43 protein-coding genes (1 of these 43 running past the window's edge) are annotated in these 48,370 nt (G+C 42.3%); 20 read left to right on the plus strand and 23 right to left on the minus strand.

Annotated elements, in window-relative coordinates:
- On the minus strand, window positions 1-1,212 hold the 5' portion of the coding sequence (gene mnmG / locus Q4591_RS11740; RefSeq protein WP_102436394.1) for a tRNA uridine-5-carboxymethylaminomethyl(34) synthesis enzyme MnmG. 678 nt of this gene lie to the left of the window's left edge; the window shows 1,212 of its 1,890 coding nt (coding positions 1-1,212); its start codon is at window positions 1,210-1,212; the stop codon falls past the left edge of the window.
- Between the two features lie 490 nt (window positions 1,213-1,702).
- Window positions 1,703-2,143, minus strand: a complete 441-nt coding sequence (mioC, locus tag Q4591_RS11745) for an FMN-binding protein MioC (protein ID WP_303461169.1) — start codon at window positions 2,141-2,143, stop codon at window positions 1,703-1,705.
- A gap of 180 nt (window positions 2,144-2,323) precedes the next feature.
- Between mioC and Q4591_RS11750 the strand changes: the two genes are divergently transcribed.
- Window positions 2,324-3,640 (plus strand): sodium:alanine symporter family protein, encoded by a 1,317-nt coding sequence (locus Q4591_RS11750; protein WP_303461171.1) that lies wholly within the window; start codon window positions 2,324-2,326, stop codon window positions 3,638-3,640.
- Window positions 3,641-3,735: 95 nt separating this feature from the next.
- Here Q4591_RS11750 and fghA read toward each other — a convergent pair whose 3' ends face one another.
- Window positions 3,736-4,578 (minus strand): S-formylglutathione hydrolase, encoded by an 843-nt coding sequence (fghA, locus tag Q4591_RS11755; protein WP_303461173.1) that lies wholly within the window; start codon window positions 4,576-4,578, stop codon window positions 3,736-3,738.
- A 77-nt stretch (window positions 4,579-4,655) separates the two neighbouring features.
- Window positions 4,656-5,786, minus strand: coding sequence for an S-(hydroxymethyl)glutathione dehydrogenase/class III alcohol dehydrogenase (locus tag Q4591_RS11760; RefSeq protein WP_102520270.1), 1,131 nt, complete (start codon window positions 5,784-5,786; stop codon window positions 4,656-4,658).
- Window positions 5,787-5,928: 142 nt separating this feature from the next.
- On the opposite strand from Q4591_RS11760, the gene Q4591_RS11765 reads away from it, so the two are divergent.
- Window positions 5,929-6,798: a LysR substrate-binding domain-containing protein gene (locus Q4591_RS11765; protein ID WP_102520271.1), complete on the plus strand. Its 870-nt coding sequence runs from the start codon at window positions 5,929-5,931 to the stop codon at window positions 6,796-6,798.
- A gap of 42 nt (window positions 6,799-6,840) precedes the next feature.
- Here the strand turns inward: Q4591_RS11765 and Q4591_RS11770 are convergent, their stop codons facing one another.
- The 6 genes from Q4591_RS11770 to rpmH form a co-directional block, all read right to left on the minus strand.
- Window positions 6,841-7,452, minus strand: coding sequence for a PolC-type DNA polymerase III (locus Q4591_RS11770; protein ID WP_102436406.1), 612 nt, complete (start codon window positions 7,450-7,452; stop codon window positions 6,841-6,843).
- Between the two features lie 8 nt (window positions 7,453-7,460).
- The gene (gene mnmE / locus Q4591_RS11775; RefSeq protein WP_102531911.1) at window positions 7,461-8,819 is read right to left on the minus strand and encodes a tRNA uridine-5-carboxymethylaminomethyl(34) synthesis GTPase MnmE; all 1,359 of its coding nucleotides are present in this window, start codon (window positions 8,817-8,819) and stop codon (window positions 7,461-7,463) included.
- Between the two features lie 81 nt (window positions 8,820-8,900).
- Entirely contained in the window at window positions 8,901-10,529 is a 1,629-nt protein-coding gene (yidC, locus tag Q4591_RS11780; RefSeq protein ID WP_102436410.1) for a membrane protein insertase YidC, read from the minus strand.
- A 3-nt stretch (window positions 10,530-10,532) separates the two neighbouring features.
- The gene (yidD, locus tag Q4591_RS11785; protein ID WP_076541774.1) at window positions 10,533-10,787 is read right to left on the minus strand and encodes a membrane protein insertion efficiency factor YidD; all 255 of its coding nucleotides are present in this window, start codon (window positions 10,785-10,787) and stop codon (window positions 10,533-10,535) included.
- A complete protein-coding gene (rnpA, locus tag Q4591_RS11790) occupies window positions 10,754-11,110 on the minus strand; it encodes a ribonuclease P protein component (protein WP_076541772.1) in 357 nt (118 codons plus the stop codon). Before rnpA ends, yidD begins: the two co-directional genes overlap by 34 nt.
- Before the next feature lie 16 nt (window positions 11,111-11,126).
- Window positions 11,127-11,264: a 50S ribosomal protein L34 gene (gene rpmH / locus Q4591_RS11795; RefSeq protein WP_011867659.1), complete on the minus strand. Its 138-nt coding sequence runs from the start codon at window positions 11,262-11,264 to the stop codon at window positions 11,127-11,129.
- A 448-nt stretch (window positions 11,265-11,712) separates the two neighbouring features.
- Here rpmH and dnaA point away from each other — a divergent pair, with 448 nt between their 5' ends.
- From dnaA to Q4591_RS11820, 5 genes are all read left to right on the plus strand, one after another.
- On the plus strand, window positions 11,713-13,101 hold the full coding sequence (dnaA, locus tag Q4591_RS11800; protein ID WP_076541770.1) for a chromosomal replication initiator protein DnaA: 1,389 nt from the start codon (window positions 11,713-11,715) through the stop codon (window positions 13,099-13,101).
- A gap of 19 nt (window positions 13,102-13,120) precedes the next feature.
- Complete coding sequence (gene dnaN / locus Q4591_RS11805) at window positions 13,121-14,221, plus strand: DNA polymerase III subunit beta (protein WP_102436412.1); 1,101 nt, start codon at window positions 13,121-13,123, stop codon at window positions 14,219-14,221.
- A gap of 122 nt (window positions 14,222-14,343) precedes the next feature.
- Window positions 14,344-15,426 carry a DNA replication/repair protein RecF gene (gene recF, locus Q4591_RS11810; RefSeq protein ID WP_102475866.1) on the plus strand — a complete coding sequence of 361 codons (1,083 nt, stop codon included), beginning with the start codon at window positions 14,344-14,346 and terminating at the stop codon, window positions 15,424-15,426.
- A 15-nt stretch (window positions 15,427-15,441) separates the two neighbouring features.
- A complete protein-coding gene (gene gyrB, locus Q4591_RS11815) occupies window positions 15,442-17,859 on the plus strand; it encodes a DNA topoisomerase (ATP-hydrolyzing) subunit B (protein WP_102436416.1) in 2,418 nt (805 codons plus the stop codon).
- A 114-nt stretch (window positions 17,860-17,973) separates the two neighbouring features.
- Window positions 17,974-19,077 carry an HDOD domain-containing protein gene (locus Q4591_RS11820; RefSeq protein ID WP_303461176.1) on the plus strand — a complete coding sequence of 368 codons (1,104 nt, stop codon included), beginning with the start codon at window positions 17,974-17,976 and terminating at the stop codon, window positions 19,075-19,077.
- Between the two features lie 117 nt (window positions 19,078-19,194).
- Here the strand turns inward: Q4591_RS11820 and glyS are convergent, their stop codons facing one another.
- Window positions 19,195-21,264, minus strand: a complete 2,070-nt coding sequence (glyS, locus tag Q4591_RS11825) for a glycine--tRNA ligase subunit beta (RefSeq protein WP_303446252.1) — start codon at window positions 21,262-21,264, stop codon at window positions 19,195-19,197.
- 11 nt (window positions 21,265-21,275) lie between these two features.
- Window positions 21,276-22,181 (minus strand): glycine--tRNA ligase subunit alpha, encoded by a 906-nt coding sequence (gene glyQ / locus Q4591_RS11830; RefSeq protein ID WP_102436422.1) that lies wholly within the window; start codon window positions 22,179-22,181, stop codon window positions 21,276-21,278.
- Window positions 22,182-22,300: 119 nt separating this feature from the next.
- Here glyQ and Q4591_RS11835 point away from each other — a divergent pair, with 119 nt between their 5' ends.
- Window positions 22,301-22,870, plus strand: a complete 570-nt coding sequence (locus Q4591_RS11835) for a DNA-3-methyladenine glycosylase I (protein ID WP_102436424.1) — start codon at window positions 22,301-22,303, stop codon at window positions 22,868-22,870.
- A 100-nt stretch (window positions 22,871-22,970) separates the two neighbouring features.
- On the opposite strand, the gene Q4591_RS11840 is transcribed toward Q4591_RS11835, so the two are convergent.
- From Q4591_RS11840 to tusA, 3 genes are all read right to left on the minus strand, one after another.
- The gene (locus Q4591_RS11840) at window positions 22,971-26,168 is read right to left on the minus strand and encodes an amidohydrolase family protein (RefSeq protein WP_303461178.1); all 3,198 of its coding nucleotides are present in this window, start codon (window positions 26,166-26,168) and stop codon (window positions 22,971-22,973) included.
- A 406-nt stretch (window positions 26,169-26,574) separates the two neighbouring features.
- Window positions 26,575-27,021, minus strand: coding sequence for an MOSC domain-containing protein (locus tag Q4591_RS11845; protein ID WP_102436428.1), 447 nt, complete (start codon window positions 27,019-27,021; stop codon window positions 26,575-26,577).
- Window positions 27,022-27,023: 2 nt separating this feature from the next.
- Entirely contained in the window at window positions 27,024-27,269 is a 246-nt protein-coding gene (gene tusA / locus Q4591_RS11850) for a sulfurtransferase TusA (protein ID WP_102436430.1), read from the minus strand.
- A 379-nt stretch (window positions 27,270-27,648) separates the two neighbouring features.
- Here tusA and Q4591_RS11855 point away from each other — a divergent pair, with 379 nt between their 5' ends.
- A complete protein-coding gene (locus Q4591_RS11855) occupies window positions 27,649-28,470 on the plus strand; it encodes an HpaA family protein (protein ID WP_303461180.1) in 822 nt (273 codons plus the stop codon).
- A 63-nt stretch (window positions 28,471-28,533) separates the two neighbouring features.
- On the opposite strand, the gene fadA is transcribed toward Q4591_RS11855, so the two are convergent.
- Both fadA and fadB read right to left on the minus strand, forming a co-directional pair.
- Entirely contained in the window at window positions 28,534-29,703 is a 1,170-nt protein-coding gene (fadA, locus tag Q4591_RS11860) for an acetyl-CoA C-acyltransferase FadA (RefSeq protein WP_303461182.1), read from the minus strand.
- A 22-nt stretch (window positions 29,704-29,725) separates the two neighbouring features.
- A complete protein-coding gene (gene fadB / locus Q4591_RS11865) occupies window positions 29,726-31,876 on the minus strand; it encodes a fatty acid oxidation complex subunit alpha FadB (protein WP_102520276.1) in 2,151 nt (716 codons plus the stop codon).
- Between the two features lie 247 nt (window positions 31,877-32,123).
- Here fadB and pepQ point away from each other — a divergent pair, with 247 nt between their 5' ends.
- The 4 genes from pepQ to hemG (Q4591_RS11885) all read left to right on the plus strand — a co-directional run bounded on the left by pepQ (window position 32,124) and on the right by hemG (Q4591_RS11885) (window position 36,303).
- Window positions 32,124-33,446: a Xaa-Pro dipeptidase gene (gene pepQ / locus Q4591_RS11870; protein ID WP_102436436.1), complete on the plus strand. Its 1,323-nt coding sequence runs from the start codon at window positions 32,124-32,126 to the stop codon at window positions 33,444-33,446.
- Complete coding sequence (locus Q4591_RS11875) at window positions 33,439-34,053, plus strand: YigZ family protein (RefSeq protein ID WP_303461184.1); 615 nt, start codon at window positions 33,439-33,441, stop codon at window positions 34,051-34,053. The genes pepQ and Q4591_RS11875 overlap by 8 nt, the downstream gene beginning before the upstream one ends.
- A gap of 183 nt (window positions 34,054-34,236) precedes the next feature.
- A complete protein-coding gene (locus Q4591_RS11880; RefSeq protein ID WP_102436440.1) occupies window positions 34,237-35,694 on the plus strand; it encodes a TrkH family potassium uptake protein in 1,458 nt (485 codons plus the stop codon).
- 72 nt (window positions 35,695-35,766) lie between these two features.
- Entirely contained in the window at window positions 35,767-36,303 is a 537-nt protein-coding gene (gene hemG, locus Q4591_RS11885) for a menaquinone-dependent protoporphyrinogen IX dehydrogenase (RefSeq protein WP_102475872.1), read from the plus strand.
- Window positions 36,304-36,309: 6 nt separating this feature from the next.
- Here the strand turns inward: hemG (Q4591_RS11885) and Q4591_RS11890 are convergent, their stop codons facing one another.
- Entirely contained in the window at window positions 36,310-36,618 is a 309-nt protein-coding gene (locus Q4591_RS11890; RefSeq protein WP_076541734.1) for a metalloregulator ArsR/SmtB family transcription factor, read from the minus strand.
- Between the two features lie 172 nt (window positions 36,619-36,790).
- Between Q4591_RS11890 and hemG (Q4591_RS11895) the strand changes: the two genes are divergently transcribed.
- A complete protein-coding gene (gene hemG / locus Q4591_RS11895) occupies window positions 36,791-37,345 on the plus strand; it encodes a menaquinone-dependent protoporphyrinogen IX dehydrogenase (RefSeq protein WP_102436444.1) in 555 nt (184 codons plus the stop codon).
- A 48-nt stretch (window positions 37,346-37,393) separates the two neighbouring features.
- Here the strand turns inward: hemG (Q4591_RS11895) and Q4591_RS11900 are convergent, their stop codons facing one another.
- Genes Q4591_RS11900 through def form a run of 5 tightly spaced genes read right to left on the minus strand, consistent with a single transcriptional unit; the run spans window position 37,394 to window position 43,088 of the window.
- Window positions 37,394-38,836: a TrkH family potassium uptake protein gene (locus Q4591_RS11900; protein WP_303461187.1), complete on the minus strand. Its 1,443-nt coding sequence runs from the start codon at window positions 38,834-38,836 to the stop codon at window positions 37,394-37,396.
- 19 nt (window positions 38,837-38,855) lie between these two features.
- Window positions 38,856-40,265, minus strand: coding sequence for a Trk system potassium transporter TrkA (trkA, locus tag Q4591_RS11905; RefSeq protein ID WP_076541730.1), 1,410 nt, complete (start codon window positions 40,263-40,265; stop codon window positions 38,856-38,858).
- Window positions 40,266-40,294: 29 nt separating this feature from the next.
- Complete coding sequence (gene rsmB / locus Q4591_RS11910) at window positions 40,295-41,578, minus strand: 16S rRNA (cytosine(967)-C(5))-methyltransferase RsmB (RefSeq protein WP_303413294.1); 1,284 nt, start codon at window positions 41,576-41,578, stop codon at window positions 40,295-40,297.
- Complete coding sequence (gene fmt, locus Q4591_RS11915) at window positions 41,578-42,567, minus strand: methionyl-tRNA formyltransferase (RefSeq protein WP_102475875.1); 990 nt, start codon at window positions 42,565-42,567, stop codon at window positions 41,578-41,580. The genes rsmB and fmt overlap by 1 nt, the downstream gene beginning before the upstream one ends.
- A gap of 8 nt (window positions 42,568-42,575) precedes the next feature.
- Window positions 42,576-43,088, minus strand: coding sequence for a peptide deformylase (def, locus tag Q4591_RS11920; protein WP_206747599.1), 513 nt, complete (start codon window positions 43,086-43,088; stop codon window positions 42,576-42,578).
- Window positions 43,089-43,223: 135 nt separating this feature from the next.
- Between def and Q4591_RS11925 the strand changes: the two genes are divergently transcribed.
- The 6 genes from Q4591_RS11925 (at window position 43,224) to hemF (ending at window position 48,216) form a co-directional block, all read left to right on the plus strand.
- Window positions 43,224-44,327 carry a LysM peptidoglycan-binding domain-containing protein gene (locus tag Q4591_RS11925; protein ID WP_198589321.1) on the plus strand — a complete coding sequence of 368 codons (1,104 nt, stop codon included), beginning with the start codon at window positions 43,224-43,226 and terminating at the stop codon, window positions 44,325-44,327.
- An 83-nt stretch (window positions 44,328-44,410) separates the two neighbouring features.
- Window positions 44,411-45,424, plus strand: coding sequence for a DNA-processing protein DprA (gene dprA / locus Q4591_RS11930; RefSeq protein WP_102436454.1), 1,014 nt, complete (start codon window positions 44,411-44,413; stop codon window positions 45,422-45,424).
- A gap of 2 nt (window positions 45,425-45,426) precedes the next feature.
- Window positions 45,427-45,900 carry a DUF494 family protein gene (locus tag Q4591_RS11935; protein WP_076541718.1) on the plus strand — a complete coding sequence of 158 codons (474 nt, stop codon included), beginning with the start codon at window positions 45,427-45,429 and terminating at the stop codon, window positions 45,898-45,900.
- Between the two features lie 132 nt (window positions 45,901-46,032).
- Window positions 46,033-46,596, plus strand: coding sequence for a type I DNA topoisomerase (locus Q4591_RS11940; RefSeq protein ID WP_102436456.1), 564 nt, complete (start codon window positions 46,033-46,035; stop codon window positions 46,594-46,596).
- Between the two features lie 93 nt (window positions 46,597-46,689).
- Window positions 46,690-47,256 carry an L-threonylcarbamoyladenylate synthase gene (locus Q4591_RS11945; protein WP_102436458.1) on the plus strand — a complete coding sequence of 189 codons (567 nt, stop codon included), beginning with the start codon at window positions 46,690-46,692 and terminating at the stop codon, window positions 47,254-47,256.
- Between the two features lie 39 nt (window positions 47,257-47,295).
- On the plus strand, window positions 47,296-48,216 hold the full coding sequence (gene hemF / locus Q4591_RS11950) for an oxygen-dependent coproporphyrinogen oxidase (RefSeq protein ID WP_303461189.1): 921 nt from the start codon (window positions 47,296-47,298) through the stop codon (window positions 48,214-48,216).
- Window positions 48,217-48,370: the final 154 nt, after the last annotated feature.

The following is a 48,370-nucleotide window of genomic DNA, read 5'->3' on the forward strand; positions in this document are numbered from 1 at the left end:
GCGTGGGCACCAAGCCTCTTTGCCTTGAACTTGCAATGACGCATTCATACCAGCTAGCAATCCTTGAGCACCGGCTTCTTCATAACCGGTAGTACCGTTAATTTGTCCAGCAAAGAACAAACCATTGATATTTTTAGTTTCAAGTGAATTTTTTAAATCTCTTGGATCAAAATAATCATATTCAATAGCGTAACCAGGACGAATGATTTCAGCATTTTCCATGCCTTGAATCGATCGCACCAAATTCAATTGCACATCAAATGGCAAACTGGTTGAGATCCCATTTGGATAGATCTCATTGGTGGTTAAGCCTTCAGGCTCAATAAAGATCTGATGCGATGATTTATCTGCAAAGCGATTTATTTTATCTTCGATCGATGGACAATAACGTGGTCCAATACCTTCGATCACCCCTGAATACATTGGGCTACGATCCATACCTCCACGAATAATATCGTGAGTTTTTTCATTGGTATGAGTGATATAACAAGATACTTGCTCAGGGTGTTGACTAACATCACCAATAAACGACATAACTGGCAAAGGTGAATCACCTTTTTGCTCAGCCATCTTGGAAAAATCAATGCTATTAGCGTCAATTCGTGGTGGGGTACCGGTTTTTAAGCGGCCAACACGAATTGGCAATTCTTTTAGTCGATTTGCTAAGGCAATCGCTGGCGGATCACCTGCTCGGCCACCACTGTAGTTTTCTAAACCAATATGGATTTTACCACTAAGGAATGTGCCTGTAGTTAACACTACGCTTGGCGCTTCAAAAGCGAGTCCCATCTGAGTGACTACACCAATTACTGTATTATTTTCAACAACTAAGTCATCTACTGCTTGTTGGAAAATGCGTAAATTAGGCTGGTGTTGTAAAATCTGTTGGATTTTTTGACGGTAAAGCGCTCTGTCAGCTTGAGCTCGAGTCGCTCTGACTGCTGGGCCCTTACTGGAATTTAATGTTCGAAATTGGATACCTGCAAAATCTGTTGCAGTAGCCATTGCACCACCAAGAGCATCAATTTCTTTAACTAAATGACCTTTTCCAATACCACCGATGGCAGGGTTACAAGACATTTGACCTAAAGTATCAATGTTATGTGTTAACAATAATGTTTTTGACCCCATTCTTGCGGCTGCTAGGGCAGCTTCAGTTCCGGCATGACCACCACCAACAACAATTACATCAAACCGTTCATGAAAATGCATTTTGTGACCTTGGATAAAAGTAAATTCGATATTGCAAAATTTAACTAGATTTCAAATCTAGGGCTTGCTTGAGCCGAGTATTTTAGCACTTGGTTTGCTTTTCGGGAATGATCAATTTTCTAGTTTCGATCTAACGGGCTTCGCTTAATAGATCTTAAGATCTTTAAATAGATCTTTTTATTACTATTACTATTAGGATCTCACTTTTCTGTGGGTAACTCATTTATTTGTTTATTTTCATAGGTTAACGACAAAACGATCCTGTGATCAATGAAGGATCAAACTCAATATAACTTGGGGATAGATCGGCTAGTTATCCACAGGGGTGATCTTCGAGCAGATCACCTTAAGATCTGTACAGCGTTATGATCGGTAAAAATAATAGCTTATCCACAAAGTTATGATCGTATTTTGCTTTTTGTGGATAAGATAGGTTGTTATTGTGGGTATAAATAAAGATGTTAACCAAGCTCTCTGGCTTTTTGGGGATCTAAATGGAGGATTGCCACTCTGAAAGCCAAGCTAGTGCCGGATCTTCTGGGACAGGATCCTTTTGAACATCAATTTGGATCTTATTCACAAACTGTTTTGCACCGAGCTGATCGAGTCTTGAAATTAATTTTTCAGGCCCAAGACAAAAAGTGTCGTAACTTGAGTCGCCAATTGCGCACAAAGCAAATTTTAACTCGCTTAGATCGCTATTTGAGGTCAATAATTGCTGATAAAAGGGTGCTAAATTGTCTGGAAGATCGCCTGCGCCATGAGTTGAACTGACAATGATCCACAGTGATTTAGGGTCAAGATCATCCAAGTTTGCGGCTAAATGAATGCAGGTTTGGTGGCCTATTTCGTTAAGCTGAGCCGCCATATCGTCGGCCACATATTCGGTTCCGCCTTGAGTTGAGCCCACTAAAATATCTATTTTTGCCATGTTTTATCCTAGATGATTACTGTTAAACACTACTTATAGGGTTAGTTTACGCCTATTTAGCATTGCACAAAGTGGTTTTTATCCGTATTTTCAATAATTACAATTTACAAAAAATTAACTTTTATTATGTCTCTGGTTTCAATTACGGCTCAAATGGCTGATTTAGCATGGGGGCCTCACATGCTGGTTTTACTGGTAGGTGGTGGGCTTTTCTTCCTGATTTATTCACGTTTTATTCCTTTTCGCTACATTGGCCACGCTATAAATATTGTCCGTGGTAAATATCCTGATAAAGGCGCTGTGGGGCATATTAGCCACGCAGGGGCGTTATCCAGTGCCATGGCCGGCACCGTTGGTATGGGTAATATTGGTAGTGTTGCAGTGGCTATTATGGTGGGTGGACCGGGGGCCATCTTTTGGATGTGGATTAGCGCTATTGTGGGAATGGCGACTAAATTTTTCACCTGTACCTTAGCTATTATGTATCGCGGCAAGGATGAAAATGGTGATGTGCAGGGGGGGCCCATGTACATAATCACTCAAGGTTTAAGCAAAAAATGGCACTTTTTAGCGGTATTTTTTTGTGTTGTTGGCCTTGTTGGTAATTTTCCGTTGTTTAATGCCAATCAATTAGTACAGATTATTCGTGAGTGGTTAATTGTTAAACCTGGCTATTTTCCCAGTGATCAATCCACCTTTTGGGTGGATTTAAGCTTAGGGATTGTGGTTATGCTGATCGTTGCCAGCGTGATATTAGGCGGGATTAAACGCATTGCTTCGGTGGCCACTAAAGTCGTGCCGTTAATGATCGTCATTTATATGGGCTGCGCTTTTTATGTTATTGCTGCCAATATTGCTGATATACCGAGTTATTTTAAGCTTATTATCACTGAAGCATTTTCACTTAATTCGGTTGGTGGTGGCATATTGGGCACCATGTTGATCGGTATCCGCCGAGCGGCTTTTTCAAATGAAGCGGGTATTGGCACTGAAGTAATGGCGCATGGTAGTGCCAAAACCAACGAACCAGTAAAAGAAGGCTTAGTGGCCATGCTGGGTCCTGCTATTGATACCTTATTAGTGTGCACTGCCACGGCAATGATCATTTTAATTTCGGGGGTGTGGCAAGGAACTGAAGCTGAGGGGGTTAATTTATCGGCTCAAGCCTTTGAAGTTACTATGCCTGGCGTTGGTCCGTATTTGCTGATCCTTTGCGTGGTATTTTTCAGTATCAGCACCATTTTTACTCAAGCATTTTATGGTGGTCAGTGCTTTGCATTTTTATTTGGTCGCAAAAGATTACGCCTATATCAATTATTTTTCTTGCTGGCGATACTGTTTGCTGCAACAGCAACCATTCAAGAAATTGTTAATATTATTGATGCTGCTTATGCCTTAATGGCGATTCCAACCATGACCTCTGCAATTTTATTAGCCCCTAAAGTCAGAACCGCTTCTAAGAAGTACTTTGCAAAATTGGCGCAAAATAATTCATAAATGTGTCGTGAATTCTAAAATATATTCATTATAACGGATCAAAAAGGGAGTGATTATTCACTCCCTTTTTGTGTTCGGTCATAACAAATAATGACTTACTTTAATAAGTACTTTGCATGAAACCGAAGATGATCTTCAATAAAGCTACTGATAAAGAAATAACTGTGATCATAGCCTTCCTGCATGCGTAAGGTCAGCGGGTATTGCTGAGCTTTAGCGGCTTCAATTAAGCTTTCAGGTTTTAGTTGTTCAACTAGAAAGTTATCTTCAGTGCCTTGATCCACCAGCATAGGTACCTTAACCATCGAGTTTTTCATTAACTCGCTGCTGTCGTATTCAGCCCAGCTTGTTTGATCTGATCCTAAATAACCGTTAAAAGCCTTTTGCCCCCAAGGGCAATTTATCGGATTACAGATCGGACTAAAGGCTGAAATAGATTGATATTGCTGCGGATTTTTAAGTCCTATGGTAATGGCGCCATGACCGCCCATAGAGTGGCCACTGATACTGCGCATGCTTGTCACTGGAAAATGCTGCTCAATAAAGGCTGGCAATTCTTTTACCACATAGTCATACATTTGATAGTGGGTATTAAAGGGTGCTTGGGTAGCATTAAGATAAAATCCGGCGCCTAAACCAAAGTCATAAGCGCCATTGGCATCATCTGCGACATTTTCACCGCGCGGGCTGGTATCTGGAGCCACAATAGCAATGCCAAGCTCTGCTGCGACTCGTTGAACGCCTGATTTTTGCATCACGTTTTCGTCGGTGCAGGTGAGGCCTGACAACCAATATAGCACCGGCACTTTTTGTGATGCTGCTTGTGGCGGCAGATAAATGGCAAAGCGCATTTGGCAGTTTAACGTATCAGAGTGATGGCTATATTGTTTTAACCAGCCGCCGAACATTTTATTACTACTGATGTTTTCTAAAGTCATTTGATTGGTCACTTTTTATAAAAATGCCCTTAGCGTAAGGTTAAGGGCATGATATTTATCGAATACGGCAATAAGATTTACTTATCGAAGTGAATGACACTGCGGATACTTTCACCGCTGTGCATCAGATCAAAAGCATCATTAATCCCTTCAAGCCCCATAGTGTGAGTAATGAAATGGTCTAGTTTGAATTCGCCGTTGAGATATTGCTCAACAATACCGGGTAATTGACTGCGCCCTTTAACGCCACCAAATGCACTTCCTTTCCATACTCGACCAGTCACTAGTTGAAATGGTCGAGTAGATATTTCTTGGCCTGCGCCAGCAACACCAATAATCACCGATTCGCCCCAACCTTTATGACAACACTCTAACGCGCTGCGCATAACGTTGACGTTACCGATACATTCAAATGAGAAATCTACGCCGCCATCGGTCATTTCCACAATGACATCCTGAATCGGTTTGTCATAATTTTTTGGATTAATGCAATCAGTCGCACCCAGTTTGGTGGCGAGTTCAAATTTAGATTCATTTAAATCAATGCCGATAATGCGTGATGCTCCGGCCATGGTTGCGCCAATAATGGCAGATAAACCAATGCCGCCTAGACCGAAAATGGCCACAGTATCGCCTTTTTGGACTTTAGCTGTGTTCAATACCGCGCCCATACCGGTTGTTACACCACAACCGAGTAAACACACTTCTTCAAGTGGTGCGTCTTTATTGACTTTCGCTAATGAAATTTCTGGTAATACAGTATATTCAGAGAAGGTTGAACACCCCATGTAATGGAAAATAGGCTGGCCATCTTTATAAAAACGGGTAGTGCCATCAGGCATTAAGCCTTTGCCTTGGGTTTCACGAACTGCACTACAAAGGTTGGTTTTACCTGAAGTGCAGAATTTACATGTACCGCATTCTGCGGTGTATAACGGAATAACATGGTCGCCGACTTTGACACTGGTAACACCTTCACCAACCATCTCTACAATTCCGCCACCTTCATGACCTAAAATAGCCGGGAAAACACCTTCTGGATCATCGCCAGATAAGGTAAATGCATCGGTGTGGCAAACACCAGAAGCGATGATTTTCACCATGACTTCACCCGCTTTTGGATACATCACGTCGACTTCTTCAACCGATAATGGCTGTCCTGGTCCCCATGCAATAGCGGCCTTAGATTTCATAAATTGTGCTGACATTGTGTTTGTCCTTTTAACGTTAACCATAAAAGTGGATCTACTTAGTGTAGATGAGGCTCAGTAGATGATGGATCTATTGTATTTATTTTCTGTCAGTTGATAATGGGCTATAAATACAATTTACTTTTACGAGGTGGTAATAATGTTGCCATGGGAAGGGGTTTACGAATTTGTTGCGGTGGCTGAAACGGATAGCTTTACGGCAGCAGGTAAACGTTTAGCTATTTCGACCGCGCAAGTGAGCCGCCAAATTAGCCAAATTGAAAATAGGTTAAGCACAAAATTGTTTTATCGCACCACCCGTAAAGTGTCGTTAACTGAAGAAGGCCATATATTTTATCGCCATTGCCGCCAAGTTATCGATGGACTTGAAGAAGCTGAGCGGGCTATAAGTAGTTTGCAAAATAAACCCCAAGGGTTAATTAAGCTTACCGCACCAGTGACCTATGGTGAGTCATTTGTGATGCCGATTGTCACTGACTATATGCAGCAGCACCCTGATGTTGAAGTGATTTGTGAGTTAACTAACAGGCAGTTAGATTTAGTGGAAGGCGGCTATGATTTAGCGATTAGGTTAGGGCGTTTACCTGATTCGAGCATGATGGCAAAGCGCTTAACCAGCCGTGAGCAGTTTGTTTGCGCCGCCCCTGATTATATTAATCGTTTCGGCGCGCCTTATTCATTATCAGAATTAAGTCTGCATAATTGTTTAGTGGGCTCACAACCCCACTGGCATTTTAATGAAGGTGGCCAAGCAAGAAGTATTAAAGTGCAAGGGAATTTACAGTGCAGTAGTGGTATTAGCTTACTTAACGCCGCCATTAAAGGTTTGGGGATTGTGCAGCTACCGGGTTATTACGTGGCAGAGGCGATAGCTGCGGGCAAGCTTTCGGTTATTTTAGAATCTTATAAGCAGCAGCAAGAGGGGATTTGGGCTTTGTATCCTCACAATCGGCATTTGTCACCCAAAGTGAGGTTACTGGTGGATAAGCTCGCCGCTGAATTACCTTAACGAGCCGTATCATGGGTTATTTTAGTTGCTATAAGTTAGCCGTTATAAAGATTGTAAGTAACCATTAACTTGGGCTTTAGGGCGCTTTGAAATCTGGTTAATCAGCTCAAAAGTAATCGCTTTATGGGGCAGTTGCTGTTGCAGCAGCTGCAGTTGATGATTCCATAAATGTGCTGTCATGGTGGCATCGGCTAATGCGCGGTGAAACACGCCATCATTAGGCAGCTGATGATATTCAACTAAGGTGCCTAATTTATGGTTTGGCGCATCTTGGCTAATGCGGCGCGACAGTAATAATGAACAGGCAAATTGGCCAGAATATTGTTGCTGACAATGCTCAAACTCGGCATCTAAAAACTTCTTATCAAAGCTGGCGTTGTGGGCCACTAAGTTAAAGTCTTCAATAAAATCGGCAAAGCGGGTCATGACTGCTTCACAAGAATCTGCCTCTTTAAGCATGGCATTGGTGATGCCGGTGTAATTTTCAATAAAACTGTTTACCGATCTACCCGGATTCATTAATTCTTGAAAGCTATCGACGATCACGCCATCAATGAGTTTTACCGCACCAATTTCGATGGCGCGATCTGCATTATTAGGTGATAAGCCTGTGGTTTCGAAATCGAGCACGATAACCTTATTTGCCAGTATCATGAGAGATCCTATTTACCAATACAGAATGAGCTAAAGATTTTACCCAGCAGATCATCTGAGGTGAACTTACCGGTAATTTCAGATAGCGCCATTTGGCACATACGTAATTCTTCTGCTAATAACTCGCCGGCTAAATACACTTCTAACTGCTCTTTACCCAGTTGTAAGTGACTGGCAGCTAAATCTAGGGCTTCTAAATGACGACGACGGGCAATAAAACCGCCTTCAAGGTTACTTTGATAACCCATTAATGATTTAAGGTGCTGTTTAAGCTCTTCAACCCCTAAGCCGGTTTTCGCTGAAATGCGATAAACGCTATAGCCGTGCTCATCAGTGGTCATTACTGGCTCACCGGTTAAGTCAGCTTTGTTACGAATAACTGTGACGCCGAGTTTTTTCGGTAAACGGTCAATAAAGTCAGGCCAAATATCGTGAGGATTTACATCGGTGGTAGTGGTGCCATCAACCATAAATAACACTCTATCGGCGGTTGCTATCTCATCCCACGCACGCTCAATACCAATTTTTTCAACGGTATCAGCGGTGTCACGTAAACCGGCGGTATCTATAATATGCAGTGGCATGCCATCAAGGTGAATATGCTCGCGCAGTACATCACGGGTAGTCCCTGCAATTTCAGTGACAATGGCAGACTCTTTACCTGCTAGGGCATTTAATAGGCTTGATTTACCGGCATTAGGACGACCAGCAATTACCACCTTCATGCCTTCACGAATAATTGAGCCTTGCTTGGCACTGGCTTGGACTAAGTCTAATTTGGCGATGATGTTATACAGTGAGTTAGCGATTTTACCGTCAGATAAAAAGTCGACTTCTTCATCAGGGAAATCAATGGCTGCTTCGACGTATAAGCGCAAATTAGTCACTTGCTCGACTAACTGATGTACTTCATCAGAAAACTCGCCCTGAAGTGAGTTTAACGCGCTCTTAGCCGCTTGTTCACTGGTGGCATCAATTAAATCGGCAATGGCTTCTGCTTGGGTTAAATCCAGCTTGTCGTTCATAAAGGCTTGCTCGCTAAATTCACCGGGCTTAGCGATACGAATGCCATCTACTTCCATCACGCGTTTGATCAGCATATCAAGCACAATTTGGCCGCCATGGCCTTGAAGCTCTAATACATCTTCACCGGTAAAGGAGTTTGGTCCTTTAAAAAACAGTGCGATTCCCTGATCAATGACCTCGCCTGACGCGTTTTTAAAATCACAGTAATCGGCATAACGGGTTTTAGGTAAATGGCCTAATACGCTATGTGCGACTTCCGTGGCTTTATCGCCTGAAATACGAATGATACCTACGCCGCCACGACCTGGTGCGGTTGCTTGTGCCACGATAGTGTCTGTCATTGAGGAAAACCTTGTTGAAATAGTAAAGGAAAAGGCGGCTTAATAGCCGCCTTTGTTGATTATATCAGTTTGAGCTATGACTTATTTTAAGCCTTTTTTCTCTAAACCTGCATAAATAATCTTTTGCTGGGTAATAGCGACTAAGTTACCTACTAACCAGTATAGAACTAGACCGGCTGGGAACCATAGGAAGAACACAGTAAAGATAACTGGCATCCACTGCATCATTTTCACTTGCATAGGATCCATAGTCGGTGCCATTGGTTGCATTTTTTGCATTAACCACATAGACACACCCATTAATAATGGTAATACATAGTAAGGATCTTGAACCGACAAATCGGTAATCCAAAGCATGAATGGCGCATGGCGTAATTCATAGCTTTCTAGTAATACCCAATACAAGGCGATGAAAATTGGCATTTGCAGCAAGATAGGAAGACAGCCACCCATAGGGTTAACTTTCTCTTTCTTATACAGCTCCATCATGGCTTGACCCATTTTCTGGCGGTCATCACCTAAGCGTTCTTTCATTTCTGTCAGTTTAGGCTGCAAGTTACGCATTTTAGCCATTGACGAGTATTGTGCTTTGGTTAGCGGGTATAAAAGACCACGCACGGTTAGGGTAATTAAAATAATCGCCACACCCCAGTTACCTACAAAGGATTGATAGAACATCAATAACCAGTGAATTGGGATAGCTAACCACCAAAGGAAACCATAATCTACAACAAGGTTTAATGTTTCAGAAATTTTAGATAAAGCTTCTTGGTTTTTAGGGCCAACATAGAATTGGGCACTAATGGTTTGCTGTGCACCTGGTGCAATATCATGTACCGCGCCGCGGAAACCAACATTGGCTTGGCCGCCAGCACTCATGCTGGTAAAAATAGTATTTGAATCAGCTGCAGGCGGCACCCAAGCTGATACAAAGTAGTGTTGTAGCATTGCTGCCCAACCACCTAGTGTCTGTTGGTTTAGGTTACTTTTTGCAATGTCATCAAAGTCATACTTTTCGTAACGAACATCGCTAGTCGAGTATGCTGCACCACGGTAAGTTGGCATCATCATGCTGCTTTCAGATGCTTGTACAGTTTGTTTTATTTGACCATACATTTGCATTTGCAGCGGTGCTGAAGTGGTGTTGTTTACATTGTAATCAACAGTCACATCAAATTGACCACGGGTGAAGGTAAATACTTTGGTATATGCTGCGCCATTAGCATCAACATAATTAAGCGGTACTGATAAAGAGTCTTGGCCATCGGCTAACACATAATTTTCAGATTCTGCTGAAAATTGAGCGCGACCATGGCGGCTGCTATCAATACCATCGCGGCCAATAAGACCACTTTGTGAGATGTAATTAAATGAACCATTTTGTTCAAGTATTACGAATGGGTCATCACTGTCTATTTCAACTTTATGATCAACTAATGCAGCATAAACAATATCACCGCCTACTGGGCTGATTTTAATGTCTAGTTGATCTGTTTTCACAGTAATTAAATTTTGTGTAGCAGGTAATTGAACAGGCATGCCTGCATCAGCCTCTGGTACATCGCTAACGTTTTGTGACGCAACATTAGTAGTCTGTGACGTTGTTTGGGCCGCTACTGGTTGCGGGGCTTTATCGTCTTGCCATGCTTGCCACATTAAAAAGCTGACAAAAAGCAGAGCGATAAGCATTAAATTACGTTGAGATTCCATAGCCTATTTGTTACACCTGTCGTTTTTAGGGGGGACGGGATCACTTCCGCCGGGATGTAAAGGATGACATTTTAGTATGCGTTTCGCCGCAAGCCAACAACCTTTCGCAGTTCCATGCGTTTTTATTGCATCAATTGCATAATAAGAGCATGTTGGATTGAATCTACAGCGGGGTCCCAGCATAGGGCTGATAAAGAGTTGGTAGCCACGAATAGCCTTTGTGGCTAACCATTGTAACGGCGACTGAGTTTGCGCCATAACTTCTCTATTAATTTATGTAGGTCTGCATTTTCCATATCAACCACGCCATTTCTTACCAAGACAACTATATCAAGGTCTGGAATATCATGCTGGTGTAAACGGAAATTAGTTCTTATCACTCGTTTAATGCGATTTCGGTCACTGGCATTTTTAACAAAACGTTTTGCGACAGTTAATCCAATACGAGGATGTTGCTCTGAATTTGGAATAGCAAGCAGAGTTATTTCAGCAGAAGATGCTTTGATGGGATTTGAAAATACAGATTTAAATTGCGCGGGAGTTAGCAAACGCAACTCCCGCGTAAAAGCATAGCTAGTCACTATGAATATCTACTGATTAAGCAGATAAACGAGCGCGACCTTTTGCACGACGACGTGCAATCACTTTACGGCCGCCTACAGTGGCCATACGTGCGCGGAAGCCGTGAGAACGCTTACGCTTCAGGTTGCTTGGTTGAAAAGTACGTTTACTCATTTTGGCAATCCGTATATTTAGTAGTTAATAAACCTTACATTCTTGAAATAAGACGCAAGGGCAAAAAAGAGGCCGAATTGTAATCACTTTAATCACTACCGTCAACTAGGAAAATGACTATATGAACAATTTTTACCAATTTAACTTTGATAAGTACCCTAAAAATCTACCACAGGATGTGGATAACTCTGTGTACCAACACAATATGTAGTGGATCTAAGATAGTTTTACTAGATCAAAGCCGCGCTATTATAGATCAATGTTGATCGGTTAATAAAGCAGGATCTATGAACAATTCATAATAAATAGATCGATTTTGATCTTCAAAGATCACAGATATCCACATACAATGATCAGCTTGGGGATAAAATTTTTTTTATCGATAGCGATCATTGAGATCTAACGATAGAATACCCCTCCTTCAACAAACGGTATTTAAGGATTTTTAGTGGCGGTTTCACTGTGGCAACAATGTATCGGCAGACTGCAAGACGAATTGTCTGCGCAGCAATTCAGTATGTGGATCCGTCCGCTGCAAGCTGAAATGGATGGTGATACCTTGGTACTTTATGCGCCGAATCGTTTTGTGCTCGATTGGGTTCGTGATAAGTATATCAATATCATTAATCAATTTTTCACTGAACAGTTAGGTGGCAATGCGCCTAAGCTGCGTTTTGATATTGGTAGTCGTCCGTCTGCAGCTAAACCTGCAGCACCAGTGATTGCTGAAATAAAGAAACCTCAAAATACCCATACTAAAGCGCGCGTTAGTACTTCGTTTAATACTCAAGCTGAACCGGTTGAGCATGCTAACCACCGCAGTAACATTAATCCGACTTACCAGTTTGATAATTTTGTTGAAGGTAAATCAAACCAACTGGGTAAAGCGGCTGCACTTCAAGTGGCTGAAAATCCAGGTGGCGCCTATAACCCACTATTTTTATATGGTGGTACTGGTTTAGGTAAAACCCATTTATTACACGCTGTTGGCAATGGGATCATCAAAAATAATCCCAATGCCAAAGTGGTTTACATGCATTCTGAGCGCTTTGTTCAGGACATGGTTAAAGCACTGCAAAATAACGCCATCGAAGATTTCAAACGTTACTACCGCAGTGTTGATGCATTATTTATTGATGACATTCAATTTTTTGCCAATAAAGATCGTTCTCAAGAAGAATTCTTCCATACCTTTAACGCATTACTTGAAGGTAACCATCAAGTCATTTTAACTTCGGATAAATATCCCAAGGAAATCGATGGTGTTGAAGATCGCTTAAAATCTCGCTTTGGTTGGGGCCTAACCGTTGCCATTGAACCGCCAGAACTTGAAACCCGTGTGGCGATCTTAATGCGTAAAGCACAAGAGAGCGGCATTAATCTGCCTGATGAAGTGGCATTTTTTATTGCTAAGCGTTTGCGCTCAAATGTGCGTGAATTAGAAGGCGCATTAAATCGCGTTATTGCTAATGCTAATTTTACCGGACGTCCAATTACCATTGATTTTGTCCGTGAAGCATTACGTGATTTACTGGCGTTACAAGAAAAGTTAGTCACCATTGATAATATTCAGAAAACCGTTGCTGAATATTACAAAATTAAAATGGCTGACATGTTATCTAAGCGCCGTTCGCGCAGTGTTGCCAGACCACGTCAAGTGGCAATGGCATTATCAAAAGAGTTAACTAACCAAAGCTTGCCTGAAATTGGTGACGCATTTGGTGGTCGTGATCATACTACTGTATTACATGCATGCAGAAAAATTGCTCAGTTACGTGAAGAAAGTCATGACATTAAAGAAGATTATGCTAACTTGATACGTACCTTATCTTCTTAATATCGGGAAATTGAGACGAATGAAATTTTCAATTGATAGGGATGCCCTATTAAAACCACTTCAGTTGGTTTGTGGCGCAGTAGAAAGACGCCATAACTTGCCAATTTTATCTAATCTACTTGTTGAAGTTAGTGAGGGCTCACTTAAGCTTACTGGTACGGACTTAGAGGTTGAGCTTGTCGGTCAAGCTCCCATCCAAGGTGAAGTTGAAGTGGGACGCACCACAGTTCCGGCTAAAAAATTATTAGATATTGTTAAATCTCTTCCTGAGCAAGTTGAAATTAAAATTGAGCAGCAAGAGAACAAATGGTTATTACGCTCAGGCCGTAGTCGTTTTTCACTGGCGACCTTGCCAGCATCAGATTATCCCAATGTTGAAGCGTTTGAAGCTGAAATTGAATTTAGCTTAAAGCAGGGCACTTTGAAGTCGATTATTGACTCGACACAATTTTCAATGGCAAACCAAGATGTGCGTTATTATCTAAATGGCTTGTTATTTGAAACCGCAGGTAACACCTTAAAGGCCATTGCCACAGACGGTCATCGCTTAGCATTAAGTCATCGTCAAATAGAAACCAGCTTACCTGAGAAGCAAGTGATTGTGCCGCGTAAAGGCGTGGTTGAAATGGCGCGTTTACTTGAAAGTGAAGACAGTGATATTACCATTGCGATTGGTGATAGTGCGATTCGTGCGATTACTGCCAATGCGGTATTCACCAGTAAATTAGTCGATGGTCGTTTCCCTGATTATCGCCGCGTATTACCTAAAGGCGGCACCAAAATTGTGGTGGCTAGTCGTAATCAATTAAAACAAGCGTTAACCCGTGCTTCTATTTTGTCGAATGAGAAGTTCAGAGGTGTGCGTATTCAGCTTGAGCCGGGATTATTGCGCATTACCGCCAATAACCCGGAGCAAGAAGAAGCAGAAGAGATTATCGATGTTGAATACAACTCAGATAACCTAGAAATTGGCTTTAACGTCAGCTATCTATTGGACGTATTAAATAATTTAGCCAGTGATGATGTTAGAATAACCTTAATAGACGGTAACTCAAGCGCACTAATTGAAAACCACGCAGAAGAAGACTCTATGTACGTGGTTATGCCAATGCGCTTATAAGTAAATAGTCGCTTAAACTTGATTAAGCGCCGTTTAACTATAACGTTTTACCCCAAGAAGGTGCTACATTAAGGCACCTTCTTTCGTTTCACTCTTTTTAAATTAGGGTCTGTTTATTTTCCATGAGTTTAACCCGCCTCAATATCGAACATTTCCGAAATATTTTGTCAGCGACATTAGCGCCAAGTGATGGGCTTAATTTAATTTATGGTGAAAATGGCAGTGGTAAAACCAGCATTTTAGAAGCCATTTATTTTCTCGGTATGGGGCGTTCGTTTCGTAGCCATCTGTCCCAGCGGGTTATCAATATTGAGCAAGATCAACTGACCTTGTTTGCCAAGCTCGAAATGCCTAATGGCGAAGCTAAATTAGGCCTTAGACGGTTCCGCAATGGCGACATTGATGTTAAATTTAATGGCGATAACGTGAAGCGATTATCGGTATTAGCTGAGACGTTACCTATTCAAGTTATCACCCCTGAAAGTTTTTCTTTACTATTTGAAGGCCCAAAAGCACGCCGGCAGTTTATCGACTGGGGAGCTTTTCATGCTGACAGTCATTTTTATACGGCATGGGTGAATACCAGAAGAATTTTAAAGCAAAGAAATCAGCTTCTTAGAGATGGAGCCTCTTACACCAATATACAATTTTGGGATAAGGAATTGGTGCGTTATGCTGAGCAGGTTACTTCGATACGAAATCAATATGTGGACTCGTTAAATGAGCTACTTAAGGGTATAATCGAAGAGTTTTTACCACGGGTTGATATTAAGGTTTCCTTTACCCGTGGCTGGGATAGCAAAACGGAATTTGCCGAGTTACTTAAAACTCAATATCACCGAGATTTAGCATCGGGAAATACCGGCAGTGGACCACATAAAGCGGATTTACGATTACGCGTTGGCAGCTTACCGGTACAGGATGCGTTATCCCGAGGACAGTTAAAATTATTAGTCTGTGCACTGCGCCTTGCACAGGGTAAATTGCTTCAAAAACAGCAAAACAAGCATAGTATTTACCTAGTGGATGATCTTCCATCTGAGTTAGATGCTCAGCATAGGCAACTATTACTAAAACAGTTAACCGAAACCGGTGCACAAATTTTTGTCACAGCGATTGATCCTGTTGCAATAGTCGATTCGCTGGCTAGCCCACCAAGTAAGATGTTTCATGTGGAACATGGGCAAGTCACGGTAGTTGAATAAAAACGAGAGAGAAATATGTCAGAGAATAGTTATGATTCTTCGAGTATTAAGGTTTTAAAAGGCCTTGATGCTGTTCGTAAGAGACCAGGGATGTACATCGGCGATACTGACGATGGTACAGGTCTTCATCACATGGTATTCGAAGTGGTCGATAACTCTATCGATGAAGCCTTAGCAGGCCACTGTAGTGACATTACTATCACCATTCATTCAGATGGCTCGGTATCAGTACAAGATGATGGCCGTGGTATTCCTGTAGAGGTTCATGAAGAAGAAGGTGTGTCCGCTGCCGAAGTTATTATGACGGTACTTCATGCCGGTGGTAAGTTTGATGATAACTCTTATAAAGTATCAGGTGGCTTACACGGTGTTGGTGTTTCGGTTGTAAACGCATTATCTGAAAAACTGCAAATGACCATTCGTCGTAACGGTAAAGTTTACGAGCAGTTTTATTCAATGGGTGTACCTGATACGCCAATCACCCCAGTGGGTGAATCAGAAAAAACCGGTACTTCAATCCGTTTCTGGCCAAGCAGTGAAACATTCTCAGATGTGCTATTCCACTTTGACATCTTGGCTAAACGTGTTCGTGAATTATCATTCTTGAACTCAGGTGTGGGTATCCGTTTAGTTGATGAACGTGATGGCCGTGATGAATTCTTTAAATACGAAGGCGGCATCAGTGCTTTCGTTGATTACCTTAACCTCAATAAAACGCCGGTGAATAAAGAGGTTTTCCACTTTACTCAAGAGCGTGAAGACGGCATTACCGTTGAAGTGGCAATGCAGTGGAATGACGGTTATCAAGAAAAGATTTTCTGTTTTACCAATAACATCCCACAACGTGATGGCGGTACTCACTTAGCGGGTTTCCGGGGTGCATTAACCCGTAACTTAAATAACTATATGGAGCGTGAAGGTTTCAATAAAAAAGGTAAAACCAATGCAACGGGTGATGATGCTCGTGAAGGGTTAACCGCGGTTATTTCAGTAAAAGTGCCAGATCCTAAATTCAGTTCACAAACTAAAGACAAGTTAGTGTCGAGTGAAGTGAAAGGTGCGGTTGAACAAACAATGGGTGAGCAATTAAATGATTACCTATTAGAAAACCCAACGTATGCAAAATTAATTGTTGGTAAAATCGTTGATGCGGCACGTGCTCGTGAAGCGGCGCGTAAAGCCCGTGAAATGACCCGTCGTAAAGGCGCATTAGATTTAGGTGGTTTGCCAGGTAAGCTTGCTGATTGCCAAGAGAAAGACCCTGGGCTTTCTGAAATATACATAGTGGAAGGGGACTCTGCTGGCGGATCAGCCAAGCAGGGACGTAACCGTAAAAACCAAGCTATTCTTCCGCTAAAAGGTAAAATTCTTAACGTTGAAAAAGCACGTTTCGATAAAATGTTATCTTCTCAAGAGGTCGCGACGCTGATCACTGCATTAGGTTGTGGTATTGGCCGTGATGATTATGATCCTGAGAAAACCCGTTATCACAACATCATCATCATGACCGATGCTGACGTCGATGGCTCGCACATTCGTACGCTGCTGTTGACTTTCTTCTTCCGTCAAATGCCAGAGTTGATTGAACGTGGTTACATCTATATTGCTCAACCACCTTTATTTAAAGTTAAAAAAGGTAAGCAAGAGCAGTACCTAAAAGATGAGCCAGCACTAACGGAATACTTAACCACTCAAGCGTTAGATGGTACTCATATTTACCCTTCTGCGGGTGCACCAGGTATGACAGGTGAGCCACTAGAGCGTTTAGTGAGCCAGTATCGTGAGGTTGAAGCGGTTATTGAGCGTTTAACTAAGCGTTACCCAACGGTTATTTGTAACCGTATGCTTTACCACCCAGCACTGAACAATGAAATGCTGGCTGACGAAGCACAAATGAAGCAGTGGTGTGATGCCTTTGTCGCTGACCTTATTGAGATTGAAACTGACGGCGTTATTTATAACATTGAACCACAATTAGATCCTGAGCGTCAGGTATACCTACCAAGCCTAACAATCCGTAAGCATGGTATTGATACTAACTACGTATTTAGTTACGACTTCTTCCAATCAAATGATTACCAACGTATTGCTAAGTTAGGCTCAGCATTAGACGGTATGATTGAAGAAGGCGGCTATGTTAAACGTGGCGAGCGTATGAAAGAAGTTGATAGCTTCTTAGAGGCGCTTGATTGGACTATGTCTGAAGCTAAACGTGGTTTGTACATCCAACGTTATAAAGGATTGGGTGAAATGAACCCTGAGCAATTGTGGGAAACTACAATGGATCCTGAAACTCGTCGTATGCTACAAGTCACCATTGAAGATGCCGTAGGCGCTGATCAATTGTTTACTTGTTTGATGGGCGATCAAGTTGAACCGCGTCGTGACTTCATTGAAACTAACGCGCTAAACGTTGCTAACTTAGACGTGTAGTCGAGTTTAAAATACATTAAATGGGTGCCTTAAGGCGCCCATTTTTTTATCGGTAATCTCTACAAACTCATCTTGTCACTGTTGTATATTTACCTGAAGTGTAGGTAATTTATTGTGTTTAAAAAGCTATTCAATAAGATTTTTAATTTAAGACCGGCCGTTGAGGTCAAACAAGCCAAAGCATTAAATGAGCAGCATTCATTGCTATCGGCTAACACCCAAGAGTCAAGCGCTACAGACTCGAAACTGTGCTCTAGTAACTCATATGTAAGGCAAACTAAATCATACTTAAGCAACTCAAGTGAAACACCAGAAGAGGCGCAACAAATAGATTTGTCGGCGCTGTTTTATAGTCTACTTTTTCCTATGAGTAGCCATAAAACTGGTGGCATGGCTAATAATCTTGAACGTAGCATATTAGCCGAAATCGACATCGCTTTTAGTGCACCTCAAGATATTGCTGCCAAGGTGTTAAAACTGCCAAGGCGCATAACCGAGCTTGACCATAAACTATCCCAAGATGGGATTGAAACCAAACAAGTACTGCAGTTAATTGAGCAAGATCCGGTACTGAGCGTCGAAGTATTAAAGTTATGCAACTCAAGTGCTTTTAAGCGTTCAGGCAAAGATATTACTAATCTACACCAAGCTATTGTGCAGTTAGGGCGAGCGCAATTACGTCAGTTTGTTCGCAGTTGTTTAGTGAAAGAAATGATTGATATTAAGCCGATTTACTTTAGGCGTTTTGGCGCTGAAATTTGGCGTCATTCAATGCAAGTGGCTTTTATTGCCAGTGACTTAGCTGAAGAAGATGCTGATACGGTGTTTTTACTGGGATTACTTCATGATGTTGGCAAAATCGCCATTTTCAAAATGCTGCTGGATGCCTTTGAAAAAGCCGAGCCGGGTGAACAGCCAAGTTCGGCATTGTTTAAGCAAGTGATGACCACTAAGTCGTTAGGGCTAAGTGCGTTACTGGCGAAGCATTGGCAGCTGCCAGCACAGTTTGAGTTTCAGCTAGCACAATTAGCTAATTCTGATTATCGTCCAACAGACATGATGGCATTGGCTGTATGGCGGGCAAATATCATCAGTGAGTGTTCTATGTTGCGGCAAAAAGATAAACTTGAACAAGATGATTTACAGCAGCTATTGCAGCAAGTCGGTTTGAATCAATCTGAGTTTGATGTTTTCCATCAAAAACTGATTAGCTTTTAATATTTGATTCGAAGTCTTCATTTAAAATTAATCATGAGGCTTTAAAAATCAGCCAATAAAAAACGCGCTTAACTGATGTTAAAGCGCGTTTTTTTTACAACTTAATAGGGTTAACTATTATTGTAGTAGTGAGATATCTGCAGCATGTAAGAATTGCTCACGCAGGCTATTTAGTAATGCTAAGCGGTTATTCTTAAGGGCTTCATCATCAGCCATTACCATGACACCTTCAAAGAAGGCATCAACGCTTTCACGCAGGTTCGCCAGTAATGCTAACGCTTCTTGGTAGTTTGCCGCAGCAAATAATGGCGCAAGCTGTGGTTGCAGTTCAGCTAACTTTTCAGCTAATGCTTTCTCAGCAGGTTCAACCAATAAACTGGCATCAATGCTAGTGGCAGTCTCGCCTTCAACTTTGGCTAGAATGTTAGAAACACGCTTGTTAGCCGCAGCTAAAGCAGAGGCTTGCTCTAACGTTCTGAAGTGCGCCACAGCTTTAATACGGCTTTCAAAGTCAGCCGGTGCAGTAGGCTTACGTGCCAGCACTGCAAGAATAACGTCAACGCTGACGCCTTGATCTTGATACCAAGAGCGGAAACGACCCATGAAGAATTCAAGCACTTGCTCAGACACATTGTCGTTAGTGAGGTTTTCACCGTGTAATTGTTTTGCTTTATCAATTAAATCAACTAAGTCTAATGGCAAGTTGTTTTCTAAACAAATACGTAAAATACCAATCGCTGCACGACGCAGTGCGAATGGATCTGCAGCACCCTTAGGGGCTTGGCCAATACCGAAAATACCCACTAAGGTATCAAGCTTTTCAGCTAGCGCGACACAGATTGAAATAGGTGCAGTAGGCACGGTATCGCCAGAGAACTTTGGCTTGTATTGCTCAGCTAAAGCAACCGCGACAGCTTCAGTTTCACCATTTAAGCGTGCATAGTGCATGCCCATAGTGCCTTGAAGATCAGTAAACTCCATCACCATATTGGTCATTAAGTCTGACTTAGACAGTAAACCTGCACGGCTCGCTTCTTCGCTGTTGGCATCAATGCTGGTGGCAATAAAACCGGCTATTGCAGAGATACGTTCAACACGTTGTTTAATCGTGCCTAATTGCTTTTGGAATACAACCGTTTCTAAGCTAGCAAGGCGCGCTTCTAATGACTCTTTCTTATCTGTTTCAAAGAAGAACTCAGCATCAGCTAAACGAGGACGAACTACTTTTTCGTTACCTGAAATAATCTGCTGTGGATCTTTAGATTCGATATTAGTCACGAAGATAAAGTTTGGTAGCAACTGGCCGGCTTTATCAAATACAGGGAAGTATTTCTGATCGCCTTTCATGGTGTAAACCAAGGCTTCAGCCGGTACGTCTAAAAACTTTTCTTCAAAGCTAGCAGTTAAGACGACAGGCCATTCAACTAAAGAGGTGACTTCTTCAAGTAAGTCATCTTCAAGTTCTGCTACACCGCCAATGTCTTTGGCTGCAGCTTCAGCGTTAGTCTTGATAATATCTTTACGACGTTGGTAATCAGCTAAAACCTTACCTTGCTGCTCAAGAGCGGCTAAGTAGTTGTCAGCATGATCTAACTCGAAGGTATCAACGCCCATGAAGCGGTGACCACGAATAGTACGTGCTGATTTGATACCTAACAATTCACCATCAACTAACTCATCACCTAATAGCATAGTAACGGTATGAACCGGACGGATAAATTGTGTGGTGTTACTTCCCCAGCGCATTGGCTTAGGAATTGGTAACTTATCTAATGCTTTTTGCGCCATGGCTGCGATCAGTGATTTAGTTTCTACGCCAACCACTTTAGCTTGGTGTAATAACCATTCGCCTTTATCTGTTTTCAAGCGCTCAGCTTGTTCCACAGTGATGCCGTTACCACGAGCCCAGCCCATAGCTGCTTTCGTTGGGTTGCCATCAGCATCAAATGCTTGGGCAACAGCAGGGCCACGTTTTTCAACGACCTTGTCAGCTTGAGCTACAGCAAGTTGTTCAATGCTAATAGCTAAACGGCGCGGCGCAGCGTACCAAGTGGCTTTTTCAAAGGCCAACTCAGCTTTGGTTAGCTCTTCGCTGAAGTTAGCTAAAAATGATTCAGCTAATTTACGTAATGCTTTTGGCGGTAATTCTTCCGTACCCACTTCAATGAGTAAGTTTTCAACATTCATTCTATTTACCTCTACTTACACATTGGGAAACCAAGCGCTTCACGGGCTTGGTAGTAAGACTCTGCAACACCTTTGGCCATAGTACGTACACGTAAAATATAACGTTGACGTTCAGTAACCGAAATCGCGTGGCGAGCATCAAGTAAGTTAAAGGCATGAGATGCTTTCATTACTTGTTCGTATGCAGGAAGAGGCAATGGCTTTTCAAGGTCAAGTAAATGCTGACAAGCGACTTCACAATCATCAAACTGCTTGAATAGTACTTCTACATTGGCGTGTTCAAAGTTATAGGTTGATTGCTCAACTTCGTTCTGATGGAAAATATCACCATACATCACTTTACCCATTGGACCGTCTGTCCATACTAGGTCATATACGCTATCAACTTCTTGGATATACATCGCAAGACGTTCAAGGCCGTAAGTGATTTCACCAGTTACAGGCTTACACTCTAAACCGCCCACTTGTTGGAAGTAGGTAAATTGCGATACTTCCATACCGTTTAACCAAACTTCCCAACCTAGACCCCAAGCACCTAATGTAGGTGATTCCCAGTTGTCTTCTACGAAGCGAACATCATGGACGCCCATATCTACGCCTAGTGCTTCTAAAGAGCCAAGGTATAGCTCTTGAATATTGCTAGGAGAAGGCTTAAGCACTACTTGAAATTGATAGTAGTGTTGTAGACGGTTAGGGTTTTCACCGTAACGGCCATCGGTAGGGCGACGACATGGCTGAACATAAGCACTACTCATAGGCTCTGGGCCTAATGAGCGCAAGAATGTCATTGGGTGGAATGTACCAGCGCCAACTTCCATGTCTAATGGTTGAACTATTGCGCAACCTTGCTGCGCCCAGAATTCCTGCAGGGTCATAATAAAGCCCTGGAATGTTTTTACGTCGTGTTTCGTCGTCATGTCCGCTTATCTACTGGTTAGGCTATAAATAGAAAATGGTTTTGATTATACCTTGTAGATAAAGGCTTATGTAGGTTATTTTTTAACGTAGAGATTAAAAATATTAAAGGACTCAATAAATGGTTCAACAACGTTGTGGTTGGGTCAGTGATGACCCTATTTATCAAGACTATCATGACAATGTTTGGGGGCGGCCTGTTTATGATCCCATCGAGTTATTTGAAAAGCTTTGCTTGGATGGTCAGCAAGCAGGATTATCTTGGATCACCATTTTAAAGAAGCAACACAATTACCAAGCTTTGTTTGCCAATTTTGATCCAAAAGTGATTGCCACATTCGATGATGCCAAAGTCGAAGAATTACTATTAAACCCTGGAATTATCAGGAACCGTCTAAAGGTTAATTCTATTATTCGAAATGCCAAAGCCTATTTAGCCTTTGTTGAGCAGGGTAATGATTTTTCTGAATTTCTTTGGCAGTTTGTTGGCGGTAAGCCTGTCGTAAATCATTATTTAACTTCGGCGGATTTACCTGCTCAAACAGCAGAATCTGAGGCCATGTCTAAAGCACTTAAAAAGCTTGGGTTTAACTTTGTAGGGCCAACTATTTGTTATGCTTTTATGCAAGCGGTAGGTATGGTTAATGACCATACAACAGATTGTTTTTGTTATGGAAGCGATTTTGTTTAACGCAGTTTTTTAGCAAATAAAAAAAGGATGTTCCACGTGGAACATCCTTTTCTTTTTTTGCTAAATCATTTTCGATTAGCCTAAGCTTGTTGCCTCAGTATTAATCTTTTTTCTCAAAGAAAAATGGTTTACGGCTAACTTCTTCGCCATTCAATTGATTCATGGTTTCTGAATCAAATAACTTACCATTGACCATGGTGTAAGACACTTTATCAGTCACACGAATATCAGTTAATGGGTCGCCGTCAATCACAATAATATCAGCTAGTTTACCGGCTTTAATTGAGCCTATTTGATGATCCATACCGAAGGTGGTTGCAGGGTTTATGGTTGCTGTTTTCAGCACATCCATATTGCTCATACCACCTTGAGCAAACATCCACATTTCCCAGTGCGCCGCTAAACCTTCACGTTGACCATGAGCACCAATATTGGGTTTGATGCCAATATCATTTAGCTCATTGGCAACCCGTGCCACATTGAAGTGATTGTAATGTTCATCCGGTGCAGTTGTTCTTCTCATTGAGCGGGCATTAAGAATATCAGACGGAACATACATGCTTAAGCGAGGGTGTGCCCAAACATCAGTTTTATCGTACCAGTAATGCTCGCCAGAAATACCGCCATATGCGACAACCAGTGTTGGGGTATAACCGACTTTGGTTTGACTCCAGAACTGTTTAATATCGCTATAGATAGAACCAACGGGTAATGAGTGTTCGACAGTGGTATGGCCATCAGCAATCATCGACAAGTTATGCTGCAGCAAACTACCACCTTCAGGAACCACCATCATTTCTAATTCACGGGCAGCCTGAATCACTTGTTGGCGTTGGTTACGACGTGGTTGGTTGTAACTTTTCACGCTGAAAGCGCCTACCTTTTTAAGACGCTCTAAATGGAATTTTGCATCATCCAGTGAATCTACATGGGATGTGTAACCTGGTGCATTAGCGCCGTATAAAATAGTTCCGGTTGAGAATATACGCGGACCCACAATATTACCGGCTTTTTGTTGCTCTGATGCTGCAAAAATCTCAGTGGTGTCATTTGACGGATCATGTATTGCAGTCACGCCCAATGACAGTGCTGAGTATAATTGCCAGTTTTGCTGTGGCGTGATTTCATCATCTGCTTGGCTACCATGAGCATGGGCATCAAATAAACCTGGCATTAAAGTTTTACCTTTAATGTCGATGACTTGTGAATCAGTTGGAATGGTTAAGTTAGCATCGCCAACATTGACAATTTTATTATCTTTAACGATGACAACACCATTATCAATAACTTGGTCATTTTCCATGGTAATGATTTTGCCACCAACAAATGCGATTGTTCCACGTGGAACATCTGCTTTTTTAGTGAAACCAATAGCAGTAACTTCAGGCTTAGCTTCCTCATCGCTGTTGTAGTCAGTATCCACTTTGGCTTGATAAAGGTCTGGGCCTAAAGTCCAATAAATTTCTTCATTGTTACTGTTCCAGCTAATGCTTTCACCTGCGCGGGCACTTAATTGCATTACTGGTAAGTTTTTCGCTTTCGGGCTGATTTTGATGGTTTCGCCATGCTTGGCAAAAGGGGTGACATAAACTCTAAAGCGTTCAGCAAAGGCAAGGTGCTCACCATTTGGCGATACTCTAAATTCGGTAGCATGTTCGCTAGTGTAGTGAGTGCGTTTTTCAAAGCCGTCTAAACTGATTGATGCCAGTTCTGGGGTTTTACCGTGATCCATAAAAAAGACACGATTATTATCAGCGCCAAATTGTGGCTGATAACCGCTAGCTGAAACTTTGATATTTTGCTTATTCTTTAGATCAACTTTATATAAACCCGGTTCTTGGGACCAAGTTCTAGGAGTGACATATCCGCCTTTCGCTTTACGGTAGACAACGGTTTTACCATCTGGTGAAAAGGTTGGTTCGACATATTTACCTGGCAGTGATGTCAGTTGTTTACTGCGACCACCTTTGCTACTCACAATACTGACGGTGCCTTGGTCTTGATCATTCCAAGTGGTAAAGACGATATTCTTGCCGTCCCGTGACCATTGCGGGAATAGTTCATTAACGTCATCATCAAGTCTAGTTAAACGCTTTTGTTTACCATCTTCAATATCACGGATCCAAAGTTTGCCTAATGCTTCAAAAACCACTTTTTCACCGTTAGGTGAGACTTGTGCCATACGCAGCATTTTTACGTCGAAATTATCCTTATCTAGATTTTGAGTGAAGCGTACTGATGGTTGCACCTCTAATTCAGTTTTAACGCTGAAAGGAATATTCTCAACAGACTTGTCTTCAAGGGTTAATTTATTAATTTTACCTTTGGCCCAAAAAACAATTTGTTCATTGTCTTGGGTCCAAGACATGGTCGGATACACACCATGAATTGCCCATGTTTCTTGCATATCACGATCTAAATCACCATAAAGCTTAGTTTGCGCCCCTGATTTTAAATCGAGTAAATACAGCGAAGATTGGAAGCCATCACGTTTGATATAAGCTAACTTGGTGCCATCAGGGCTAGGTGTTGGGCGAATGGCGCCGCCAGTGCCTTCAAGTAATACTTCTATATCACCAGACTGAGTATCGTAGCGCTTAATTTTATAAATACCTTTTACTGAATCTTTTGAGTAGTGAAAGGTTTTGCCTGGGGTAGCATCTTGGCTGAAATAAATATATCTGCCATCAGGTGAATAGGCAGGCTCGCCTAAATCTTTTTGTTCGTTCGGACGCTCAGTTAATTTTACCCCTTCGCCGCCAGCGACGTGATACATCCACACTTCACCAGCACCTAAACTGCGACTACCGGTAAAATGCTTGCGGGCCACTAAGTATTGTGAGTCAGGGCTCCAAGCTGGGCTATTGAGCAAGCGGAAGGTTTCACTGGTTACAGGATGTGGGTTCGAACCGTCAGCATTCATTACCCAAATATTATCACCGCCATCTTCATCTGAGGTGAAGGCAATATATTTGCCATCTGGGCTATATACCGGCTGCATTTGCCAAGCGATGCCAGAAGCGAGTTTTTTTGCCTCGCCACCTTTTATTGGCATTTGATAAATATCACCGAGTAAGTCAAACACTATGGTCTTACCGTCAGGGGAAATGCTGACATTCATCCATGTGCCTTCGGTGACATCAATAGAGAGTTTTTCTAGCGGCGCGTTCGCAGGCGCATTAACTTGCCATTTTTCTGTTTCTTTAGAAGCATCATCAGAGGCATTAGCAGCAAGAGAAACACTTGCTAAGCTTAACGCTATCGCAGTGTAGAGAGGTTTTATTTTTGAAGTTAGCATGCACAGTCCATTTGTTGTCATTATTGTTATAGGTCGCGTTAACACTTTTATGTTTCTTAGTGTTATTGGCGAGTTACAAATCTGATGACATTTATCGCATATATTAGCCAATAACTAAATAGATATTCTGTTTCAAATAATGACAGCTATCGGGTGACTGCTAGGCTGTAGAATAATTATTTGCAGCTCAGCGATATGAAGCTGGGTGTTTAGCTATTTCAATCTGATAAATTGCTGTATGTTGGTTAAATTGTGGGGGGCTTCGAGCTGAGTTTTAATTAAGTCGTATAAAAATACGTGAGTATGTATCTAATTTTGCAAGTTTGTTTAGTGTAATAAAGCACTGAATAGTTATTCATTTTTGCTCAGTGCAACTGTCATTAAAGATAAAACTCAATAGGCACACTTATATGGTTATTATTGAAACCTGATCATCAATTTGGATCAGGCCTTCAGTTATCACTTTACAGGTTACGCCACCACGCCAATCTGGGGTGAGGGCTTTTTCAAGACCTTGCTGTGACTGCTCCATTTTTTTACATGGGTCGGTTTCACCGGTAATCAGTAAGCTAACATCATTACCAAGTTTAATGACTTTACCAACATCTGCGGCGCTAAACTTATAGCCATCAATTAATATATTGGCTCTTCGGGTTAACCAGTCTAAATCGGCATTAATTTCATTACAGGCTAATTGCCACTGTTGCTGCGACATGACGGTCACTTGCCGTTTTCCGGGTTTTCCAAAAATATCGTTTTCAACGCCTTTTAATAAACTTACCTTGGCACAAAATACTGGCTTCATCGGCCCTTTTTTAGCAGTTTTGTAAGCAATAGCGTGTAACGAAATCATGATTAGAGGCCTTTTTTAATCAGGTATTTGTATGGTGTTTGGTTAGTATCACTTGCTAGAAGAGTATGATCCATAAACTCACAAAAGCTTGGAATATCACGGGTGGTTGCTGGATCATCAGCAGTAATTAATAGGCTTTCACCTTCTGCCATTTTACGCACAGTTTTACGGATCATCATTACAGGTTCTGGGCAACGTAAACCAAGCGCATCTAAGTGGTGGTCTGCGGCAGTAAAATCTTTAGTCATATCAATTCTTCTTACTCAACAATTGCGCTAATTTTACTCTGGTTAAAGTTTGATGCAACACTGATGCTAGCTTTATTAGTAAAGCGTGATGTTATGCTCACAGAAATATGATGTTCCACGTGAAACAGTAACCCTTGCTGTGTTACAAAGTGTTACAAACTCGCAGTTAGTTATTTTAAGGGGCCTTCAACATATTATTTTAACTTTATTAACTTAGGCAGAGTTTATAATAATAAAATATGCTTCTGATAGTGAATGTAACTGTTTGGTTTGTGCGTAAGCTATTGTTATAAATAAATAAATGATCAGCAATGATGAAAGTTGAATCATTTGATGTAAAATGCACGCTCTTGTTATTAAATATGAAGGAATATGTTAAATGAAAAAAGCTATCACTTTGGTAGCCGCCTTAACTTTGGCTGCTTGTTCTGCAATCCCAGTAAAAAATGAATCTGGAGTCGTAGATACCAATTTTGATTTTGGTGCCCAGCAGGCATCTGTCGATAAGAAAATTGCAATAGTTAAACCAGGGGGCGCCTTTACTGCCTATGAGCAGCGTGATACAACTCAAAATCCATATGGACAAGCAAATACGAGTCGTTCTAGTGATTTTGTGAATATACGTGGTCAATATAATGAAAAGGTAAGAAGTGCATTCCAAAATGGTGTTGAAACTCTAATCACACGTAAGGGGTTCACCTATTCAGGTCCGTACGAAACTTTTGATGAGATAACCTACGGTGACAAGAAGAATAGCTATTTAGCCATTGTCCCTCAGTTCGATATAAAAGTCGGCAAAGCTAATGTTAATACCAAGTCTTTTTCTTCTTATGCACAAGAAACTGGTACGATAAGAATAGATGGATCATTTATCATAAAGTTTATTGAACCACTAACTGGTCAAGTTATGTCGCAAAAAAGAGTGGACTTAACAAAGTTAAATATCTCTGAGGAATACATTACTCAGTGGGAAACAAAAGCTGGTGGTGGTAGTAGTATTATTGGTGGAGCAATTGGCGGCGCAATAAAACATGCAAGCAAGCCAGATGTTTTAGTCAATAATGTTGGAAAGGCTTATGCCGATGCAATGACTAAGTTTTACCAAGGCTCTATGGTTCAATTAAAGAAATATGTGTCAGCTGAAGAAATTCAGAGTTTTGAAGCAGATATTCGTGAGTTAAAAGCTATTAAGCGTTACTAATATTTATATTACAAAAAAGCCGCTTCACAATTTGTGAAGCGGCTTTTTATTTACATTTATTTTTTAGCTATCTACACGTTCGAAGATAGTTGCAATGCCTTGGCCTAAACCAATACACATAGTGGCTAAGCCATACTTAGCATCTTTTGCTTCCATCAAGTTAATCAGTGTTGTAGATATACGCGTACCTGAACAACCTAATGGGTGACCTAATGCAATCGCGCCACCATTTAAGTTAACTTTTTCGTCAACAACATCGGTTAAACCAAGATCTTTAACACAAGGTAATGATTGCGCAGCGAATGCTTCATTCAATTCAATCACGCCCATATCATCTATGTTTAATCCTGCGCGAGCTAAGGCTTTGTTAGTTGCAGGAACTGGGCCGTAACCCATTATCGCAGCATCACAACCAGCAACTGCCATAGAGCGGATGCGAGCACGAATCGGTAAACCTAATGCTTTAGCTTTTTCTTCTTCCATCACTAACATAGCTGAAGCGCCGTCAGAAAGTGCAGAAGAGGTCCCCGCTGTTACTGTGCCGTTAGCTGGGTCAAACGCTGGGCGTAGACCTGATAAAGACTCTAATGACGTCTCTGGACGAATAACTTCATCGTGAGTCACTTTAATTAACGCGCCGTTTGCATCGTGTCCTTCGATAGGAACGATTTCATTATCAAAACGACCTTCAACAGTAGCAGCATGAGCGCGTTGATGAGAACGTACAGCAAAAGCGTCTTGTTGTTCACGAGTAATACCATGCATTTTGCCTAGCATTTCAGCGGTTAAGCCCATCATGCCAGATGCTTTTGCCACGTTAGCAGCAAGACCTGGGTGGAAGTCTACACCATGGTTCATTGGTACATGACCCATGTGCTCAACACCACCAACGATAAAGGTATCGCCTTGGCCAGTCATAATTGCGCGGGCTGCTTGATGCAAGGCATCCATTGATGAACCACATAAGCGGTTAACCGTTACGGCGCCAGCTGATTTTGGAATGCCAGCTAAAAGCGCCGCGTTACGAGCAATGTTGAAACCTTGCTCAAGAGTTTGTTGCACACAACCCCAGATAACATCTTCGATATCTGTTGGATTAAGCTTTGGATTACGTGCTAATAATGATTTCATTAGTTCTGCAGATAAAGTTTCTGCACGTACATTTCTAAATACTCCAGCCTTAGAGCGGCCCATCGGAGTACGAATGCAGTCGACGATTACAGCGTTTTTCATGATGTTATTCCTTTACTGCTAATTAGGCTGGGTAGTAAGTACCGTTATTGGCTGCAAGCTCACGCATTGCATCAGTCACTTGATATAAACCACCTAAGTGAGCAAACTTGTCAGCAAGTGCAACAAAGTTAGCAACACCCATGGTATCTAGGTAACGGAATACACCGCCTCTAAATGGTGGAAAACCAATACCGTAAACCAGACCCATATCGCCTTCAGCAGGAGAAGCAATAATGCCTTCTTCTAAACAACGAACCGTTTCGATAATCATTGGGATCATACAACGAGCGATAACTTCATCTGCTTCGAATTCTTTTAGCTCACCAAATTCTTTACCTAACAATTCATAGCTTGTTGGATCTAAATCTTTCTTTGGCTTACCGCGACGGTCAACAGAGTAAGAGTAGAACCCTTTAGTATTCTTCTGACCAAAGCGCTCACTTTCAAACATGATGTCGATAGCATCTTTGCCATTTTTACCCATGCGGTCAGGGAAACCTTCAGCCATAACTGCTTGTGCATGATGACCTGTATCTAGACCAACAACGTCAAGTAAGTATGCTGGGCCCATTGGCCAACCGAATTGCTTTTCCATTACTTTATCGATTTTGGCAAAATCAGCACCGTCAGCCAGTAAACCACTGAAGCCGGCAAAGTAAGGGAACAATACGCGGTTAACAAAGAAACCTGGGCAATCGTTAACAACGATAGGAGTTTTACCCATTTTGCTGGCGTATGCCACAACAGAAGCAATCGTTTCTTCTGAGCTGTTTTCGCCACGAATGACTTCAACTAATGGCATTTTATGTACTGGGTTAAAGAAGTGCATGCCGCAGAAGCGCTCTGGCTTCTTCATGCTCTTCGCTAATAAGTTGATTGAGATAGTAGAGGTGTTTGATGCAATGATGGCATCATCTGCAACATAACCTTCAACTTCAGCTAATACAGACGCTTTAACTTTAGGATGCTCAACTACAGCTTCAACGATAACGTCAGCATCTTTAATGGGGGCATAATCTAACGCTGGAGTGATGTTGTTTAAAACTGCTGCCATTTTAGCTGGGGTAGAACGGCCACGCTTAACTTGCGCTGTCAGTAATTTAGCCGCTTCGCCTAAACCTAAATCTAATGCAGGTTGGGCGATGTCTTTCATGACAATCGGTGTACCTTTACTTGCACTTTGGTAAGCGATACCGCCACCCATGATGCCAGCGCCTAATACTGCAGCGCTGTTTACTTTCTTAGCCAGTTTACCGGCTTTCTTAGCTTTACCTTTAACGAACTGGTCGTTTAAGAAAATGCCAATTAATGCCGTGGCAACTTCAGTTTTCGCTAATTTGATGAAAGCTTTATTTTCTACTTTTAGCGCTTCTGCGCGATCAAGTGTTGCAGCTTGTTCAATAACGTTAACTGCCATCATAGGTGCAGGGTAATGTTTACCTGCAACTTTAAAGACCATGCCTTTAGCCGTTGCAAACGACATCATGGCTTCAAGCTTTGGCAATGTAAGTGGTTTAAGTTTACGTGCGCGGCGAGACTGCCAATCTAACTTTTCGTTGATGGCATCTTTTAGCATTTGTAGAGCAGCAGCTTCTAAATTTTCAGGTGCAACAACCGCATCAATAGCGCCAACTTTTAAAGCAGCCTCTGGGCGTTGATCTTTACCTGTGGTGATCCATTCTAGTGCGTTGTCAGCACCAATCACACGAGGTAAGCGCACAGTACCACCAAAACCTGGGATTAAACCAAGCTTGGTTTCTGGCAAGCCTATACGGGCGTTGGTGTCAGCGATGCGTAAGTCAGTCGCAAGGATAGCTTCACAACCGCCACCTAATGCAAAACCATTTACAGCAGAAGCTGTTGGGAATGGTAAGTCTTCAAGTTTATCAAATACTGCGCTGGCTTGTTCGACCCAAGATAATAAGGTGGCATCATCTTGCTCAAATAAACCTAAAAATTCTGTGATATCAGCGCCAACGATAAAGGTACTTTTACCAGAGGTAACCAGTAGGCCTTGTATGTTGGTGTTTTGCTTGATGCTTTCTAATGCAGCATCTAATGAAGAAAGAGTTTCTTTATCGAATTTATTTACCGAACCTGGTGCGTTAAAGCACAGCTTGGCAATATTATCCTCTAATAACTCAACTTGAATCGTAGGACTTTGGTAGATCATTGCTTGCTTCCTTTTTGCTAAAAGCGACTTCTACATCACAATCACTGTGTTGTTATCTAGCTTTGTTTTCACAGCAGCGACGGCCATCATTTGACCAGTTGCCAAACAGTGTGCGACGAAATGAAATAAAATACAACACCCAATTTAAACGTCCGTTTAAATAATTGGCAGCTAGAGTCAATTTTGCCCTTTGTGATACACTTCACAAGTTCTTTCATAATAAAAAATCATTACAGGGACTGAAATAATGGATCAGCTTGCTCATTTTTATCATGCACACATTGCAGAACTAAATCGCCGTGTTGCCGAAATAACACAAAGTGAACAGCTTGATGGGTTAGTTATTCATTCAGGCCAGGCTCATCGCCAGTTTCTTGATGATTTAAGTTACCCATTTAAAGTTAATCCACAGTTTAAAGCCTGGTTACCTGTGCTTGATAACCCCAATTGTTGGGTTGTCGCTAACGGAGTTGATAAACCGCAGCTGATATTTTATCGCCCGGTGGATTTTTGGCATAAAGTCAGTGATGAGCCCAATGATTTTTGGGCTGAACATTTTGAGATTAAATTGCTGACTAAAGCAGACCAAGTGGCGCAATTATTACCGGCTGATTTATCGCACTGGGCATATATTGGTGAGCATATTGATGTGGCTGAAGTGCTCGGCATCAGTTGCTGTAATCCTGATGCGGTAATGAATTACCTGCATTATCACCGCGCCGATAAAACCCAGTACGAACTGGAATGTTTGCGCCGCGCTAACCAAACTGCAATAAAAGGCCACTTAGCGGCTAAGAATGCTTTTTATAATGGTGGCAGCGAGTTTGAAATTCAGCAGCAGTATTTATCCGCCATTGGCCAAACTGAAAACGAAGTACCCTATGGCAATATTGTTGCCCTTAACCAAAATGCGGCGATATTGCATTACACCGTATTAGAGCATCAAATCCCGTCACCACGGTTATCATTCTTAATCGATGCGGGCGCTAACTATAATGGTTATGCATCTGACATTACCCGTACTTACTCTTTTGAGAAAAATAGTTTCTACGAGTTGATTGTGGAGATGAACAAGTTGCAGTTGTCACTAGTCGATATGATGAAGCCTGGGGTTAAATACCCTGATTTACACTTACGTTTTCATGCAAAACTGGCTAATTTGATGTTGGACTTTAATTTGGCAACAGGTGATGCTCAAGGCTTGGTCGAGCAGGGGATTACCAGTGTTTTCTGCCCCCATGGTTTAGGCCACATGCTGGGGTTACAAGTACACGATATGGGCGGCTTTTTAGGTGATGAAGCAGGCACCCATATTCCGACACCAGCTGGGCATCCATTTTTACGTTGCACCCGTGAAATCGCCGCTAACCAAGTTTTTACTATTGAACCGGGGATATATATTATCGACTCATTACTGGCAGGACTAAAAGCCGATCGGCGACAATCGCAAATAAATTGGGATAAAGTCGACGAATTAAGACCTTTTGGCGGCATTCGAATTGAAGATAATGTTATTGTGCACCAAGATAGAAACGAAAACATGACCCGAGAGCTAGGTCTCATTGACTGAACAATACCAAATACCCAATCAAACACTCACCATCGAAGAAGATATCAAGCACAGTCGATTTATCACTGTGCTGTTTCACTGTAGTAGTGAATTAGAGTTGAAGTGTGCGCTTACTAACATGAGGCTGGAATACCCGGGCGCTAACCATTATTGCTATGCTTTTGTGGCGTCCGATCCGCAAAATAGTATTGCCATTGGCAGCAGCGACGATGGCGAGCCTGCAGGCAGTGCTGGTCGGCCGATGTTAGCAACGTTACAAGGTTCAAATATTGGTGAGATTGGCGCTATTGTAGTGCGCTACTTTGGCGGCACTAAGTTAGGCGTGGGTGGCTTAGTGCGGGCTTACTCATCGGGGATCAAGTCTGGTTTAACCGAACTTGAGACCAAAACTAAATATATTCGCTATAGTACTAAGCTGAGTTGCAGTTACCCGCAACTTAATCAAATTGAATATTTGGTTAATCAATTTGATGGTGTTATCAGCAATAAAATCTTTACTGATGTTATCGAAATTGAATTTGAAATTGCCAAAGCATTTCATGATGACTTTAATCGTGAGCTGGCCACCCAAACCCAAGGTCAGCTTAAGGCAAAGTTTAACGTTTGATGAGTGTAAAAAGTATGCCAAAATACAAAGTCATAACGATAATAAGCTCAATTGTTAATCGCTGATCTTTAAAGATGTGATTAGCTGAGGTGTTATGGCTTATTAGCGCGCCCGAGTCTTGGGCGGCATTAACAACGATGCTCTCAAATTAGTGCAAAATAAAACCTATGCGATATAAACACAGTGCAATATAAAACAATTATTAGAATCACTGGCCTGCTGATGGGATTATTTTCTATCACTATGCTGCCACCTGCATTAGTCGCCATTTTTTATAAAGATGGCGGCGGTACTGCATTTATACAGGCGTTTTGCGTCAGTTTATTTTTAGGTTTTTTACTTTGGTATCCAAACCGGGCTCAAAAAGGCGATTTGCGCACCCGCGAAGGCTTTTTGATTGTGGTGATGTTTTGGACGGTACTGGGCTCCATCGGGGCACTACCATTTATCTTTTCTACCGAGCCCGACTTAAGTTGGACAGACAGCTTCTTTGAATCCTTTTCAGCGTTGACTACTACAGGGGCCACCGTGATTGTCGGCCTCGATGATTTACCCAAAGCGATATTGTTTTATCGACATCTGCTGCAGTGGATGGGTGGCATGGGGATCATTGTGCTCGCGGTAGCCATTTTGCCGCTGTTAGGTATTGGTGGTATGCAGCTCTATAAAGCTGAAATACCCGGGCCGGTAAAAGACAGTAAGATGAAACCGCGAATTGCCGAGACCGCCAAGGCGCTTTGGTATATCTACTTATTATTAACTGTGGCTTGTGCGACAGCATTTTATTTTGCTGGCATGAGCGCCTTTGATGCTATTTGTCATTCATTCTCGACCATTGCTATTGGTGGTTTCTCAACTCATGATGCCAGTATTGGCTATTTTAATAGCCCGCTGATCAATGTTATTTGCGCGGTGTTTTTACTGATTGCGGCTGTTAACTTTAGCCTGCATTTCGCCGCGTTCAGTTGGCGGGGGATTAATTTTAAAGTCTATTTTCGTGATGCTGAATTTAAAGCCTTAATTGGTATTCAATTGGTATTAACCGCTATTTGTTTCGCGACTTTATATAATGCTGGCATATATGATTCGCCAGAGCAGACCTTAGATTATGCTTTTTTCCAGGTGGTGTCGATATCCACTACGGCTGGTTTTGGCACCGAAAGTTTTAACTCTTGGCCATTGTTTTTGCCTATATTATTAATCTTTTCTAGTTTTATTGGTGGTTGTGCTGGCTCTACCGGGGGCGGCATGAAAGTGATCCGCTTTGTGCTCTTGTTGCTACAAGGCTCTCGTGAAATGAAGCGTTTAATACACCCTAAGGCCATGTATTCGATTCGAATTGGTAAGTCTGCTTTGCCTGATCGTGTCATTGATGCGGTATGGGGATTTTTCTCTGCGTATGCCTTAGTGTTTGTCATTTGTATGGTGCTATTAATGGCAATGGAAATGGACGCCATTACCGCCTTTAGTGCAACAGCTGCCAGTATTAATAATCTAGGCCCAGGCTTAGGAGAGGTGGCCAGTAACTATGCCAGCGTGACTGATGGGGCTAAATGGGTGTTGGTACTGGCCATGCTATTTGGCCGTTTAGAGGTGTTTACCTTGTTAGTGTTATTTACGCCGACTTTTTGGAAAAACTAATGAGCTAGCTATTTTCAATGGGTATTTAGCGCTTATTACTGTTGAGGAAATCGTCGATTAAAAGGAAGAGATATGCTTAAAAGCATCATGATATATTCGACAGTCGATGGACAAACTTTGTCTATTTGTAACAAGCTTAAGTTGATGCTAGAAGAGGCTGGCGAACAGGTGACTTTGGTTTCTCTTGTTGAAGCAAAGTCGTTACCACTCACGGACTTTGACAAGGTACTCATAGGCGCCAGCATTCGTTATGGCAAACATCGACCTGAGCTTTATGAGTTCATACAGGCAAACCTGAGCAGCTTGTCCTCAATGAAAAGCGCATTTTTTACGGTAAATGTTGTTGCTCGAAAGCCCCTTAAAAATACCCCTGAAACCAATCCGTATATGCAAAAGTTTCTGCAATTATCTCAATGGCAGCCTAACTTATTAGGCGTGTTTGCAGGGAAGATAGATTACCCGAAGTATCGCACCATGGATAGAGTGATGATCCGCTTTATCATGTGGATGACCAAAGGGCCAACAGATATCACAGGTACTTTTGAGTTTACCGATTGGAATAAAGTCGATGAGTTTGCCAATGACTTTATTCAGCTTAATAGTCGTTAAGGCTTATTAAGCTGCGCAATATAAACGATGCAAAATTGAGATAACTTCAGTCACTTCAGCATTTTTTAGGGTGTAATACACGTTCTGTGAGCTTTTACGAGTATTGACTAAATCTTGGGCTCGAATGACTGCAAGGTGTTGAGATAATGCTGATTGGCTTAATGGCACCGTTTCATTTAATTCAGTGACACTGCGTTCTTTTTCCAGCAGTAAACACAAAATCATCAATCGATAAGGATTAGCAATCGCTTTTAGCCATTTGGCTGCCATCTCGGCATTACCTAGCATCGACTCTACATCAATATTTTTAGACATTTATTTACCTATTACTGATTTAATACTCAGATTCATCATACTGCTGGCGAACTTAGATCTCAATTTTATCATCTAATTATATGAGACGTTTCTAATTTGTGATCAAAGAGCGCGATTATAATAGCCTTTTTTGTAACAATGGCTGCTTATTCAAGCAACAATCGGTGTTGAAATGGCAAAAACTTTAGTTATTTATTATTCAAGAGGTGGGCATACTGCACAAATTAGTCGTGCAATTGCAGAGCAGATTGTCCATAACGGTCATCAGTGTGATGTGGTCAATATTCTTGATAATAACCATGCTGACATTGATTGGGCAAGCTATGATGTTATTGCGTTAGGGGCTTGTGTTTTATATGGTTCTTATCATAAGTCGGTATTTGAATTTGTTAATCGTTACCAACAACAGCTGAGCAGCAAGCCCAATAGCTTTTTCTGTGTCAACGTTGTGGCACGTAAGCCTGAAAAACGCATTCCAGAAAATAATAAATACCTACAAAAGTTTATTGAGCTTTCACCTTGGCAGCCACAAGATGTCAAAATCATTGCAGGTAAAGTGAATTACCCATCGTGGACTTGGTATGACAGCTTGGCGATTCGCTTAATTATGAAAATGACTGACGGCCCGACTGATCCTAAGAGCGTGATTGATTACACTGATTGGGAAGATGTGAAAGTGTATGCCGATCATGTAGTCAGCCTTGGGGTTACAGCGGTCGCGAGCTAGCTCTTTGAGTTAGCTTGTTACGTTAGTACTTCAAGCTAGTGCGTCTAATTAGTACTTCCAAAATTTGGGGGCGAACAGTACCGCCACGGTAATGATTTCTAATCGCCCCAATAACATTCCAAAAGCCAGCGCCCATTTAGCGGTATCCGGTAAGCTGGCAAAATTACCCGCAGGCCCAATAACAGGCCCAAGACCTGGGCCGACATTAGTTACCGCAGTAATGGCGCCTGAAATACTGGTTACAGGATCTAAGCCTGTGAGCACCAAGGTCACCGCAAGTAATATAATCACAATCAAAAACAGCATGATAAAGGCCATAATTGAGCGAATAATATCATTATCAATGACGCGATGATTATAGCGCTTACTGACTACAGCTTGAGGATGGACTTGTTGAGTTAATTGCTGGAGCATGACTTTAAGTGAAATCTGAAAGCGAAATATTTTAATCCCACCAGAGGTCGAGCCGGAGCAGCTACCAGCAAACATCAGAAATAAAAAACTGATACTGGCAAAAGCGCCCCATGCCTGATAATCGGTTAAGCCATAGCCAGTCGTTGTAACCACTGAGATGACGTTAAACCCAGATAGGCGCATGGCGTCGAGCAGTGCCATATCTGATTTGAACCAAAGCCAAAAGCCAAGGGTTACCGACACCAAGATGATAAATTTTATAAAGCCTTTAACTTGTTCGTCATTCCATATCTTTAAGGTTTTTTGCTGAATGCTTTGTACAAACATCAGCAGCGGCAAGCCTCCTGCAGCCATAAACACAATTGCGACCCAATGGGCTGCTGGAGTAAAAGCTGACATTGAGCTATCAGACGTTGAATAGCCGCCAGTAGACAGTGTGGTCATGGCATGATTAATGGCTTCAAACCAATGCATCCCCGACAAGTGGTAGGCCAAGGCACATAACACGGTAAGCACAACATAGACCTCAAAAAGGTATTTGGCCATGTGTTGGGTCCGTGGAGTGGTTTTGTCGCTCCAGTCTGACGACTCGGTGCGAAACAGGCGCATACCACCGACATTGAGAAAAGGCAGAATGGCTACCGCCATGACAATAAAACCGATCCCACCAAGCCATTGTAATAGGGATCGCCAAATTAAAATGCTGTGGTCCATGTCGTCTAAGCCTGACAGCACAGTTGAGCCTGTGGTGGTGATGCCGGACATGGTTTCGAAAAAGGCGTCGGTATAGTTAATACCGTGGTAAAGGGTGAAAGGTAAGGCGGCAAATAAACTGACTACCAGCCAAGTCATGCTGGTGAGAAAAAACATATCGCGGATATTAAGGTTAACGTCGCTGCTGCGGCCAGCTTGAATACATAAAATCGCGACTAAGCCGCTAAACAAACCGGACATCATAAATGCGCCGATAGTTTCTTCATGGTAAAACAGCGCAAAAGCCATTGGCACCAGCATGAAGCCAGTGAGAATAGATAAAAAAGCGCCAATGACAAACAGTAGCGGTTTTAAATTCAGCATAGTGCCATTAATGGTGACGCTAGAAGAAAAACGCGCTCGGTTGGAACAGCTTTTCTACATCGCCAATGAACTTTTTATTTACTAAAAATAGAATCACATGATCTCCTTCTTCAATGACGGTTTTATCATGACCCATAATCACTTCATCATTTCTAACGATAGCGCCAATGGTCGTTCCTGGGGGTAATTTTATGTCGCTGATTTGCTTGCCGACCACTTTTGAGGTGGAAGAGCTGCCATGGGCAATGGCTTCGATAGCTTCAGCTGCGCCGCGACGTAATGAGTAAACATTACAAATATCGCCTTGGCGGATATGGGTCAGTAAGGCTGAAATGGTGGTTTGCTGCGGTGAAATTGCAATATCGATATTGGCTTCTTGGACAATATCCACATAGGCTTCACGTTGAATAAGCACCATGACTTTTTTGGCGCCCATTCGCTTAGCTAATAGCGCCGACATAATGTTAGCTTCGTCATCATTGGTGACAGCTATAAACACATCTGTTTGGTCAATGTGCTCTTCTTGCAGTAACTCTTGATCCGATGCATCACCGTTAAATACTGTGCAGTTTTCTAACCTTTCTGACAGGCTTTCTGCGCGCTCTAAACTGTGTTCAATGAGTTTGACTGAGTGCTTTTTTTGTAATCTTTTTGCAAGGCCATAACCAATATTACCACCACCGGCGATCATGATATTACGGTAAGAATTATCCAGCTTTTGCATTTCACTCATCACCGCTCGCACATGGCGGGTGTCGGCAACGAAAAACACTTCATCATCGGCTTCGATAATGGTGGTACCGCGGGGCATAATCGCTTTGCCTTTACGGAAAATAGCCGCGACCCGGGTATCAATATTCGGCATATGTTCACGCAGCGTTGCCAGCGCGTTACCCACTAATGGCCCACCATAATAAGCCTTAATGGCCACTAGGCTTAATTTGCCTTTAGCAAACTCGAGTACTTGCAGTGCGCCAGGGTATTGCACTAAACGTTCAATATAGGCGGTAACAAGTTGCTCTGGGGCAATCAATTCATCAATAACAAAGCCACCACGTAATTTGGTGTCACTGTTTTTAACTTCGGTATTGATGAACAATTTGTCGCGCTGCTCAAGGTAAGCTTCTGAGCGGATCCGGGCTATTTTGGTTGGGGTGCCAAATAAGCTGTATGCAATATGGCATGCAGCCATATTGCATTCATCACTATTGGTGACTGCAATTAGCATATCGGCATCTTCTGCGCCGGCCCTTTTTAAGGTGCTCGGGTGAGCACCATGGCCGATGACGGTTTGCAAATCGAATTTATCTTGTAAGTATTTAACTCTGGCGCGGTTATTATCCACTAAGGTGATGTCGTTATTTTCACCGACGAGGTTTTCAGCCAGTGTGCCGCCAACTTGGCCTGCGCCCAAAATAATAATTTTCATTGCTGTGCGGGTATCCCTACTAAACGAGCTTAAAGCGCTTTAACTAAACGTGCGTAGTAAAAGCCATCACAATTGTTTTGGCCTGGTAGCAATTGCCAACCAATATCATCAGCAGATGATTGTTGGGCGATTGGTACTAATGTCGCATCGCTTGTTCTTTGTAAAAATTGCTCTATTTGCTGGCTGTTTTCTTCTGGCAAAATTGAGCAAGTGGCATAAAGGATGGTGCCGCCGGGTTTCAGCCATTTCCAGCAATGATCAATGATTTGTTGTTGCAGTAAAGCCAGTTCATCAATATCACTGTTTTTACGTAGCCACTTAATGTCAGGGTGGCGACGAATGACACCGGTTGCAGAGCAAGGGGCATCTAATAAGATCCTGTCAAACTTTTCACCTTGCCACCAAGTATCAATATTGGCTGCATCACCATGAATAACTTGCGCTTTTAATTGTAATCTGTCCAGATTTTGTTGCACACGCTCTAAGCGTTTTTCATCAAAATCTACCGCGACTAGACTAATGTTTGGCGCAGTTTCTATTAGATGGCAGGTTTTTCCGCCGGGTGCAGCACAGGCATCAAGAACCAGTTCATTAGTTTCTGGTGCTAATAGCGTTGCTGCCCACTGCGCGGCCCCATCTTGTACTGAGGCTGAGCCTTCAGCAAAACCGGGTAATCGCATTACATCTGTTGGACTAGCAAGTAAAATCGCATCATCACTCGCACCGGCACTGGCTTCTACTTCTTGTTCAGCAAGTAGCGCTAAGTATTGCTCACGGGTTTGTGATAGCTGATTGTTGCGCAGCCACATTGGTGGGCGTTGATGGCTTTGCTCAATAACTTGTTGCCATTGATCTGGGTAGGCCGATTTTAGGCGTTTAATAAACCAAGCAGGAGTATTGTATTTCAGGGTGTCGTTGTCAGTATTTAGTGGTGCTTCTTTACGTTGAATATTACGAAGAACACCATTAACCACTTTAACTAAACCATCAAATTTCATTTGGCGGCAGGCTTCAGCGGTTTCTGAAATGGCCGCATGAGCAGGAATTCGAGTGAAGTAAAGCTGATAACAACCCACCAATAATAATTGGTGCAATATACGCTGCTTACCTTTAAAGGGTTTGCTTAAGCAGTCACTGACACATTTATCCAGTTGTGGCAGTTGACGCATTACGCCATAACAAAGTTCTGCTAATAGGGCTTTGTCTTTACCATTTTCGAGATGTTGTTGTTGATCTGGCAAGGCCACCGATAGTGAAATGCCTTTCTCAAGTACATTGAAAATGGCTTTGGCTGCGAGCGCTCTAACATTCATTATGGCTGTGCCTCATTGTCTTCTTTCGCGACTGGGTTAAAGTTTACCCCTGGGGCAAACCAGTCTGCGCGTGAGTTAAGAATATCTGCGACAGGCATTTGCTTTTTACCCGGTAATTGCATGACTTGTAGCTGCAAAGAGCCTTCGCCTGTAGCGACGGTGACACCTTGCTTATTGCTGTCTAGTACGGTACCAGGTGTGGCATTAGTGCCATTACTATCAACAGCATTATTGTAACTCGCTTGCCATACCTTGATGGTATTGCCTTGGTGGCTAAAATGACTAGCTGGCCAAGGGTTAAAGGCGCGAATTTCTTGCCATAATTGTTTCGCAGGCTTAGTCCAATCTATTTGAGCTTCTTCTTTAGATAACTTTTCAGCATAGTTAGCTAAAGATTCATCTTGTTGTTCAGCAACGAGGGTGCCTTTGCTTAAACCTTCAAGCGCTTCTATTAACGCTGGCGGTCCTTGTTCGGCTAATTTGCTATACAAGGTTGCAGAAGTGTCGGTGTCTTCAATTTTAAGCGACGTTTTAAGTAACATGTCACCAGTATCTAAACCGATATCCATTTGCATAATCGTGACGCCAGTTTCGCTGTCACCAGCCCAAAGCGCGCGCTGGATTGGCGCGGCGCCACGCCAGCGAGGCAATATAGAACCGTGTACATTAATACAACCCAGTTTTGGCGTATCTAATACTATCTTTGGCAGGATTAATCCGTATGCAACGACGACCATAATGTCAGCGTTTAAGGCAGCAAGCTCTGCTTGGGCATCCTCTTTGCGTAATGATGGCGGCTGATATACAGGGATATCGTTGGCAACAGCAAGCTGCTTTACCGGGCTTGCTTGCAGTTTTTTGCCACGGCCCGCAGGTCTATCTGGCTGCGAATACACCGCAATCACATTGTGGTCGGAATTAATAAGTGCCTGCAAATGTAAAGCGGCAAAGTCTGGCGTGCCAGCAAAGATAATATTTAACGGTTTCAAATGGAGTCCTATGCTTCTTTTGCTTCTAAACGGGCTTCTTTCTCAAGTTTAGTCTTGATACGGTCACGTTTCATTTTTGACAAGTAATCGACGAACAACTTGCCTTTTAAATGATCCATTTCGTGCTGTAGACAGATGGCAAATAGCTCATCCGCTTCAACCGTAAACTCTTTACCGTGACGATCTTGGGCTTTTAAGGTAACAAATTCAGCACGATCAACTTTAGCGTAAATGCCCGGAACCGAAAGACAGCCTTCTTCATTAGTGAACTCGCCGCTTTTGCTGACAATCTCAGGATTAATGAAAATGGTCGGACGCTCAACTTCATCCTGCAGGTCCATCACAATTAATTGTTGATGGAAATCTACCTGAGTAGCCGCAAGTCCAATGCCTTTTTCCTCGTACATTGTTTCAAGCATGTTATCTATTTGGGTTTGCAAAACCTCACCAAAATCGGTGACAGGCTTAGCAACTGTGCGTAATCTTTCATCTGGAAAACGTAAAACTTTTAATAATGGCATATATAAACTCTTAACAAGTCTGTCAAATTTCAGCCAGTTAGCTATACTGGCTTGGTTAATGGGTTAATTTTAATCCTTACTGACTATCAATAACAGCAAAAGCTCTAATAAAGAGCTAAACACATGGAATGAACCATGAAACGGATATTTTTACTCGCGTTTTTGACACTAAGTACCATAGCCTCAACCTTGGTTTTGGCTGATAAATTAACATTAAAGTCTGGTCACCCCGATTCATATATCGTTAAAAAAGGCGATACGCTGTGGGATATATCAGCCTTTTTCTTAGACGATCCTTGGCGTTGGCCTAAATTATGGGGCGCAAATCCACAGATTGCGAACCCGCATTTAATTTATCCTGGCGATCGACTCACCTTAGTGTTTATCGATGGACAACCACGGTTAGTATTAAAGCAGCATATCAAAAAAGGCCCTGAAGGGCGCATTAGCGACAAAGGTGGTCCAATCCCTGCTATTGATTTATCACTGATCCAGCCTTATTTGGTGCAAAACCGAATCGTAGACCCAGAATGGCTTGATGGCTTGCCAATGATCCTTGCTGGTGAAAGTCCATCTCGTCATCATACAGTAGGAGATGTGGTTTATATTAATGCCAATTTACCTGTTGGTGAAAAGCTGGCGGTATACCAAGAAGGTAGAGAGTTTTTCGATAAAGAAAATAGCGAGTTACTAGGGCAAGAAATTATTTTGACTGCCAGTGGTCGAGTGATTGAATCTGGCGACATTTCAAAAGTGCAATTACTGAGTAACTTACGCGAATCGAAAGCCGGTTTTAAAGTTGCACCGGTAGAAGATGAAGCGCTGATGTCAGCTTACTTTATTCCTAAAGCGGCGCCAGAGTCTGTGCCTGCTAACGTGTTAGCCATTGAGAAAGATATTCGTGAAGTTGGCAAGCTAGATATCGTTTATCTTGATAAAGGGGCTGTTGATGGTATCGACACCGGTCATGTGTTTGGTATTTATCGCAATGGTGAAACCATTGTCATCAATAGTGACGGCATGCCGGTATCAACCATTGATCGTAGTGCTTACGACAACTTAAAAGCCAAAATATCTGACGATAATGCGATTACCATGCCTGATATTTTCCATGGCAAGTTAATGGTGTTTAAAGTTTTCGAAAAGACCAGTATGGCGATTATTATTGCCAATGAACGTCCTGTGCGAGTTGACGATAAGTTAGTCACCCCTAAGACGACTGAGTTAAAAGGCGAGTAATCGATAATAAACTGGTCGACTGGCTAGTTGTTTGTGCAGTATCCGGGCTAGGACCCGCCCGGATTCAACAATTATTAACTCAAATGGATGTTGAGGAATTACGGCAACGTTTAGAGTTTGAAAAGCAGTCTTTGCCATTATCGGCAAAGCTGCTGTCTCAATGCCAAATTGATTTTGATAAAGTTGATTTGGCCATTGAGTGGCTTAATCTATCCCCGCAACATCACATTGTTACTTTGTCAGACCCTGACTATCCCGCATTACTGCAACAAATATCAGATCCTCCCGGAGTGTTATTTATTAAAGGCCAACTCGAAGCCTTGCTACGACCTTCAATTGGCATGGTGGGGAGTCGCAATGCATCCGTTGGTGGTTTGAATATGGCAAAGGCGTTAGCCACAGAGATGGTTCAGATGGGCTTTTCAATAACCAGCGGTATGGCGGCTGGGATTGATGGTGCAGCCCATAAAGGAGCAGTAGACAGTAATGGCGTAACCCTTGCGGTATTAGGTACTGGTGTTGAATGTATTTACCCTAAACGCCATAGCAATTTGTATCACCAAATCCAGCATCAAGGTTGTGTACTGAGTGAGTTTTGGCCGCAGGTTGGCCCCTATGCAGGTAACTTTCCTCGGCGAAATCGCATTATTAGTGGTTTATCACTGGGCACGATTGTTGTGGAGGCAACGCGCAAAAGTGGCTCGTTGATCAGTGCGCGCTTGGCGATGGAGCAAAATCGAGAAGTGTTTGCAGTGCCCGGCTCGGTGCTCGGTGGCTATAACCAAGGTTGCCATGACTTGTTAAAAAATGGCGCTAAATTGGTAGAATGTGCAACAGATGTTGTTGAAGAATTGTCCGCATTGACGCAGTTTCACCTTGAAAATGTCGCTAATCGTCACCATATAGCAGATAATACAACAAATTTGCCATTTTCTGCGCTGTTAGCTAGTGTAGGTTATGAGGCTACTAGTTTAGATGCAGTAGTCGAGCATAGTGGAAAGTCGATAGATCTGGTGTTAGTTGAAATGCTTGAACTTGAATTACAGGGCCAGGTGGCACAAGTGCCTGGTGGTTACGTCAGATTAGAGAGGAGATAACCATGTTTGATATCCTCATGTACCTTTTTGAAAACTATGTTCATAGCGAAGTAGAGCTATTAGTTGACGAAGATGAGCTTACCAAAGAGTTAACCCGAGCAGGTTTTCATCAAGCTGATATTTTGAAAGCCCTGTCTTGGCTAGAAAGATTGGCTGATTTACAAGAAGGTGATAAACCTTACTTGTGCAATCATGCCCAGCAGTCATTCCGTATTTATACCAAAGATGAAATGGATAAATTGGATGTTGAGTGCCGTGGGTTTTTATTGTTTCTTGAACAAATCCAAGTGCTCAGTGTTGAAACCCGTGAAATGGTCATCGAACGGGTGATGGCGCTAGATGAAACCACCCTAATCTTGGAAGATTTAAAGTGGGTGGTGTTGATGGTGTTATTTAATGTACCAGGCAACGAGTCTGCTTATGAGCAAATGGAAGATCTTATTTTTGAACAGCCTGATGGGCGGTTACATTCTTAAGTCTTTAAACCTATTGTCATGAGTTAACTAAATAAGGAGGCTAGGCCTCCTTTTTTGATCGTCAGCTTGGCTATTTTGTCATCCCTGTGTAACCTGAATAGGGTGACACCTTTATGTAATATTGAGAGTAAAATGTCTAAAATCGATCAGCAATTGTTTACTGTGCACGAGCATGCTTTGGAGAAAGAGTTTGAACTCTGCCCAAAGTGTGGCTGTGAGTTGTCAGTTAAAAATAGTAAACATGGTGGATTCATAGGCTGTAATAATTATCCTACTTGTGACTTTACGCGGCCTCTAGTTCAACATGAGTCCATTGAAACTCAAGTGATAGAAGGCTCTGAATGCCCAGAGTGTGGCAATGAGCTGGCAGTTAAGTCTGGCCGTTTTGGTATTTTTATTGGCTGTACTCACTATCCTGAATGTACTCACATTGAAAAACACGATCACGATGAAAATGCAGAGGTTATCAACTGCCCCCATTGTAAAAAAGGCCATTTAGAATCTCGTACCAGTCGCTTTGGTAAAACCTTTTTTGCCTGTAATACTTACCCTAAATGTAAGTACTTAGTGAATTTTCCGCCCCATAATGAATCTTGCCCTGAATGTAATTTTGGTATTTTAGTTGAGCGTAAGGGCGCAGCTGGAAGCCGTTTAGAATGCCCGCAGAAATCATGTAAATATAAGCGTCCAATATAACTTTTTTGACTCTATTCGCCTTATATCAGTATTTGTTCATATCCTTATTGTCTGTATAATTTATCGATAATTTATAAGATTAAAGGGTATTTCATGCAATTGTTGCATCCAACAGATGTTACTGAAGTGTTTGAGCAAGGAGAGGTGTTTGCTTATCCCACTGAAGCCGTTTATGGCCTTGGCTGCGATCCTGATAACCTATCAGCTATTCAAAAGTTACTTGAAATCAAACAACGTCCTTGGCAAAAGGGCGTTATCCTAGTTGCCAGCGACTATAAACAACTGCAGCCCTATATTGATGAATCACAACTCACAGAGGCACAACTTGCCTTTGCCTTTAGTAAGTGGCCAGGGCCTTTTACCTTTGTGATGCCAATTAAGTCAGAGGTTAGCCAATTATTATGTGGCGAGTTTGATTCCATTGCGGTGCGAGTTTCGGCTCATCCAGTGGTAAAAGCATTATGTGACGCCACTAATAAAGCCATTGTTTCAACTAGTGCTAATTTAGCCGGTCATGCGCCCGCACTGACCATAGCAGAAATTCAAGATACTTTTTCCACTACTGTTGCGGCTGTGATAACTGGTGATCTTGGTGCTCAGCGCCAGCCTTCAACCATTATCGATGCTCGTAGCGGCAAAATATTACGTAACGGACAGTAATTTAATAAAAATAATCGAATAAACAATAAGGAATTTGATATGGCAATGCCTGATGCCGCAGTCGTAAAGCAGTACCTGTTATCCCTACAAGCCAATATCTGTGCTGGTTTAGAAGCATTAGATGGAAAGGCCAGCTTTCAAGCGGAATCGTGGGAGCGCGCCGAAGGTGGTGGTGGCACCAGTAAGGTGATGACCGCAGGCCATGTATTTGAACAAGCTGGTGTTAACTTCTCCCATGTGATGGGCGCAGCAATGCCGGCATCAGCCACCGCGCATCGTCCAGAGCTAGCTGGACGTAGCTTTGAAGCTATGGGCGTGTCATTGGTTATCCATCCTAAAAATCCTTTTGTTCCTACAACTCATGCGAATGTGCGCTTTTTTATTGCCCATAAAGATGGCGCTGATCCCGTATGGTGGTTTGGTGGCGGGTTTGATTTAACTCCTTACTATCCATTTGAAGAAGATGTGGTTTCATGGCATCAAACCTCGGCCGATATTTGCGCCCCATTTGGTGATGAGGTTTATCCCAAATATAAAAAGTGGTGTGATGAATACTTCTTTTTGCCTCATCGTAATGAAACCCGTGGGGTCGGTGGATTATTCTTTGATGATCTCAATGAGCCTGGTTTTGATAAGAGTTTTGAGTTTATGCAGGCCGTGGGTAATGGTTTCTTAACGGCTTATTCGCCGATTGTTGAGCGTAATAAAGATCTTGAATATAACGATGATGAGCGCCAGTTCCAACTGTACCGTCGAGGCCGTTATGTTGAGTTTAATTTGGTTTATGACCGTGGCACTTTATTTGGCTTACAAACCGGTGGTCGCACGGAGTCTATTTTGATGTCTATGCCGCCCTTAGTTCGCTGGGAATATGGCTTTACCCCAGAAGAAGGCTCTCAAGAGGCGGATCTATACGAGCGCTACCTAAAACCACAAGATTGGTTGAAACTCGAAAGCTAGCTTTAAATGAGTCGATATAATTTAGTCGACAGATTGATGGGGCGAATCGATTCTAATGTCTATGCTTCATCATTAGTTCGCTGGGAATATGGCTTTACCCCAGAAGAAGGCTCCCAAGAGGCGGAGCTATACGAGCGCTACCTTAAACCACAAG

Source organism: Shewanella sp. 3_MG-2023 (assembly GCF_030548765.1).
Lineage (GTDB): Bacteria > Pseudomonadota > Gammaproteobacteria > Enterobacterales > Shewanellaceae > Shewanella.

Bases quoted from the DNA above. Each gene is read 5' to 3' on its own strand.
- Q4591_RS11840 (WP_303461178.1), bottom strand. From the start codon at position 26,168: ATGCTAACTTCAAAAATAAAACCTCTCTACACTGCGATAGCGTTAAGC.
- glyS (WP_303446252.1), bottom strand. From the start codon at position 21,264: ATGAATGTTGAAAACTTACTCATTGAAGTGGGTACGGAAGAATTACCG.
- recF (WP_102475866.1), top strand. From the start codon at position 14,344: ATGAGTTTAACCCGCCTCAATATCGAACATTTCCGAAATATTTTGTCA.
- tusA (WP_102436430.1), bottom strand. From the start codon at position 27,269: ATGACTAAAGATTTTACTGCCGCAGACCACCACTTAGATGCGCTTGGT.
- Q4591_RS11940 (WP_102436456.1), top strand. From the start codon at position 46,033: ATGTCTAAAATCGATCAGCAATTGTTTACTGTGCACGAGCATGCTTTG.
- fadA (WP_303461182.1), bottom strand. From the start codon at position 29,703: ATGAAAAACGCTGTAATCGTCGACTGCATTCGTACTCCGATGGGCCGC.
- fadB (WP_102520276.1), bottom strand. From the start codon at position 31,876: ATGATCTACCAAAGTCCTACGATTCAAGTTGAGTTATTAGAGGATAAT.
- Q4591_RS11765 (WP_102520271.1), top strand. From the start codon at position 5,929: ATGTTGCCATGGGAAGGGGTTTACGAATTTGTTGCGGTGGCTGAAACG.
- fghA (WP_303461173.1), bottom strand. From the start codon at position 4,578: ATGACTTTAGAAAACATCAGTAGTAATAAAATGTTCGGCGGCTGGTTA.
- Q4591_RS11900 (WP_303461187.1), bottom strand. From the start codon at position 38,836: ATGCTGAATTTAAAACCGCTACTGTTTGTCATTGGCGCTTTTTTATCT.
- mioC (WP_303461169.1), bottom strand. From the start codon at position 2,143: ATGGCAAAAATAGATATTTTAGTGGGCTCAACTCAAGGCGGAACCGAA.
- gyrB (WP_102436416.1), top strand. From the start codon at position 15,442: ATGTCAGAGAATAGTTATGATTCTTCGAGTATTAAGGTTTTAAAAGGC.
- Q4591_RS11945 (WP_102436458.1), top strand. From the start codon at position 46,690: ATGCAATTGTTGCATCCAACAGATGTTACTGAAGTGTTTGAGCAAGGA.
- hemG (WP_102436444.1), top strand. From the start codon at position 36,791: ATGGCAAAAACTTTAGTTATTTATTATTCAAGAGGTGGGCATACTGCA.
- Q4591_RS11835 (WP_102436424.1), top strand. From the start codon at position 22,301: ATGGTTCAACAACGTTGTGGTTGGGTCAGTGATGACCCTATTTATCAA.
- yidD (WP_076541774.1), bottom strand. From the start codon at position 10,787: ATGGCGCAAACTCAGTCGCCGTTACAATGGTTAGCCACAAAGGCTATT.
- yidC (WP_102436410.1), bottom strand. From the start codon at position 10,529: ATGGAATCTCAACGTAATTTAATGCTTATCGCTCTGCTTTTTGTCAGC.
- mnmE (WP_102531911.1), bottom strand. From the start codon at position 8,819: ATGACAGACACTATCGTGGCACAAGCAACCGCACCAGGTCGTGGCGGC.
- dprA (WP_102436454.1), top strand. From the start codon at position 44,411: ATGGATGTTGAGGAATTACGGCAACGTTTAGAGTTTGAAAAGCAGTCT.
- Q4591_RS11890 (WP_076541734.1), bottom strand. From the start codon at position 36,618: ATGTCTAAAAATATTGATGTAGAGTCGATGCTAGGTAATGCCGAGATG.
- hemG (WP_102475872.1), top strand. From the start codon at position 35,767: ATGCTTAAAAGCATCATGATATATTCGACAGTCGATGGACAAACTTTG.
- trkA (WP_076541730.1), bottom strand. From the start codon at position 40,265: ATGAAAATTATTATTTTGGGCGCAGGCCAAGTTGGCGGCACACTGGCT.
- def (WP_206747599.1), bottom strand. From the start codon at position 43,088: ATGCCATTATTAAAAGTTTTACGTTTTCCAGATGAAAGATTACGCACA.
- rpmH (WP_011867659.1), bottom strand. From the start codon at position 11,264: ATGAGTAAACGTACTTTTCAACCAAGCAACCTGAAGCGTAAGCGTTCT.
- dnaN (WP_102436412.1), top strand. From the start codon at position 13,121: ATGAAATTTTCAATTGATAGGGATGCCCTATTAAAACCACTTCAGTTG.
- Q4591_RS11750 (WP_303461171.1), top strand. From the start codon at position 2,324: ATGCTGGTTTTACTGGTAGGTGGTGGGCTTTTCTTCCTGATTTATTCA.
- Q4591_RS11925 (WP_198589321.1), top strand. From the start codon at position 43,224: ATGAAACGGATATTTTTACTCGCGTTTTTGACACTAAGTACCATAGCC.
- rsmB (WP_303413294.1), bottom strand. From the start codon at position 41,578: ATGAATGTTAGAGCGCTCGCAGCCAAAGCCATTTTCAATGTACTTGAG.
- hemF (WP_303461189.1), top strand. From the start codon at position 47,296: ATGGCAATGCCTGATGCCGCAGTCGTAAAGCAGTACCTGTTATCCCTA.
- Q4591_RS11770 (WP_102436406.1), bottom strand. From the start codon at position 7,452: ATGATACTGGCAAATAAGGTTATCGTGCTCGATTTCGAAACCACAGGC.
- glyQ (WP_102436422.1), bottom strand. From the start codon at position 22,181: ATGACGACGAAACACGACGTAAAAACATTCCAGGGCTTTATTATGACC.
- Q4591_RS11935 (WP_076541718.1), top strand. From the start codon at position 45,427: ATGTTTGATATCCTCATGTACCTTTTTGAAAACTATGTTCATAGCGAA.
- pepQ (WP_102436436.1), top strand. From the start codon at position 32,124: ATGGATCAGCTTGCTCATTTTTATCATGCACACATTGCAGAACTAAAT.
- Q4591_RS11760 (WP_102520270.1), bottom strand. From the start codon at position 5,786: ATGTCAGCACAATTTATGAAATCTAAGGCCGCTATTGCATGGGGACCA.
- Q4591_RS11845 (WP_102436428.1), bottom strand. From the start codon at position 27,021: ATGATTTCGTTACACGCTATTGCTTACAAAACTGCTAAAAAAGGGCCG.
- Q4591_RS11855 (WP_303461180.1), top strand. From the start codon at position 27,649: ATGAAAAAAGCTATCACTTTGGTAGCCGCCTTAACTTTGGCTGCTTGT.